Source organism: Pseudomonas sp. GGS8 (assembly GCF_024168645.1).
GTDB lineage: Bacteria > Pseudomonadota > Gammaproteobacteria > Pseudomonadales > Pseudomonadaceae > Aquipseudomonas.
The window spans coordinates 1-57,671 of the sequence record NZ_JALJWF010000001.1; the positions used below are offsets into that span (position 1 = coordinate 1).

The following is a 57,671-nucleotide window of genomic DNA, read 5'->3' on the forward strand; positions in this document are numbered from 1 at the left end:
GAAAGGTGATGAGTTGGCGGGATTGGTAGGTGTACCCCGAGATGGAAAGCGTGTAGCCGAACAGGGTAAAACCACCTCGGGATTCATTTCTTATGGGCCCTACATCGAATTGCCTCAAGGAAAGTATCGAGTCGAGTTATCGATCTCAGGAGATGGCAACGACCTCGGCTATACAGACATTCAGGGTACCAACCCAAACAACAAAGTAGTAACGCTCGCCAAGAAATCGCTAACACCTGGTAAAGAAGTCAAGATAGAGACCAACCTCGACATACAGGAGAGTTTCATCAGAAATCTTGAGGTTCGTACTTGGTACCAATCGGGAAGCCTTTCAATCCAGTCGTTGACGATAGAACGACTGGCCAACTAATAGTTTTCACTTCCGAAACATACACGACGGAAGCACGTTAATACACAGCCTAAACTCAAGGGTGTCTAACACAGACACCCTTCTTTTATCCAATTCGAAAACTATAGCACCTGACATAAACCATGAATTACCAAGACAAAAATAATCAGCACTCAGTACAGCCGTTGCTTTTCGTCTAATACCACTCCAACCGACCTATACTCAATATACTCACCTATCCTGTAGCCGAGTTTTCTGCTTGGCAATTCAAGATATCTGTAAGAAATAAATGAAGCCAAAGCAATTATTGAAAAAAGGAAACTATTAGCTAACAGCATAGCTCCGAAGCCGCTATACCCTTCATACAAATGAGACACCAACCAAATTAAAGGAACATGCACAAGATAAATAGAAAACGAAACCTTACCCACAACTGAAAGCATGATGCTTGTTTGGCGCCCCATGAGATACCCTTTATCTGGAAGCGATAAAACAAATAGCAGCGCACAGCTCGTAACGATTGCTACGTAAGCCTTGCCAAAATAATGAGCCGTCAAGTACATAGAAGACAATAGCAATATAGGCAGCACCCATCTCACCCATTTACGCCTCCCTAACCTATCCGCCAGCACCAGTAACTTCGTACGCGTTAAGTAGATAACAACACCCACCAGCATTGGCTCTATGCGCAAAATTCCCCACATAGACCACCCCACAAATGCTAGAGCAAACAAAACAAGCAGAAGACCGGCAATAACAGCAAGCATTGCCTTCATTCTAAGGCACAAAAACAAAACCGGAAGCACTACATAAAACCACTCTTCCAACGAAAGCGACCAGTAATAACCAAATAGACCACAGCCATTCCCCTTAACACATTCAAAGTAAAGAAACAGGTGAGCCCACTGTAAAACAGCCGCCACTGCATGATTTAAATTCTTTACCGGCTCACCAAAACCATCTGTCAGAAAAGATAGCACTGTCCATATAACGACCCATATCGCTGCCGGAATAATCGTACGAAACCATCGACGAGCAAAATAGATGCTTATTGCTTTCCTAAAACTACCGGAATTTGATTCCAAAATCCTCATCAGCGAAGCGCTTACAAGAAAACCACTTACCAGAAAAAAAAGATCGACTCCAAAAGAACCGTTAAAATTAGCTAGCATTGCGGAAACCACGGATGGAATATATCCAACAGCCGCCATGTGGTATGAGACCACTAAAATAATTGCAATTCCGCGCAATGCATCTATGTCTACGTTATGACGTTCAACACGCATTTTTTAACCTTGTTAGCATGTACAACACATAAAAAACCCAAGAGTCTCTTTAAGAGAATCCCACCCTATAGAGCAGTATATTACCCAGCACGAACAAAAATCTCCGATGCTTCTATAACCATGTTAATCCGTACCCTGTTTACGTCAGTATTACGACCCACTGATCACGAAATACTACCATTAGCACGCCGAGCCTTGGACGTTTTGTTTCTACCCAGCCTCGACCTGGCTATAACATAGAACGCTGGCCGTCGGACTTTTGAGCGTGTCACTGAACAGCCAGTCCTTACGACCAATGACCAATGACCAATGACCAATGACCAATGACCAATGACCAAAGGATGATAGCCCGCCTGGCCGCGTTTTAGTTTTTTCATCACAGACACACGCTTTTCGTCGCAGTGAATTGCGCGACTTTCCAGCAACCGATTTTTCGTCAGGTGTTACCACACTGACTCACCCAACGCTTCCGCCTTTGACGCGGGATGTCGATTGCCGTAGAGACTGAGTACTTTACTCAACTGCGCGGACTTATCAGCGATAACCAGGGCAGTTTCGCAGCTACGGCATACATCAACCTTACGGATGGCTTGCTCGCGTCAGCCGCAAGCACAGTCAGTTCATGCTTGGGTGGCTCCTTGATGTCTTCGATCCGAGACTAGGGGGTCGGGACATGCGATGAAAATGCTTGTATTTGAAAAGCCATAACTGCAGGTGCAGAGCATGGTCAATGTGGAAAAACACTTTGGGTGAAATTTTAGTGACCCCATACTGACTTAGCCTCCAGAGATGTAAAACACCAATCGAAAAGGCAAAGCCCGCCACGTGCAATCTTTTTTGGGCTTGGAGAAAAGTGATGACGGTGAACTTCGTGTACCGCGCAAGTTTATTTCAATTGTTGGCTAAGTAGCCACTGCTACGGTCTTGACTTAGGGCTCATGAAACGGTTACAAAACATCTACGCCCACACCATGTCGGCCTTCACGCAAATCATTAATCTACGTACAATCAGCTATCAAAACTAACCAAGTTCGATCATTTAGGTTTCAGCCATGCGACAAGCCACAACTAACCTTATCTCTCGCTAATCTGGCTTCTACAAAACATAGAAAAAGTCGTGCCAGTCAGAAGCAGCAGGAAGGCAGTTATGATCAAATAAAGCTTTGAAAGCACTTTTATTTAACGCCATAATATGTTGAAACCTCATCACGAAACACCGGAAAATCCAACATGCTCATCCCACAACAACGACACCTACTACCAACGCTGATAGCGTGCCTCCTCACGAGCATATTACTGCTGGTATTCACCACAAAAATACACAGCGACATTCTGTTCATGAGATTCTTGCTAGACGATATTTTTTTGAATGGAGGATCTTGGAGCGACTGGAAAATGTCACCCGCCCCGAGTTATTTTCCGGATATGATCATTTATCTTGCATCATACTTGTTAAGCAAAAACATAGTCTTCGAGATCATTTTTGTTACGTTCGTTCAGATTGGCGCTATAGGAACACTCTGCGTGTGGCTAACCAAACGCCTATTACCCAATTCATCAAGAGCTGTACAATATATCCCTCTATTAGCCTTACTTCTAACCGTCGTCACATCCGATCACTTTACCGGCTCCGACCTTACTGGCAAAACCAACATTGCCATATACTTCATATCCAACAACATCCAAGTACCAACCTTAATTTCAGGATTAATCCTGCTAGGACTAGCAATTACATTCCTGACAAAACAAAAAATCACCACAGCTTTTTTATTTTTGATAATAGCAGCCATAGCCCAAGCATCATCCGCAGTATTCCTAATCTGCTTCACACTACCTTTTTTTCTAACCCTGATAGCTTTAATTGCTCACGCAACCATAAATAAAAATAGAACACTTACCAAAACCCTGACCAAACTAACAATACTACTTGGCACCTCTCAAATAGCAGGTTACTACATCACCAACGCTATAACCTTTAACTCGCCCCTTCAGGGACGTATTTACCCCACGCTTCAAAGAGCAGAAATTTCTCTAGACTATTTAATATCCGGACTTCAAAACCTGCTCAACCCAACTACCCCTTGGGTTGTTATCTCATTCATTTTTTTTGCGACCACTGTCACTTACGCACTTTTTAAAAGCATCACTCTAGCCTGTAAAACATTTACAACTGTAAACCACACCTCTAACCTGCCTAACCTTACTGAAACAAGCCAATTTCTTATTTGCGTCTTTTTTCTAACTACAACTGCCACATCCATTCTAGGCTCAATTATATCTGGAGGTTTTGCAGACGTATCCGGCTTTCGATATTTTATGACGTTCATAGCTCTATCGATACCAGTATCCCTACTATTCATCGATAAAAAAGAACGGCTTTCGAAATACAAACACACTCCAATCACTCTTACCATATTAGCTTTAGCCCTGACAATTCCATCAGCCATATTCGTTATTCTAAAAAACAAAGACACAGAAATAAACGACACTATTAGATATGGAGCGTTCTATGACGACTCTAGGGACATAGCATCCTGCATCCAAAATTCTGAGCTCTCCGGCATACGCTTGACTTCTGGAATTGCAAACTATATCGATTCAAGAGCAACGATGTACTACTTGAACCGCTCCCACTACATCCTTTCCTCGGACAACAACTTAGACCCATCATTCTGGATCACAACACAAGGTCCAGTTGCCACCCCCTTAAAGTACGGAATAACCAATTACAACTTCATCGTTGCTCAGGACAATGAAATTGGGCTAATCAGCGGCTTCGACATAAAAAATCTGACGAACAAAATACCAAAAAATTACAAAAAACTTGCCTGCAACGACTCTGGAACTTCACTCTTAATATTCGAGGGTGACACCTTAGACAAAGCTCTACGTACTCGACAGCAAAACGCACTATTCAAAAATTATGGTCGAGGATCCGCACTATACAACGGATCAGATCTACCCGGGCTAATCGGAACAGTATCAAGCAACTCCAAAATCGTCACACCTCCAGAGAAAGCAGGCATTTTATCTTATGGCCCTTATCTGAGCTTACCTCACGGAAACTACAAGTTAACACTTAATACCACTTCATCTGATAGCGCCTCCCTTATAGTTGGGAAAATTGAAGTAGGCGACTTTGCCTCGAAGCAGCCTACCATTCTGTATAGCGGCGAGATCCAGTCAAGCGACAGAGATAAATCAATACGCTTTACCACCCCTGAAAATGGCATAGAACAACTAGAGGTTCATATCACTTATAATGGCTCTGGCTCTCTCGAGCTTCGAAGCATAAACTTTGAAAGACTATAAATAGCCAATAGAAACATCATTATAAAGCTGCCCCCCCCCTAGAGGCAGCTTTATAATTGAAACCCTACAGCAACCTATATATCGACAGAGTCGAAAAAATATTGAGCTCGATAACGCATCACAATTTCATTGAACAATTCAACCCTTGTTCAAGTGACGCAAAATACAATCAATCAGACTCTCAACCCAAACAGCCAAACATACTAAAAAAAAACCACCATCAAACACAATTAAACTAATGACTTATAAATGCCGGCGTAGGCAGAAACCATTGTATCTGCAGTAAAAACCTTCGCATACCTCTCTGCAGCACGCCCACCCATCTCCGCCGCCATCTCCGGCTGATCCCACAGCGCTTTCATCGCCGCCGCCAATGCATCAACATCAGCCGGAGGCACCACCAAACCTGTCTCATCAGCGATATTGATATAGGTAGTACCAGACCCTATCTCACAGGAAATCATCGGCTTCCCGTACATCGCCCCTTCCAGCAAGGAAATCCCAAACGATTCAGAGCGCAAATGGGAAGGAAACACCAACGCATAGCAAAGCGTCAGCAATGCCGCCTTATCAATATCAGGTAACTTACCAACGAAATGCACGTTATCGAGCCCCGAGGCTTGGGCCTTCGCTTTCAGCTCTTCTTCAAGCATCCCTCCTCCCACAATAACAACAGGGAGCCTGGTCTTCTCTGCTGCTTCAAGCAAAAAATGGATGCCTTTGTAATATCGCAGCGCACCTACAAACAGGAAGAACTTCTCCCCCACCCGCGATTTCCATTCTTCCAGCTTTTCAGAAGAGGGTTCAGGGTAAGTGTCTCGATCCAGGCCATAGGGAATGATGCTGACCTTATCCTTGAAGTCTGTCAGCACTGTACTGCTCTGCGCATAGTTCGGGGAAGACGCGACAATGCGATCGACACTGGACAGGAAGCGGTACATCAATGGCTTGTAGAGCTTGAGCAGGGTTTTCTGCTTGACGATATCCGAGTGGTAACTGACCACCGTAGGCTTACCCAGGCGCGTAGCGAAATGGACCAGGTCCATATACGGCCAAGGGAAGTGGAAATGGATAATGTCAGCCTCTTTGGCCAGCTCCACGAAATCCTTGATCACCGAGAGCGAGAACCCGGTAGAGGCCAACTGCAAGTCCAGCTTCGAGCGGTGGCTTACATGATGCCCCACGGTTTCATTTCGAGCGGACCCGCGAGGGCTCAGGTATAGCACTTCGGCTTGGATACCATGCTTGGCCGAGCCTTCGGCCAACTGGAATATCACCTGTTCGATACCGCCCATTGTTTCCGGATAATACGTCTTGAAAAAATGCAGAACCTTGATCATCAGCTTTCCATAACCTTCCGGTAAACCTGCAGTGTTTCGTCGGCGCAGCGCTGCCAGGAAAATGCTGAGCAGTGCACCAGGCCTTCGGTAATCGCCTGAAGACGCCAGGTTTCATCCTCAAGGCCTTTCTGCAGGAGCTCTGTCAGTTTCACGACATCCAGCGCTTCGCACATCAGCGCGGCATTGCCGGCGACCTCAGGCAGCGATGAACTGTTGGAGCACACCACTGGCACCCCCGAACTCATCGCCTCCAATACCGGCAAGCCAAACCCCTCATAGAGAGAAGGGAAAGCAAACAGACGAGCACCCGAGAACAACAAAGGCAAGTCTTCGCTTGGAACAAATCCTAAATAGCGTGCCCAGCCCTCACGTCGCGCGGTATCCAGACGCTGGTGAATCTCGTCGTTCCGCCAACCGTAGTAGCCCGTCAGGATCAACGGCCAACGGGTTCTCAATGTGAGTGGAAGGCGAGAATAGGCATCCAGCAAGGTTTCAATATTTTTGCGCGGTTCAATCGTGCCGACAAAGAGACTGTATTCCCCGGGCACAAGAGCATGCTTGGCCAGAGGCTCCTTAAGGGACTCGTAATCACGCGAATAAAACTCTTCGGAACTGGCCAGGGGTACCGTGTGAATACGCTCTATCGGCCATGAAAAGTATTCGGCTAATTCCTGGCGGGTGAATTCAGAGTCGGTGATCAGTGCATCCGCACGATCAAGCGTCTTCCTCAACTCTTTCTGCAGGTAGCGAACCAACTGCGGGGCGTGGCAATGCGCCCAGGTAAAGGGCGAGAGATCATGAAATGTAGCAACACTCTTCCCTGCGAAAGGGGGAAGATAATAGTTAGGGCTGTGATACAGGAAATCCGAGTGATTTTTCAACGCCCTTGCTCGAAGAATCGGCATCAGCAACCGATACGCCTCGACCGCTAAAAAGTTCTTTTGAACAGCGCGCTTCAGCCCATATCCGCTGCCTGATGCATCGGACGCGGTAGGCAGGCTTGGTAAAAAGCGCCGACCGGCGAAAAACTGGAGATCGGTTATCTCCTCGCTTTTCTGCAGTCTCAAGGCTAATTCGTAGGTATAACGACCTATGCCGGTCAGTGGAAAACGGACCGGCTCTACGGATAACACTAGCTTCATTTATTCGGCCGCCAGCATCCAGCTTAAAGTTTCTTCAAGTGGAGGCGTTTGCCACCCGGGGACCAACGACTTGAGGCGGCTATTGTCACCGCACAGCGTCTTGACCTCATTTGCTCGCACAAACGCCGGATTGACCTCGACTTCGATTTTATGACCCGTCAACACCTCACACATGGCGATCACTTCGCGCAACGAATGGGCCTTTCCGGAGCTTACATTGATAGTCTGGCCAACCGGCCTGGCTTCCAGCAATCCTCGATATGCCTTGACCAGTGCACGGACGTCACTGAAGTCTCTCCACACATCAAGATTACCCAGCTCGATTTTCTCGGCCTTACGGCGAAAGTGAGAAACGATCTTGGGTAAAAGAAAATTGTCTGCCTGTCCAACACCGGTGTAATTGAAGGGGCGAGCAATTACCAAAGGCAAACGTTCGCGCCACAGGTTGGCCATGAACTCCATGGCCAACTTGCTGACTGCGTAATCATTGGCCGGTGCTGGGGCAGTCGACTCGTCTAGCAATCCGGACGAGGTGTTGCCATACACATTTGCGCTACTGGCGAGCAATACGCAGCTCGGTGTCTTGCCGCAGTTGGCGATAGCTTCGAGCAGGTTACGGGAGCCTATCAGGTTGACCTGATAAAACGCCTCCGGCGCACCATGCCCAACAAACGCCAGTGCAGCGAGATGCACCACGAAATCCGGCTGAAGGGTTGCCAGCAAAGCATGCAGACCCGGACCATCGGCCAGATCGATCTGGTGGTAACCAGGCTCACCGGAAGGCTGACTCCCCAACCCGATGACCTCGTAACCGTGGGCTTCGAGTTCCGCGGCCATGTAACGACCGGTGAACCCATGAATACCTGTTATCAGCGCACGTTTGCCAGCAATGGTCATCAGAACGAAAATCCTTTTTCATTACGACGAAGATCTGCTTCGACCATCATGCGGCACAACTCTTCCAGATTGGTCTTTGGCTCCCAACCCAGTACTTCCTTGGCTTTAGCCGGATTACCGATCAGCAATTCGACTTCAGTCGGGCGGTAGAACTTAGGATTGATGGTCACCAGCACTTTACCGGTTTCAGCATCAATGCCCTGCTCTGCTTCTGCTTCACCACTCCATTTGATGGTGATATCGACCGCCTTGAATGCCATCGAAACGAAGTCACGAACTGTTTCAGTACGGTTGGTAGCCAGAACGAAGGTGTCTGGTTCTTTGGCTTGCAGCATGCGCCACATACCTTCGACGTACTCTTTGGCAAAACCCCAGTCGCGCTTGGCGTCCATGTTGCCCAATTCCATCTTGTCCAGCAGGCCCAGTTTGATCTTGGCCACGGAGTCGGTGATCTTGCGCGTCACGAACTCACGACCGCGCAGTGGCGATTCGTGGTTGAACAGAATACCGCTGGTCGCAAAAATACCGTAAGACTCGCGGTAGTTGATGGTCATCCAGTGGGCGTACAGCTTGGCGACGCCGTATGGGCTGCGCGGGTAGAAAGGTGTGCTTTCAACCTGAGGGATCGCCTGTACCTTACCGAACATTTCGGAGGTAGAAGCCTGATAGAAGCGAACCTTCGTGTTAACGATACGAATGGCTTCCAACAGGTTGACTGCGCCCAAACCGGTAATTTCTGCAGTGGTCAATGGCTGTTCAAAAGAGACACCGACGAAGCTCTGCGCCGCAAGGTTGTAAACCTCGGTGGCTTCAGTTGTCTGAAGCAGGCGAATACTGGCAGACAGGTCAGTCAAGTCATACTCGACCAGATGGAGATTAGGGTGCTGGTGGATGCCCAGCTCCTCAATACGCCAGAAATTGACAGAGCTGGTACGGCGGTAGGTGCCATACACGGTGTAGCCTTTTTCGAGCAACAGCTCTGCCAGGTAGGCACCGTCCTGACCAGTAATGCCGGTAACGATAGCTTTCATTCGAATCCTTTGAACCCCATACAAATGTTTTCAAAAACGAGGGACGCATACCTGAGCCCCAGATGCATGCCGAAGCATTTAGCGTAGTGCAGATCATACAGACTGCAGTCGTTGATGACGACTGCACAAGGCGCAGCTCACAAGCCACTGGCACCTCTGACAAGCCTTCAAGCAGATGTCCGACTCACCAGACTTCGCCGTCATCACGATTTCGGCATAGTCTGGTAAAGCGTTAGAACTAATTTGAATTTGTCACTGCGGGCAGCTCGGCAAAAATCCGATCCAGACCGCCATTGTCTTCATCATCACCGACAGTGAAGGATTTGACGCCTTGACGTACCAGCGCCTGAAAACCTTCTTGCATTGACTGGCGATGTGCCGACCCTGCTTCCAGCATGACAAGCTGATCCCCCATTCGATAGGTCACCTTCTCATCGTGCAATGCATGAGTCGGACATCCAAGAAGCGATAAGGTGAACTCCCTCGCATAGCGGTACACCTGATCCTCGCAACTTGCGTAGACCGGTTCAAACCGTACACCCGCAGGAACACGCGCCAGCCAAGTAGTTATCAGCGATTTCGCACTGTCACGTGCCATCTGACCATCAATGAATGGCGTGATATCGAGCAACAATTGCGGCCTTTCCAGCGGCGCCGGTAGCGAGCGATCGATCGCTTCGGCGACAGCCATTAAGTCTTCATCTGTCACCGGCGATCCAGGGGTCGCTTCGAGCAACGCGATAGATTGAATCAGATCAGCAACACCGGACTTACTGTTGGCGCGGAAATGCTCGATTGCAGTTTTATATTGAGCAGCGCAAGGCGCAGGGGCGTGGCGTGAGTGAACGATGCTCTGAGCTCGTGCACCTAATGCCTGACGGCCTTGAACATCGGTCCACAGCTTGCTCAAGGCAGCGATAAGTTCACCATCGGCAAATTCATCAGGCAGCTTGACGACACCGTCATCTTCCAGATCCGCCATGCTTCCGTTGGCATTGACGATGGTTGCCAGGCCATAGTTCATGCAATCGAGCACGGCTGCAGAGGTTTCACCTCTGGAATGTGCCCGCAGCTGTACCCCGACATCCGCAATCGCAAGATAGTCCCGGAATGTCTCGGATGAAGCCCAACCTGTAATCAGGATTCGCGAGGCTACGCCTGCCCGGTCAATGCGCTGCTGAAGCTCATCGCCGTAAGTACCTGGATCGTTTTGCCCGACAAAGACCAAGACGCAGGCAGCATCATTAGCCATAGGAGAACTCAGCCAGGCTTCCAGAAGCCTGTGGTTCAACTTGCTGGGACCCAACAAACCAAAACTGCACACTACAAAATCTTCCGCCTTGAGTCCCAACTTGTTGCGAGTCTCTCCACGCGCCTCGGGAGACGTTTGCGCAGGCACTCTCAGAAGTGGAATGTTGACCCATTCACTCCCCACTTGTGGCCCATACCATTGATTGGCAAGTTTGCGTGAGTTTTCAGAGTGGATAATCACGCCCTGTGCGGACTTCAGAACCGGCAGGTTAGCTGGGTACTTCCAGATAGCATCAACCAACTCTTTCGAGTGGAAACGATCAATCACCGCAGCGTAACCGTGACTCTCATACAGTGCATCGGTCCAGATCCCTTGCGCATGGGTATTCAATTCCATGTGCGCAAGAATCCCGGAAAGGAAAAAGTCGTGCAGCACCACGACACCGGGGATCGACGCAACCAACTCAAACATATGCTCGTGGAAAGTCGAGTTGCCGAAATGGTAGAGCACGTGATCATAAGAAGCAGCGTTTTCTACAAACCACTCCACCGTACGAACCGGGCACTTTTCCTTTATCCAGGCGGGCTCGATATCGCTTTGCGTAACAACCACATCGATATCAAAATGCTGCAACAACTCAGGCAACAGTTCAGCGCTGTAATCGCTGATCCCGCTTCGCTCAGGCGGTAACGGTGAGACATAAGCTAAACGTGGCAGCCCCTTTCGAGACTCAACGACTGGAGTTTCTTTGGAACGTTGCTCATGGAAGGTCTCCAGGGCAGCAATCGCTCGCTGCGCCGTTTTATCCCAAGAGAACTGTTTCGCCTGTTCCAGGCCATGCCGCTCCAACTGAGCGCGAAACGAATCGTCCATCAAGACTTCGCGCAGCTTTTCCGTAATCGATGCATCGTCCAGCGGATCAAACATCGCCTGAGCGTTATTGACTACTTCAGGCAGACTCGAGGTATTTGCTGCCACCACCGCGCGACCACAGGACATCGCCTCCAACGCGGGAAGCCCGAAGCCCTCATGCCAGGACGGGAAGATAAATGCCTGGCACAGGTTGTACAGGGCAACGAGGTCGTCTTCCGAAACAAACCCGGTCATGACGAATTGGTCACGGTCAAGGCCATGCTCTCTGGCCAGGGCCTCCAATCGCGCACGATCTTCAGGCCGTACCGAACAGACGACTGCCAGTTGATGCTGCTCCAGGGTAACGGCCGGCAACCGTGCATACGAACGAATCAGTCCCTCGATGTTTTTCCGATGGTCAATACCGCCGGTGTACATAACAAAGGCCCGATTCAACCCGAAACGAGAGAGCAAGTCGGCCTTTTGCGAGTCACTGTAGGACCTGACCTTGAAGTGCGCGTCAACTGCCGTCGAGATATTCACCGCGTTCCAAGCATTTACGCCCAGATATTGAATAGCCTCTTGGCGGGAGGATTCAGAAATCGACAGCAGAAGGCCTGCCGACTGGAGATAGTTTATTTTACTGTCGTACCACTTCTCGATCAGCGGGTTCTTGAGATAGGTGTCGCGATTGATGTATGGGATCAGGTCATACAACACGACAGCGGTTGGCAGATTATCGGCAAAGCAGCCAACGCTGGTAACGGAGTCATCTTCGAAACCTTCGAAAAGGCTGCTTACCAGAACGACGTCGGGGTTCAGGGACGCAAGAAAAGACTCACGAACGCGCTCTGCGGCGTAACGGCGCCAGGTATTACCCACGTCGATGTGGCTCACCGCTTCAGGTATATGCCAAACGACAATGTTTTCCTGAGGGATCAGATCCTGGAAAATCTCTCGAATACTGTCAACAGCCTCAGGAAAAGCGCCGCTCAAGGCCAGCAGAACTTCGTGGTTACCGCGGTTTCGCGCAACCCCTTGCGCCAACGACAGCGCGTATCGACCGATCCCACGGTTACGTGAGCCTGTCGATTGAGCACCTTGAAGATCGATCACAATACGCATTACTGACCCCCACCACGCTGCTGGGCAGACGTCTTCAGTCGGCGATACAAGTCGCGCCCCCTGCCAGTGAGGTACTGCTCACTGAGTGGTGCTTTAGCTCGTATGGAGACAACACTTTTAGAAAGATGGTTGAACACTTTGCGTGCGCCATCATAGAAACCGAGGGTTTTAAGAAGCCCTACACACCTTGAACGCAAAATTGGTCGTGTCGAAAAAAACAGAGAGACCTTGCGGAGTGAAAAACCCAAGACTTTTTTCACGAAAGTTTTCAAACGAACCGTGAAACCAAGCTGCCGGGCCAAGCGAACTTGAAACACCAACCAGCGCAACGGCTGCGTCAGCCGCCAAGACGTACTCGCATACACAGCGGCGAGTTCGGCCTCGACAGACATGCGTTTTGCCTCTTCCAAAACCCTCAGTGTCTCTTCCAAAGCTCTCAGCTCCTCCCGACGACGAGTATCAGCTTCGGCTTGCAGCACTCGGCTTTGAACAAGCTGGTAGAACGAATGCGAGGCCTTGCCGCTCAAAACGAATCGGTCAAAGACATTGGGAGGACGGTTGAATGACTCAAGTAGCTCTATGTGATTCTCATGCACATAAAATCGGTTTAACCCATCAAAGTAGGCAAAGCGATATCCTTTCGCCAGAATCAAATCCTCCCAGTCGTCGTGGCTTTGCTCCTCACTGAGTGGCAAAGTGCTTTCGATGACCAGAACCCAAGGACGGATCGGCGACTCGACCCAGCTCTCTATTACATTTTTTTCGAGCCCTTCAACATCAATCTTCATCCAGTTGACGGCTCGGTCGCGATACTTTTCCAGCAAAGTATCCAGCGACATCACCGGCACAACTCGACGTATGGCTTGATAGCCGGAATCAAGGTGCAACTTGGCAATAGAGTTGTCGGAGGTCGAAAGGCCAGTGTCCGAGAACTCGTAAAACTCAAGGGTTTCAGTGCCCGAACCAATAGCGACCTGTTCGATCACTTCATCGGGCCGAGCAAGCCTCAACCTTGATGAGTATTGTTCGGTTGGCTCGACATGCACCCCGCGCCATTGATGCTCATAGAATGCGAGGCTGACGGAGTCATGGACCGGGTCCTGGGCACCAATATCAATGTAGAAACCTTTGGAGACGTGATTCAGCGCTCTCCACAGCATCACATCTTCGAAGTTCTGGGCGTACGATACAAATGACATTAGCGTATGATTTCCAAATCAAGCGGCATCCAACATGCCCCAGCAAATAAGCTTTTACTTTGGTTCACAACATTAAAAACCAAAGCCAAGTCTCGCCACTCATAATTATTACTGAGGTGAGAATCGTCGCTGACAAGTGCCGTAGCGATAGAATAACTTCCAGGCCCGACATTCATCTCACAGGCAAAGTTATAAACCAACTCCTCACCCTCAACCAGATTCAATTCAGCACGCTGCAAATGATGAGTATTAGTGCCAAATACCGTTTGGCCCAACCGGTCCTTTATCATGTAACCAAGAACCAGACGAGGAATAGCTGCAGACACACGAACCTTGACACTTAGCGTTACAGGTGCACCTACATCGATGACCTCAACAGGATCGCCATTAGCGTTCAGAATATTTATTTCCGCAACAGTTGCTTGTCCTGTACCGGAAACTGTCTTTATCCGACCGTCGGAGGAAATTTCCTGGCGAACTGTATTAGCGTTTTCTTTCTCTGCCAGCATCGCATTGTAGTAATCCATTACTTCTTCTGGCTTACCTTCCATTGCCAGCTTTCCGCTTCTCAACAAAATTGCACGATCGCAAATAGACTGAATCGCCGCCTTGTCGTGAGAGACAATAAGCAATGTGGTACCGCCCTTACGGAATTCGCGAATCCTTTCAAAGCTCTTGTGCTGGAAATAGGCATCGCCCACCGACAACGCCTCGTCAACGATCAAGACATCGGGTCTACGAGCCGTTGCGACACTAAACGCCAAGCGCATCTGCATCCCGCTGGAATAAAGTCTAACCGGCTGGTCGATGTAGTCGCCGATCTCGGCAAACGCCTCGATTTCCGGCATCAACTCGGTGACTTCACTCACACTCAAGCCAAGCAACTGCCCAGCCATGATCGCATTCTGGCGGCCGGTGAAATCGGGATGAAAACCCATGCCCAACTCTAGCAGTGCGGCTACCCGGCCACTTATTTCTACATTGCCGACGGTGGGCTGGGTGGTACCGGTGATCATCTTCAACAAGGTACTTTTGCCTGCACCGTTGACGCCGATAATCCCTACAGCTTCACCTGGCCGCACCTGGAAGTTCAGGTCTTCGAGGACCCACTTCAACTTGTGGCGTGGCCTGCTCCACGGAATTATCCACTCGGCCAAGCGGGACGCACGACTCGGGTACTGTTTATAAGCCTTGCCCAGGCCCGTTACGTTAATCGTCCCCATCAGAGTTCATCCACCAATTCGCCCGAATGCTTTTTAAATAAATGAAGCCCCAGGAAGCATATGAACAGGCTGAGTAACACAATAGGAAGGAGCGCAATCCAATCGGGCATCTGTCCGTGCACCATGACGCCCTGGTATGAACCAATCAACGTCGCCATCGGGTTAAGTTTCATCAGTGACTGCAACCAGGCTGGCAGAATATTGAGCGGGTACACAATCGGCGTAAACCAGAACCAGAATTGCAGTACGACACCAAAAAGCTGCCCTACGTCCCGAAAGAACACGTTCAACACACCAAGCGTGACCCCCAGGCCAATGGCAAATAACACCTGAATCAACAGAATGGGAATAATCGTAAAGAAAACCCACCCCGGAAAATTCCCGGTCACCAGTAGAAAAATGATAAACAGCGAGAAAATAATCCCGAAATTGACCGAAGCATTCAACACCAATGTCACCGGCAGGCACAGGCGTGGAAAGCTCAACTTTTTAATCAGGTTCGCATTATCTATAAAAATACTTTGGGCTCTACCAACTATCTCGCCAAAGTAACCCCAGGTAATGACACCCACACACAGATAGATACTATAGCCAAAGGTGCCGTCTACCCCTGGCAACTTTGCACGCATAAGCTGCGAAAAAATCACCGTATACACAAAAATCATTGTCAACGGCTGGATGACTGTCCAACCAACACCCAACATCGAGTTGGTGTATTTAGATTGAAACTCCCGCTTCACGCTCCCCAGGATAAAGCCCCGGTAATTCCATAGAGCCTTCAATGCCGGACTGATCATTGAGCAGCACCTATCAGCGTCTCAATCTCCTTCAGACGAGCAAACATTAATTCGCTATCACCTTTAGCTTCAACGTTCAGCCGCAATAAAGGCTCAGTATTGGAACCACGCAGATTGAATCGCCATTCTTCGAATCCAACGCTAATACCGTCGGTCATATCCAGAATAGGTGACTGAGGCCGATAATGAGCCAAGACATGTTCAATCGTCTTGGCCACATCGGCCACTTTGTAGTTGATCTCACCGGTGCAGGGGAACGCTGCAATACGCTCATCGACTTGCTCGGACAGTGGTTTTCCGGTACTAGAAACCAATGCTGCCACCAACAACCACGGAATCATCCCACTGTCGCAATACGCAAAATCGCGGAAGTAGTGGTGAGCACTCATCTCACCGCCATACACCGCATCCTCCTCACGCATGCGCTCCTTGATAAACGCATGCCCGGTTTTGCTCTGAACGGCGATACCACCCGCCTGCTCGACCTGCTCGATGGTGTTCCAGGTCAGGCGCGGATCGTGGATGATCTTGCTGCCGGGGTGTTGCTTGAGCAGCATTTCGGCCAGCAGGCCGACGAGGTAATAGCCCTCGATGAACCGACCATCGGCATCGAAGAAAAAGCATCGATCGAAGTCACCGTCCCAAGCCAGGCCCATATCGCACTGGTTAGCCAGCAGTGCCTGACGAGTCAGTTCGCGATTCTCGGGCAGCAGCGGATTGGGGACGCCGTTCGGAAAGTGGCCATCAGGCACTTCGTTGATGAACACCCACTGCAGCGGCAGTCGTTCAGCCAGCGCCTGCAGCACAGGACCTGCAGCGCCATTGCCCGGATCGGCGAGGATTTTGAGAGGCTTCAAGGCGTTGACGTCGACGTAAGTGAGCAAATGGTCGATGTAGGCGGTCTTGTCAAAGGCCTGACGAACCGTGCCTTTTTGTACAGCCGCAGCGCCCAGGTCACCCTGATCGACACGCAGACGAATAGCGTCGAGGCCTGTGTCGCCACTGATAGGACGAGACTCGGCCTTGACGAGTTTCATGCCGTTGTAGCCTTTGGGATTGTGGCTGGCAGTGATCATCACGCCGCCGTCGACTCTGTAATGACTGGTAGCGAAATAGACTTCCTCGGTACCGCACAGCCCGATGTCGATCACATCGGCACCCGCCTCGGTAATGCCGCGCATCAGAGCTGCCGCCAGGGGTGGGCTTTCGAGCCTCATGTCCTGGCCGACTACGAAGGTTTTCCCTTGCAACTCGACCACGAGCGCACGGCCTATGCGGTAGGCGATGTCTTCGTTGAGTTGAGCGGGAACCTGACCACGAATGTCATAGGCTTTGAAGCATTGCGTCACGATAGGAGGATACATACTACTCACTAACTGAAATGTCCGATGCCGCCCGGAGGCGGCAACGGCAAGAATGGAGCGCCAGAGCCTGATGCCATTGGCGTGCTAACCTCGCAAGGCACGAGGCTCGCATCGGGCTCAGTGTCGTTACTTATCGACGCGACCGTAGTTGTCTTCAAAACGCACGATATCGTCTTCGCCCAGATAGTCACCGCTCTGCACTTCGATCAGCACCAGATCGATAACACCCGGGTTCATCAGACGGTGCTGGTGGCCGGCACGAATAAACGTGGACTCGTTGGTGTTCAACATCAATTCCTGCTGGTCGTTGACAACCACAGCCATCCCGCTGACAACGATCCAGTGCTCACTTCTGTGATGGTGCATCTGCAAGGACAACGAAGCCTTTGGCTTCACCACAATGCGCTTGATCTTGAAGCGCTCGCCGTTTTCCAGGGTGGTGTAGGTCCCCCAAGGGCGATGAACGGTACGATGGAGCAAATGCACCGTGTGGCTGGCCGCCTTGAGCTGATTGACGATATGTTTTACGTCTTGGGCATGATCTTTGTGAGCGATCATCACCGCGTCCGGCGTATCGATGACCAGCAGGTCCTCAACCCCCACCAGCGCAGTCAGTCGATCCTCACTGTTAACGTAGTTGTTACGAGAATTGTGGGACAACACCTCGCCTTCGAAACGGTTGCCGTTTTCATCAGGCTCGGTCAGCTCACTGACGGCGTTCCAGGAACCGATGTCACTCCAACCGATATCACAAGGAATGGTCGCTACTTTGGAGGAGCGCTCCATCAATGCGTAATCGATGGAGATGTCCGGAACCTCTGCGAATGCATCAGCATCAAGTGCCAGGCAACGATATTTAGCAGAGGTAGTGAGGCGCGAATTTTCAATGGTTTTACTGACGGCTTCCACCACGTCAGGGGCATGCTGGCGAAGTTCTTCCAGCACAGTGCCGACCCGGAAGCAGAACATCCCGGAGTTCCAATAGTAGTTGCCTGCGCTGACGTAGCCTTCAGCCGTTTCAAGATTGGGCTTTTCGACGAAGCGCGCAACCTTAAGGCCGCCCTTCAGGGGCGCATCTTTTTGAGCTTCGATGTACCCGAACCCCGTTTCAGGGTAGGTCGGCTGAATACCAAAGGTGACCAGCCAGCCTTCGGAGGCAAGCGTCACCGCACTGGCGACTGCCGCAGCAAATGCTTTTTCGTCTTTTATCAGGTGGTCTGCAGCCAGCACCAGCATTTGGGCGTCGGGGCCATGCGAAGCTTCCAGTTGAAGCGCCGCGGCAGCAACGGCAGCAGCCGTATTACGCCCGAAAGGCTCAAGGATGAAGCCTTGCGAATGTTTGAGCGTATTGACTGCGCCGTACTCGTCTTCGGTCTTGAACAGGAGCTCACGGTTGGTCACCGTAAGGACCTCCACAACACCTTCCAGACGTGAAGCACGAAGGAACGTTTTCTGGATTAGATTCTGGCCATCTGGCAGATCCATGAACGGCTTTGGATGGGCCTCTCGAGAAACAGGCCACAACCGGCTGCCCACTCCGCCAGACAAAATTACGGGAATCAGTTCCATGCTCTAAATCCTTAATCCCCTTCCGGCAAATTCATCCAGAAAGTGGGCTCAGTTATGTTTCTGGTCATTCTTGCATCGTAAGCAATGCAAATTTTTTGCTTGAGTCGACTGAAGGTGGCAACCAAGCATCAATCTAAACCGGTCGATTTTACACCGGGTACGCCTCCCCTCCACTCTCCAGCTCTACCACTTATCAGTATTCCTGCAGCCTCAATTTTTTGAGGCGATCTCGACAAGTCGGAACCCTTCATCACGGGGAGTGCAAATCCAATAAATTTGAGGCCTGCAGCGCTGCATGGGGTCAGATAATTCTGCTGGCCATTCTACAGCTAGTACCGGGAATAAATAACTCATGCGAGGGCAGGATACGAAAATCATTTGAAAACAAACGATTTTTTTTAAAAAAATACCATCAAAACAACATCAATCATCTGCCACGATCAAGTCTCACTCAAGCCTCGGCAATCCCTGCGCATCCAAAAGCCTTTCCAGATAGGAACCATAACCAGTTTTTTTGAGACGCTCCGCTTGAGCAGACAGCTCAGCGGCAGAGATCCATCCGCTGCTGTAGGCAATCTCCTCCAGACAGGCAACTTTCAAACCCTGACGCTTCTCGATGGTATGCACAAAGTGGCTCGCCTCCAGCAATGAATCATGTGTCCCTGTGTCCAGCCAGGCGAAGCCGCGACCCAACATTTCGACTTTGAGCGCTTGCTGTTCGAGGTACGCACGGTTGACGTCGGTGATTTCCAGCTCCCCGCGCGCAGATGGCTTGATGCCCTTGGCGATCTCGACAACCTGGTTGTCGTAAAAATACAGACCAGTCACCACGTAGTTGGATTTTGGTTTCAGCGGTTTTTCTTCAATGCTCAAGGCTCGGCCGGCAGCGTCGAACTCGACCACACCGAAACGCTCCGGGTCCGACACGTGATAGCCGAATATGGTCGCGCCGTGCTCTTGAGCGCTGGCGGCACGCAGGTTGTCAGAGAAGTGCTGACCATAAAAGATGTTGTCACCCAGGATCAGACAGCATGGATCCTTGCCGATGAATTCCTCACCAATGATGAACGCCTGTGCCAGACCGTCCGGGCTAAGCTGTTCGGCGTAAGTCAGCTTGATGCCGTACAGGCTGCCATCACCCAGCAACTTGCGAAAGCACGGCAGGTCTTCAGGGGTGGAAATAATCAGGATTTCGCGCATACCGGCGAGCATCAGCACCGACAGCGGGTAAAAGATCATCGGCTTGTCGTAGATCGGCAGCATCTGCTTGGACACGCCGAGGGTCAATGGATGCAGACGAGTGCCCGAACCACCAGCGAGGATGATGCCTTTACGATTTGTCGTGGTCATTTATTCAAAACTTCCCTAAGCATTCGGGTAACACCAGTTTGCCAATCCGGCAAGTGCAGAGAAAAGCCGTCGCACAGCCTCTGAGTGTTCAATCGGGAATTCAGAGGGCGGCGCGCCGGTGTTGGGTAGGCGGCTGTGTCTATCGGATTAATCGCCGTTACAGCGAGCTTTTCGCCATTGGCCTTGGCAAAACCGATCACATGACTGGCATAGCCATGCCAGGACACTTCGCCAGCCGCCGCCAGGTGATACAGGCCCGCCAATTCAGGACGCTGCAGCACTTGCTGAATGGCCAATGCCGTCACGTCGGCGATCAGGTCTGCGCCGGTAGGGGCGCCGATCTGGTCGGCGATAACGCTCAAGGTCTCTCGATCCTTGGCCAGACGCAGCATGGTCTTGGCAAAGTTGTTGCCGCGAGCGCCATAGACCCAACTGGTACGGAAGATCAGGTGCTTGCAACCTGAGGCAATAATTGCCTTCTCGCCAGCCAGTTTGCTGGCACCGTAGTGATTCACTGGCGCGACGGCATCTGTCTCTTGCCATGGCGTCAGGCCTTCACCGCTGAACACGTAGTCAGTCGAGTAGTGAATCAGCCACGCCCCCAGAGATGCAGCCTCTTCAGCCATGACCTGACTGGCCTGACCGTTCACGCGGTCGGCCAGTTCAGTCTCAGATTCAGCTTTATCGACCGCGGTGTAGGCTGCAGCGTTGACGATAACATCGGGCTTGACCTGACGGATCGTCGCACGCAGCGCGTCGAGGTCAGACAGGTCGCCGCTCAAGCCATCAACCGGATGACGGTCCAGGGCGATCAACTCGCCAAGCGGTGCAAGGGAGCGCTGCAGCTCCCAGCCCACCTGGCCGTTTTTTCCCAACAGAAGGATCTTCATGCCTTGCCCGAACGATCCGAGTAGTTCTGATCGATCCATTGCTGGTAGCTGCCGTTCTTCACGTGAGTAACCCATTCAGCGTTGCCCAGGTACCACTCGACGGTTTTGCGGATACCGGTTTCAAAGGTTTCTTCCGGCGCCCATCCCAACTCGCGCTGGATTTTGCTGGCGTCGATCGCGTAGCGCTGGTCGTGGCCCGGGCGATCCTGAACGTAGGTAATCAAGCTGGCGTGTGGACGATGAGCGGAGTCCGGGCGCAGTTCGTCGAGCAGTGCGCAAAGCGCATGCACCACTTCGATGTTTTGCTTCTCGTTATGGCCGCCGATGTTATAGGTCTCGCCGATAACGCCTTCGGTTACGACTTTGTACAGTGCGCGGGCGTGGTCTTCGACGTAGAGCCAGTCACGAACCTGGTTGCCTTTGCCGTAGACCGGCAGCGGCTTGCCTTCCAGTGCATTGAGGATGATCAGCGGGATCAGCTTCTCAGGGAAGTGGCAAGGACCGTAGTTGTTCGAGCAGTTGGTGACCAGGGTCGGCAGGCCGTAGGTACGGCTCCAGGCACGAACCAGGTGATCGGAACTGGCCTTGCTGGCCGAGTACGGCGAACTTGGCTGATACGGCGTGGTTTCGGTGAAGAGGTCTTCCGGACCTTCAAGGTCTCCGTAGACTTCGTCGGTGGAAATATGATGGAAGCGGAAGTTGGCTTTACGCGCATCGTCCAGTGCTACCCAATAGTGGCGTGCAGCTTCCAGCAAGGTGTAGGTGCCGATGATGTTGGTCTGGATGAATTCGGACGGACCGGAGATCGAACGGTCAACATGGGACTCTGCGGCCAGATGCATGATGGCATCCGGTTGGTGTTCACGCAGGACACGGTCCACTTGATGACGGTCGCAAATGTCGACGCGTTCGAACTCGTAACGCGAGTTCTGACTGACTTCGGCCAGCGACTCAAGATTACCGGCATAAGTCAGCTTATCGACATTAACGACAGAGTCCGCTGTATTGAGGATGATATGACGAATGACTGCCGAGCCGATAAAACCGGCGCCACCTGTTACTAGAATTTTCACGCGAACCACACCCTTAAGTCGCTGACAGCTCCCCCCAATTGCACTCTGCCCAATCCATGGATGCAAAAGCCTTTAAACCAGTCGTGGTTTTCTGACAGAGTCAGTCTAAACCGATTAGGGAATGCCCTATCGACCAAGCGCAGCATTTTACAGCTTAATGAAGGTTTTACTAATGGATACGGACAAGCTGTGAAGCAAACTCCACGCCTGCAACGGGTTTATCGCAATCAGACAAGGCGCTTGCGTGAGGCTCTGGACGTACGCCCCAGAAACCAGCCAAGAATGGGGCCGATCACCATGCCGATCAGCAGCGCAATTACCATGATCAGCGACACTGGCAACTGCGGGCCCGCCCAGCCCAGGAACAACAGTGATACGCCTTGCTGATTCTCAAGAACAAACGCCAGGATCGCCAGAACGAGCAACAGGACAAATACAGCGAGAAGTACGCGCTTGAGGTTACGCATCAGCGGCTCCTTGAAATGCAGCTGCTGTCAAAGCCCTTCCTCCTCATCCTCGTTCACACGATCGCGCAGTTCTTTGCCTGGCTTGAAGTGCGGAACGAACTTGCCGTCGAGGCTGACGGATTGACCGGTTTTCGGATTGCGACCTACGCGCGGTGCGCGATAGTGCAAGGAGAAGCTGCCAAAACCACGGATCTCGATGCGATCACCAGTGGCCAGACATTGGGACATTTGCTCGAGCATGGTCTTGATGGCCAGCTCCACATCCTTGGATGAGAGCAGCCCTTGATGGGTGACAATTCGTTCGATCAACTCCGACTTCGTCATATTTTTCCCTTCTTTTTCAAGCAGCTAGATCAGCGCTTCAAAGGTTTTAGCATGCCCCGAGGAATTTGAACAGCCCGAGTTTTGACATATCTTCACCAGCAATGAGATACCCGATTTCAGGGCACCGGAACACTGACGAACTCACACACTCACCTGCAGATAACCAGCATGGTGCGTGTCAGATAGCCCGCGGGATTGAAGCCGAAAGGGAATACATCTTCTTCCTTGGCGTCATCGGACCTTACGATGACTTTATAGCCTGCCCCCTTACATTCCTTGGCCGCTCGCTTGTGACACCTCTCCCACCCCGAGCCCAACCCAGAACAATCGATTTCTATACCACTGACTCCGCGCACTGCGTGACTCTTGGCGCTGGTGGTACAACCTGCCAATGTCAGTACTGCTATCACGACAATGAGCTTGTTCATTCACTTCCTTATGCTGGACGCATCTGCCCAGCGGTCGTTCACTTCAGACTAAGCCTAGTCTTGAATAGACGATTGACCTGTATGAAGTTACAGACAACTTATGTAGATCATTGGTTTCACGAAAGAAATATTGCAGCGTCAGCACATTAGGAATTCACCAAATCGCAGACACAAAAAAGGGCGACCGAAGTCGCCCTTTTTCTATGGTCTGACAGAACTTAGTTCTGTTTTTCCATTTGTGCACGCAGCAGGTCGCCCAGAGTGGTAGGACCAGCAGCGATGTCAGCAGCAGGCTTGTCTTTCAAGCTCTGGATTGCTTCTTTCTCTTCAGCATCATCTTTCGACTTGATGGAGAGCTGGATTACGCGGCTCTTGCGGTCAACGCTGATGATCTTGGCTTCTACTTCCTGGCCTTCTTTCAGAACGTTGCGCGCGTCTTCAACGCGATCACGGCTGATTTCGGAGGCTTTCAGAGTCGCTTCGATATCGTCGGCCAGAGTGATGATGGCGCCTTTGGCGTCAACTTCTTTCACGATGCCTTTAACGATGGCGCCTTTGTCGTTCTCTTGAACGTACTCGGAGAACGGATCGCTTTCCAGTTGCTTGATACCCAGGGAGATGCGCTCGCGCTCTGGGTCAACCGACAGGATAACGGTGTCCAGCTCGTCGCCCTTCTTGAAGCGGCGAACGGCTTCTTCGCCCACTTCGTTCCAGGAGATGTCGGACAGGTGAACCAGACCGTCGATGCCGCCGTCCAGACCAATGAAGATACCGAAATCGGTGATCGACTTGATGGTGCCGGAGATTTTATCGCCCTTGTTGAACTGGCCAGAGAAATCTTCCCATGGGTTAGATTTGCACTGCTTGATGCCGAGGGAGATACGACGACGCTCTTCGTCGATGTCCAGAACCATAACTTCCACTTCGTCGCCGACTTGTACGACTTTCGAAGGGTGGATGTTCTTGTTGGTCCAGTCCATTTCGGAAACGTGTACCAGACCTTCAACGCCTTCTTCCAGCTCAGCGAAGCAGCCGTAGTCGGTCAGGTTGGTTACACGAGCGGTAACGCGAGTGCTTTCTGGGTAACGGGCTTTGATAGCAACCCATGGATCTTCGCCCAGTTGCTTGAGGCCCAGGGAAACACGATTGCGCTCGCGATCGTACTTCAGAACCTTGACATCGATCTCGTCGCCAACGTTGACGATTTCGGAAGGATGCTTGATACGCTTCCAAGCCATGTCGGTAATGTGCAGCAGGCCATCGACGCCACCCAGATCGACGAATGCGCCGTAATCGGTGAGGTTCTTGACGATACCTTTGACTTGCTGGCCTTCCTGCAGGGATTCCAGCAGAGCTTCACGCTCGGCGGAGTTCTCGGCTTCGAGGACGCTGCGACGGGAAACGACAACGTTGTTGCGTTTCTGGTCGAGTTTGATGACCTTGAATTCCAGCTCTTTGCCTTCCAGGTGCGTGGTATCGCGCACTGGACGGACGTCAACCAGAGAACCTGGCAGGAACGCACGGATGCCGTTAACGTCGACTGTGAAGCCGCCTTTAACCTTACCGTTGATAACGCCCTTGACCACTTCTTCGGCTGCGAAGGCTGCTTCCAGAACAATCCAGCATTCAGCGCGCTTGGCTTTTTCACGGGACAGCTTGGTTTCACCAAAGCCGTCTTCAACCGAGTCCAGAGCAACGTGAACTTCGTCACCGACGTTGATGTTCAGTTCGCCAGCGTCGTTGTAGAACTGCTCAAGCGGGATGAGTGCTTCAGACTTCAGGCCAGCGTGAACGGTTACCCAGCGAGCTTGGTAATCGATATCAACGATAACACCGGTGATGATGGAGCCTGCCTGAAGGTTCAGGGTTTTTAGGCTTTCTTCAAAGAGTTCCGCAAAGCTTTCGCTCATTTTAATTCCTGTTGATAAGGGCGAAGAATACGCCCATCTCCACATCCCAGACGATGTGGGTTAGTTTCATTTAAAAGAAGCTCCGCAGGACTATGACTGGTCCCCTGCGGCCCTCTTGGTCACCCGGCGATATCGCGAATGGCGATCTCGCTCATGATGCGTTCCAGCACCTGATCGATGGATAATTCCGTGGAATCCAGCTGTATGGCGTCAGCCGCCGGCTTGAGCGGGGCTACCGCTCGCTGGGTGTCACGCTCATCGCGTGCACGTATCTCATCTAGCAGACTCGACAGACTAACACCATCGACTTTGCCCTTCAACTGCAAGTAACGTCGACGCGCACGCTCCTCGGCACTGGCAGTGAGGAAAATCTTCAAGGGTGCGTCGGGAAACACCACCGTCCCCATGTCGCGACCATCGGCCACCAGACCCGGCGCCTCCTGAAACGCGCGCTGACGCTGCAGCAGCGCCTCGCGAACCGCGGGCAACGCGGCGACCTGCGAGGCACCCGAGCCGACACTCTCGGTACGGATCACATCGCTGACTTCATCGCCTTCCAGAATAATGCGCTGCAACTGACCGTCGGTCGCCGCGATGAACTGCACATCCAGATGCGCGGCGAGCTTCTTGAGCAACTCTTCATTGGTCAGGTCGACGCCATGGTTATGCGCGGCGAAAGCCAGCAATCGATAAAGTGCACCGGAATCCAGCAGGTTCCAGCCCAGGCGCTTGGCCAGAATCCCGGCGACAGTACCCTTGCCAGAGCCGCTTGGCCCATCAATAGTGATGACCGGTGCAATGCTGATCACGACTGAGCCTCTTGTGCAACGCGGATACCGACCTGCGCACACAGCGCGAGGAAGTTCGGGAACGAGGTCGCGACGTTGGCGCAATCATGGATGCGGATCGGCGCGGTGGCGCGCAGCGAAGCCACGCTGAAGGCCATGGCGATCCGGTGATCGCCGTGACCGTGCACTTCGCCGCCGCCGATTTGGCCGCCGTCGATGATGAGGCCATCCGGAGTGGGCTCGCACTTGACGCCCAGCGCCAGCAGACCGTCCGCCATGACCTGGATCCGGTCCGATTCCTTCACGCGCAGCTCTTCGGCGCCACGCAGCACAGTGCGACCTTCGGCACAGGCAGCGGCCACGAACAGCACTGGAAACTCGTCGATGGCCAGTGGAACCAGCGCTTCGGGAATATCGATACCTTTGAGTTTAGCTGCCCGTACGCGCAAGTCCGCAACCGGTTCGCCGCCGACTTCACGTTGGTTTTCCAGGGTGATGTCAGCCCCCATCAGGCGCAGGATGTCGATTACGCCGGTACGGGTCGGATTGATGCCGACGTGCTCGAGCACCAGCTCCGAACCTTCGGCAATCGACGCCGCTACCAGGAAGAATGCCGATGACGAGATATCGCCCGGCACTTCAATGTGGGTCGCGGTCAACTTGTGGCCGGACTCGACCGAGGCAGTCGCCCCGTTAACGGTCACCGGGTAGCCGAAGCCGCGCAACATGCGCTCGGTGTGGTCGCGAGTCGGTGCCGGCTCGGTGACCGTGGTCTTGCCTTCGGCATACAAACCCGCCAGCAGCAGGCAGGATTTAACCTGAGCACTGGCCATCGGCATGGTGTAAGTCAGGCCCTTGAGCTTGTTGCCGCCACGAATGGTCATCGGTGGACGACCGTCAGCGGCGGTCTCGATCACGGCGCCCATTTCACGCAATGGATTGGCCACGCGGTTCATCGGACGCTTGGACAACGAGGCGTCACCAGTCAGGGTGCTGTCGAAGTTCTGCGCAGCCAACAGGCCAGACAGCAGACGCATCGACGTGCCGGAGTTGCCCAGATAGATCGGGCCCGGCGCAGGCTTCAGGCCATGCAGGCCGACGCCGTGAATGGTCACACGACCGTGGTGCGGACCTTCGATGACGACGCCCATGTCACGGAAAGCTTGCAGGGTCGCCAGGGCGTCTTCGCCCTCGAGGAAACCTTCCACTTCGGTGACGCCTTCGGCCAGGGAACCGAGCATGATCGAGCGGTGGGAAATCGATTTGTCGCCCGGTACACGAATCCGCCCAGTCAGGCGGCCACCAGGTTGTGCCAGGAAAATCAGATCGTTGGAATTCATAGCGTCCACATAGGCCCGGCGGGCCAGGATTTTACTGAAATGCTCGCGGGCAACCCGGGCGCGAGTGAACACGCCCAACAATTGGTGCCCATCCCCTGCATCGACCGCGTCGCGCAAGGCGTCGAGGTCGCTGCGAAATGTATCGAGTGTGCGCAGGACAGCTTCGCGATTGGCGAGGAAGATGTCGTGCCACATGACCGGGTCGCTACCGGCGATTCTTGTGAAATCGCGGAAACCGCCCGCAGCGTAACGGAAGATCTCAAGATTTTCATTGCGTTTGGCCAACGAATCGACCAAACCGAACGCCAGCAAGTGCGGCAAATGGCTGGTCGCCGCCAACACTTCGTCGTGACGCTCGACCTGCATGTGCTCGACGTCGGCGCCCAATTCGCGCCACAACCGGTCAACCACCGCCAGCGCGGCCGGATCGGTCTGATCCAGCGGCGTCAGAATCACTTTGTGGCGACGGAACAGGTCGGCATTGGAGGCTTCCACCCCACTCTGCTCGGAACCGGCAATCGGATGCCCCGGCACGAAACGCGCCGGCATACCGCCAAACGCCGCGGTCGCCGCGCGCACCACATTGCCCTTGGCGCTGCCGACATCGGTCAGAATCGCCTGCCCCAGATCCATACCCGCCAACAGCGCGAGCAGTTTCTCCATGGCCAGGATCGGTACCGCCAGCTGAATCACGTCCGCGCCCTGGCAAGCCGCCACCAGATCTTCTTCGCAGCGATCCACCACACCCAACTCGACCGCCAGTTTGCGCGACTGCGGATCGAGATCGACTCCGACCACTTCGCGACACAGACCGCTTTCACGCAGCCCCTTGGCAAACGAACCGCCGATCAACCCCAGACCGACCACCACCAGGCGACCGATCATAGGTTCAGCAGATTGCAGTGCAGTGACATCAACCACGAGCCATAACCTTGGTCAGCGCCTCGAGGAAGCGGCTGTTTTCCGCCGGCAAACCGATGGTGATGCGCAGGTGGTTCGGCATGCCGTAATTGGCCACCGGACGCACGATCACGCCTTCGCGCAGCAACCCTTGGAACACTGGAGCAGCGATGCGACCCAGATCGACACAGATGAAGTTGCCTTTGGATGGAATCCAGCTCAGCCCCAACTCACGGAAACCTGCCTCAAGCTGCTGCATGCCGGATTGGTTCAGGCGACGGCTTTCAGCCAGGTACTCGACGTCTTGCAACGCGGCACAAGCGGCGGCTAACGCGAGGCTGTTGACGTTGAACGGCTGGCGCACGCGATTGAGCACATCGGCGACGATGGCCGAGGACAAACCGTAGCCGACCCGCAGCGACGCCAGACCATAGGCTTTGGAGAACGTGCGCGAGACCAGCAGGTTCGGATAAGCGGCCAGATAATCCAGGCCATCCGGCAAGTCGCTGCCTTCGGCGTATTCGATGTAGGCCTCGTCCAGCACCACCAACACATCGGCCGGTACGTCCTGCAGGAATTCATCCAGCGCTTCGGCGTCGAACCAGGTCCCGGTCGGGTTGTTCGGGTTGGCAATGAACACCACGCGGGTATCGGCATCGATCGCGGCGAGCATGGCCGACAGGTCATGACCCCAGTTTTTGGCCGGGATCACTTTTGCCTGGGCGCCAACGGCCTGGGTCACGATCGGATAGACCGCAAACGCATGCTCACTGAACACCGCGTTCAGACCCGGTGCCAGATAGGCACGCGCTACCAGCTCCAGAATATCGTTGGAGCCGTTGCCCAGCGTCACTTGGTTCAGCTCGACGCGGCACTGATCGGCCAGCAGGGACTTGAGCGAAAATCCGTTGCCGTCCGGGTAGCGGGTCAGTTCGGCCAGCGCTTCGCGAATCGCCGCCAGCGCCTTGGGACTGGCGCCCAACGGGTTTTCGTTGCTCGCCAATTTGACGATGCTGGCCGGATCGAGGTTCAGCTCACGGGCCAGTTCGTCCACGGGCTTGCCCGGAACGTAAGGCGAAAGTTGTTGCACGCCCGGCTGTGCCAGAGCGAGGAAGTTGCCACTCATTTGCTACCGCCCTTAGAGAACTGCTTTCGGGTAGGAACCCAGCACTTTGAGTGCCACTGCTTCCTGACTGATCTTTTCCAGCACACCTTTGACCAGTGGGTCGCGGTGGTGGCCGACGAAGTCGATGAAGAACACGTAGGTCCATTTACCACTGCGCGACGGACGGGTCTCGATGCGTGTCAGGTCGATGCCGTTGTCATGGAACGGCACCAGCAGCTCATGGAGCGCGCCGGGTTTGTTGCTCATGGAAACGATGATCGAGGTCTTGTCGTCACCGGTCGGCGGGACTTCCTGGCTACCGATCATCAGGAATCGCGTGGAGTTGTCCGGGCGATCCTCGATTTTTTCGGCCAGACGGGTCAACCCGTACAAACCTGCAGCCATGTCGCCGGCAATCGCCGCCGAGTTCCACTCACCCTTGACCCGTTTGGCCGCTTCGGCGTTGCTGGACACTGCCACGCGCTCGACATTCGGGTAATGCGCGTCCAGCCACTTGCGGCACTGGGCCAGGGACTGGGCGTGGGAATAGATGCGGCTGATGCTGTCGGTCTTGGTGTTTTCACCGACCAACAGGTGATGGTGAATGCGCAGCTCGACTTCACCACAAATCACCATGTCGTGCTCGAGGAAGCTGTCGAGGGTGTGATTGACCGCGCCTTCGGTGGAGTTTTCCACCGGGACCACGCCAAAGTTCACCGCACCGGCCGCCACTTCACGGAACACTTCGTCGATCGCCGCCATCGGCTTGCTGATCACCGCGTGACCGAAGTGCTTCATGGCCGCAGCCTGAGTGAAGGTACCTTCAGGACCGAGGTAAGCCACTTTCAGCGGCTGCTCAAGGGCCAGGCATGAGGACATGATTTCACGGAACAACCGCGCCATTTCTTCGTTGCCCAGCGGCCCCTGGTTACGCTCCATCACGCGCTTGAGCACCTGAGCTTCACGCTCAGGACGATAGAACACCGGCACTTCGCCTTCGGCCAGCGAGGCCATCTTTACTCGCGCAACTTCCTGGGCGCAGCGTGCGCGCTCACTGATCAGCTCCAGGACTTTTTCGTCCAGAGCGTCAATGCGCAGGCGCAGTGCCTTGAGTTCTTGCTCAGACATTAGCCGTGTTCCTTCTCGAACTCTGCCATGTACGAAACCAGTACATTGACCGCAACGATATCGACGGCGTTATAGATGGAGGCACGCATGCCGCCCACGGAACGGTGACCCTTGAGGTTCAGCAGGCCACGTTCGTCGGCACCGGCCAGGAACGGCTTGTCGAGACGGTCGTCGGCCAGACGGAACGGCACGTTCATCCACGAGCGGTCCGACTTGTTGATCGGGTTGCTGTACAAGCCGCTGGCGTCGATGAAGTCGTACAGCGTGCGCTGCTTCACTTCATTGAGCTTGCCGATGGCTTCGACACCACCCTGCTCTTTCAGCCACTCGAACACCAGACCGGACAAGTACCAGGCCAGGGTCGGCGGGGTGTTGTACATCGAGCCATTGTCGGCCGCGACCTTGTAGTTGAGCATGGTCGGGCAGATGGAACGGGCGTGACCCAGCAGGTCTTCGCGAACGATGTTCACGACGATGCCGCTCGGGCCGATGTTTTTCTGGGCGCCGGCGTAGATCATGCCGAAGCGCGAAACATCGACCGGACGCGACAGGATGTCCGAAGACATGTCGGCGACCAGCGGCACATCACCGGTTTCCGGGATCCACTGGAACTCCACACCGCCAATGGTTTCATTCGGCGCGTAGTGAACGTAGGCCGCGTCCTTGGACAGGCTCCATTCGTTCTGACCGGGAATAGCGAAATAGTCGTAAGGCTTGGCGGTCGCGGCAACATTGACGTGACCATAGCGCGAGGCTTCCTCGATCGCTTTCTGCGACCAGATACCGGTGTCGATATAGTCGGCGGTGCGACCTTCCGGCAACAGGTTCAGAGGAATCTGGGCAAACTGCTGGCTGGCGCCACCCTGCAGAAACAGCACTTTATAGTTCGAGGGGATATTCAGCAGATCACGCAGATCCTGCTCGGCCTTGGTGGCAATGGACACGAACTCATCGCTGCGATGGCTCATTTCCATGACCGACAGGCCCTTGCCATGCCAATCAAGGAGTTCAGCCTGGGCGCGCTTCAGGACAGCTTCGGGAAGCGCCGCAGGACCGGCACAGAAATTATAGGCTCTCTTGCTCACATCCAATCTCGCTCTGATTTGGTGGTATCACGCAATAAAAATCACGATATCAGTCAACACAACACCTTGCTGGAGCAAGCTTTTGTGGGAGCTGGCTTGCCTGCGATTGCATCACCGCGGTACGCAAGACACACCGTGGCGTCTGCATCGCGGGCAAGCCCGGCCCCCACAAAAGCCCTTCCACACAGGATCTTCGTAGGTGTCGATATTTTCAACTGGGACAAACAACAAGGGGGCGAATCTTCATCCGCCCCCTGCTTACCCGCTTACTCCTGCGGCTCTTCGTCGGCGGCGGCGTCCAGTTGCTGGTCGTCGACAACATCGTCGATCACGACTTCACCCTCGAACACTGCACCCTCTTCACCTGCAAGCTCTTCGCCTTCCAGTTCTTCGCCTTCGACTTCCGACGGTTCCTGAACCCGCTCCAGGCCCACCAGCGTTTCATCGCTGGCCAGCTTGATCAGGGTCACGCCCTGGGTGTTACGCCCCAGGCTGGACACTTCGTCGACACGGGTACGAACCAACGTACCCTGATCGGAAATCAGCATGATTTCCTCGCCGTCGAGCACCTGGACCGCGCCGACCAAGCGGCCGTTACGCTCGTTGCTGACCATGGCGATAACGCCCTGACCGCCACGCTTGTACTCAGGGAACTCGGTGATCGCGGTGCGCTTGCCGAAACCACGCGCCGAAGCGGTGAGGATCTGGCTGCCTTCTTCCGGGATCAGCATCGAAATCAGCTTCTGACCTTCCGGCAGACGCATGCCGCGGACACCGCGAGCGGTACGGCCCATTGCGCGAACGTCGGTTTCCTTGAAGCGAGTGACCTTGCCGCCGTCGGAGAACAGCATGACTTCGCGATCGCCATCGGTAATGGCCGCAGAGATCAGTACGTCGCCTTCATCCAGCTCCAACGCGATCAGACCGACACTGCGTTGACGGCTGAAGGATTCCAGCGGGGTCTTCTTCACGGTGCCTTTGGCTGTGGCCATGAAGATGAAGTGACCTTCGGTGTATTCCTCGACCGGCAGCATGGTGGTGATGTATTCATCACTGTCCAGCGGCAGCAGGTTGACCAGCGGACGACCACGGGCAGCGCGGGAAGCTTCCGGGATTTCGTAGGTTTTCAGCCAGTACACTTTACCTTTGCTGGAGAACAGCAGCAGCGTGGTGTGGCTGTTGGCGACCAGCAGGTGAGCGATGTAGTCCTCATCCTTCACGCCGGTAGCCGATTTACCTTTACCGCCACGACGCTGAGCCTGGTACGCAGCCAAAGGCTGGGTCTTGGCGTAGCCACCATGAGAAATGGTCACGACGCGCTCTTCTTCCGGGATCATGTCGCCCAGGGTCAGGTCGAGACGGGCGTCGAGAATCTCGGTGCGACGAACATCGCCGTATTCGGCACGGATCACTTCCAGTTCTTCGCGGATCACTTCCATCAGGCGCGTGGCGCTGTTGAGGATGCGGATCAGCTCGCCGATCTGGTTGAGGATCTCTTGATACTCGGCCAGCAGCTTTTCGTGTTCCAGACCAGTCAGACGGTGCAGACGCAGTTCCAGAATGGCTTGCGCCTGCTCCGGCGACAGGAAGTACTTGCCGTCGCGCAGACCGTATTGCGGATCGAGGTTTTCCGGACGGCACGAATCGGCACCGGCACGTTCAACCATCGCAACCACCGCGGAGGATTCCCACGGCGTGCTGATCAGCGCTTCCTTGGCTTCCGACGGGGTCGGCGAAGCCTTGATCAGGGCGATGACCGGGTCGATGTTCGACAGGGCAACCGCTTGACCTTCCAGGATGTGGCCACGCTCACGCGCTTTACGCAGCTCGAACACGGTACGGCGGGTTACGACTTCGCGACGATGACGAACGAAGGCTTCCAGCAGATCCTTGAGATTGAGGATCCGCGGACGACCGTCGATCAGCGCAACGATGTTGATGCCGAACACGCTTTGCAGCTGAGTCTGGGCGTAGAGGTTGTTGAGGATCACCTCAGGCACTTCACCGCGACGCAGCTCGATCACGACGCGCATACCGTCCTTGTCGGACTCATCGCGCAGCTCGGTAATGCCTTCGAGCTTCTTCTCTTTGACCAGCTCGGCGATCTTCTCGATCAGACGGGCCTTGTTCAGCTGGTAAGGGAGTTCGGTGATGACGATCTGTTGACGGCCACCGACCTTGTCGATGTCTTCGATCATCGAACGGGCTCGCATGTAAATGCGCCCGCGACCGGTGCGGTAGGCTTCGATGATGCCGGCGCGACCGTTGATGATCGCGGCGGTCGGGAAGTCCGGACCGGGGATGTACTGCATCAGCTCATCGACGGTCAGTTCCGGGTTGTCGATGAGTGCCAGGCAACCGTCGATGACTTCACCGAGGTTGTGCGGCGGAATGTTGGTCGCCATGCCCACGGCGATACCACTGGAGCCGTTGACCAGCAGGTTGGGGATCTTGGTCGGCATGACCGCGGGGATCATTTCGGTGCCGTCGTAGTTCGGCACCCAGTCCACGGTTTCTTTATGCAGGTCGGCCAGCAGCTCGTGCGCCAGTTTGGTCATGCGCACTTCGGTGTATCGCATGGCCGCGGCGTTGTCGCCGTCCACCGAACCGAAGTTGCCCTGGCCGTCCACCAGCAGGTAACGCAGCGAGAATGGCTGCGCCATCCGAACGATGGTGTCGTACACCGCGGTATCACCGTGCGGGTGATACTTACCGATCACGTCACCGACAACACGGGCAGATTTCTTGTACGGCTTGTTGAAGTCGTTGCCCAGCTCGCTCATCGCGAACAGCACACGCCGGTGCACGGGCTTCAAGCCATCGCGCGCATCCGGCAGTGCCCGCCCGACAATTACGCTCATCGCGTAGTCGAGGTAGGACTGCTTCAGCTCGTCTTCGATATTGACCGGGAGGATTTCTTTGGCCAGTTCGCCCATGAGAAGCCTGATTCCTTTTTCTGGTGAAACTTCGTCACATCCATATGGGACGAACGAAGCTCGCCGATGCAGACTGAGTGCCATGCACCGACTTACGACAAATCAACGAGTTATGCCATGGATCTGCGCAGTAAAGGCAGCCACATCAGGCTACCCTGGAAACCGCCGGATGTTATCACAAGAGCCGCCACGCACCTATCCCCCAGATGCGCATGGAGCATAGTTAGTTGACCGGTGACAGGCTTGAAAGGGACGAGAGGGGCTTAGAGCAGTATTGAATGAAGAATTCAGGCCTGATTCATTGCCTTTCCGGGCCTCTTCGCGGGCAAGCCCACTCCAGCAGGGCTCTGTAGCGCTCACAAAACCTGTGGGAGCGGGCTTGCCCGCGATGGCGTCTTTTCAGGCAAAACAGATCATCAATGCAGACGTTTGCGGCACATCAATTGAGCCATTTTCGCGGTGTCCGGGCGCTCGACGATGCCTTTTTCGGTGACGATCGCATCGATCAGGTCAGCCGGGGTCACGTCGAACACCGGGTTGAACGCTTCCACATCCGCCCCCACCCGCTTGCCGCCGACTTCCAGCAACTCGCGACCATCACGCTCTTCGATAGGAATCTCTTCGCCACTGGCCAGATTCATGTCGATGGTCGAACTCGGCGCCACCACCATGAAGCGCACGCCGTGATGCATGGCGCTGACCGCCAACTGGTAGGTACCGATCTTGTTCGCCACATCGCCATTGGCAGTGATCCGGTCGGCGCCGACGATCACCCAGGTCACACCCTTGGTTTTCATGATGTGCGCGGCAGCGGAGTCGACATTGAGGGTCACGGGAATACCTTCATTGGCCAATTCCCATGCAGTCAATCGCGAACCTTGCAGCCATGGCCGGGTTTCGTCGGCGTAGACACGCTCGACCATGCCTTCGATGAACGCCCCGCGAATCACCCCCAGTGCCGTGCCGAAACCACCGGTGGCCAGTGCGCCGGTGTTGCAGTGCGTGAGGATCGCCTGGGCATTGCCCTGATGCTTGCGGATCAGGTCGACCCCCAGCTGGGCCATGGTCAGGTTGGCTTCGCGATCGCTTTCGTGGATGGCGATGGCCTCAGCCTCCAGCACCGCCAGCGGATCGGCGTGCTCCTTCAGGCGCTCAAGCCGCTCACGCATCCGGCCCAACGCCCAGAACAGGTTGACCGCGGTCGGACGGGAGTCGGCCAACAGCGCGACATCCTCTTCCAGCGCCGCTTGCCAGTCGCCACCCTCGGCAAATCGGGCGCGGGCCGCCAGCACCACGCCATAGGCCGCACTGATGCCAATGGCCGGCGCACCGCGCACCACCATCGAGCGAATGGCTTCAGCCACACCCGCAGCGCTGGTGTAGGCAATCCAGGTTTCCTCGAACGGCAAAATACGCTGATCCAGCAGGTACAGTGCGCCATCACGCCAATCGATGGCCTTCACCTTCTCCGCAGCCAACAGTCGATCGCGCATCCTACACCCCGCACTCATGAACAAAAGCCGCCGATTATAGCGATCCCCCCGCGAAGACGCTCGGGTATACTTCGCCATCCTTTACAAAAGCACTGGAACCGACTCTACGATGCCGACCCCCACCGCTGCGCTCGACCTATTATTGCTGCCGACCTGGCTGGTCCCCGTCGAACCGGCTGGCGTGGTCCTTAAAGAGCATGCCCTGGGTATCCGCGACGGTCGTATCGTATTTATCGGCCCACGCACAGCAGCCTTGAAGCTTAATGCAAGTGAAGTCCGCGAATTGCCAGGCATGCTGCTCAGCCCTGGCCTGATCAATGCCCACGGCCATGCAGCAATGACGCTGTTCCGCGGGCTGGCCGACGATCTGCCGCTGATGACCTGGCTGGAAAACCACATCTGGCCGGCCGAAGCCAAATGGGTCGACGAAGCTTTCGTACGCGACGGCACGGACCTGGCCATCGCCGAGCAGATCAAAAGTGGCATCACCTGCTTCTCTGACATGTATTTCTTCCCGAAGGTCGCCAGCGAACGCGTACATAACAGCGGCATTCGCGCCCAGATCGCCATTCCGATCCTCGACTTCCCGATTCCAGGCGCCAACACCGCGGATGAAGCCATTCGTCAGGGCGTCGAATTATTCGGTGATCTCAAGCATCACGAACGGATCAAAGTCACCTTCGGCCCCCACGCCCCGTACACCGTGGGCGACGAAAACCTGGAAAAAATCCGGGTGATCGCCGAAGAACTGGAGGCCTCGATTCATATGCATGTCCACGAAACCGCCTTCGAAGTGCAGCAGTCGGTGGAGCAGCGCGGCGAACGTCCGCTGGCCCGCCTCCGCCGCCTGGGCCTGCTCGGGCCGCGCTTCCAGGCCGTCCATATGACCCAGATCAGCGATGAAGACCTGGCGCTGCTGGTAGAAAGTAACACCAATGTGATTCATTGCCCGGAGTCGAACCTGAAGCTGGCCAGCGGTTTCTGCCCGGTCGAGCGTTTGTGGCAGGCCGGAGTCAATGTGGCGGTCGGCACCGATGGCGCGGCCAGCAATAATGACCTGGACCTGCTCGGCGAAACCCGCACTGCCGCATTGCTGGCCAAGGCGGTCGCCGGCTCGGCCACCGCGCTGGACGCCCATCGCGCCCTACGTATGGCCACACTCAACGGCGCCCGCGCGCTGGGAATCGAAGCTGATACCGGTTCACTGGAAGTCGGCAAGGCGGCGGACCTCGTCGCGTTCGACCTGTCGGGTCTGGCGCAGCAACCGGTCTACGACCCGGTTTCGCAACTGATCTATGCCACTGGCCGCGACTGCGTGAAACACCTTTGGGTCGCCGGCAAGCAACTGCTCGATGACCGCCGCCTGACCCGCCTGGATGAAGCGCAACTGTGCGCCACCGCCAAGGCCTGGGGCAGGCGCATCAGCGGCCACACCGAATCGTAAGCACCGAATTGTAAGCACCCTGGACCAAAACCGGGGCAACAGAATTTTTCAAGTTTTAGAGGACTGACACCATGAGCAACGTCGACCACGCCGAAATCGCCAAATTCGAAGCCCTGGCCCATCGTTGGTGGGACCGCGAAAGCGAGTTCAAACCGCTGCACGACATCAACCCGCTGCGGGTCAACTGGATCGACGAACGCGTCAATCTGGCCGGCAAGAAAGTCCTCGACGTCGGTTGCGGCGGCGGCATCCTCAGTGAAGCGATGGCCCAACGCGGGGCTACCGTCATGGGTATCGACATGGGCGAAGCGCCGCTGGCAGTCGCGCAATTGCATCAGCTGGAATCCGGCGTGAATGTCGAGTACCGGCAAATCACCGCCGAAGCGCTGGCTGAAGAAATGCCTGAGCAATTCGACGTGGTCACCTGCCTGGAAATGCTCGAACACGTGCCAGATCCGTCCTCGGTGATCCGCGCCTGCTTCCGCATGGTCAAACCTGGCGGCCAGGTGTTCTTCTCCACCATCAACCGCAACCCGAAGGCCTATCTGTTCGCCATCGTCGGCGCCGAATACATCATGAAGCTGCTGCCGCGCGGCACTCACGACTTCAAGAAATTCATCCGCCCTTCCGAGCTCGGTGCCTGGAGTCGCATGGCCGGCCTGACCGTCAAGGACATCATCGGCCTGACCTACAACCCACTGACCAAGCACTACAAACTGGCAGCCGATGTCGACGTCAACTACATGATTCAGACCCTGCGCGAGGAGTAAGCCGATGCGAATCAGAGCAGTTCTTTTCGACATGGACGGCACCCTGCTCGACACCGCGCCGGACTTCATCGCCATCTGCCAGGCGATGCGCGCTGAGCGTGGTTTGCCGCCAATGAACGACAAGCACATCCGCGACGAGATCTCCGGCGGCGCCAGGGCGATGGTCGCGGTGACCTTTTCCATGGACCCGGAATCGCCGGGCTTCGAAGCGCTGCGCCTGGAATTTCTGGAGCGCTATGTCAAAGGTTGTGCGGTGCACAGCAAGCTCTTTGACGGCATGGGCGAATTGTTGGTCGACATCGAGAAGGCCAACCTGATCTGGGGCGTGGTCACCAATAAACCGCTGCGCTTCGCCGAACCGATCATGCAACAACTGGGGCTGGCCGAGCGTTCGGCGCTGCTGATCTGCCCGGATCATGTGAAGAACAGCAAACCGGACCCGGAGCCGTTGATCCTGGCGTGCAAGATGCTCGACCTCGACCCGGCCAGTGTGCTGTTTGTCGGCGATGATCTGCGCGATATCGAGTCCGGACGAGATGCCGGCACCAAAACAGCCGCCGTGACCTATGGCTATATTCATCCGGACGATAACCCCCGGCATTGGGGCGCGGATGTGGTGGTCGATCATCCGCTGGAGTTGCGCCAAGTGCTGGATAGCGCTTTGTGCAGTTGCTGATCTAACTGACAACAGGAAGCATTTGTGGCGAGGGGGCTTGCCCCCGTTCGGCTGCGAAGCAGTCGTAAATCCAGAGAACACGGTCTGGCTGAAGGTAGCGAATGGAGGGCCGTTTCGCGACCCAACGGGGGCAAGCCCCCCTCGCCACAATAAGCGCTCTTGCCACAGATCCGATGCCTGCCTACCGTTGAATTGTGTTGAGGTTTTTATGTTTGATTATTCCGCCCGTCCTGAATTGCTCAAGGATCGAGTCATCCTGGTTACCGGCGCAGGCCGCGGCATCGGTGCCGCCGCTGCAAAAACCTACGCGGCTCATGGCGCCACCGTATTACTGCTGGGCAAGACCGAAGCCAATTTGACTCAGGTCTACGACGAAATCGAAGCGGCCGGGCATCCACAACCGGTGGTGATCCCGTTCAACCTGGAAACTGCCCTGCCCCATCAATACGATGAACTGGCGGCCATGATCGAAACCGAATTCGGCCACCTCGACGGCTTGCTGCACAACGCGTCGATCATCGGCCCACGCACGCCGATCGAGCAGTTGTCCGGCGAGAACTTCATGCGTGTGATGCAAGTCAACGTCAACGCCATGTTCATGCTCACCAGCACCCTGTTGCCGCTTCTCAAGCTGTCGCAGGACGCTTCGGTGGTGTTCACCTCCAGCAGCGTCGGTCGCAAGGGGCGTGCGTATTGGGGCGCTTACGGCGTATCCAAGTTCGCCACCGAAGGCCTGATGCAAACCCTGGCCGACGAAGTGGACACCGTGGCCCCCGTGCGCTCCAACAGCATCAACCCCGGCGCCACCCGCACCAGCATGCGCGCTCAGGCCTACCCTGGGGAAAATCCGCTGAACAACCCGACACCCGAGGAGATCATGCCGGTCTACCTGTACCTGATGGGTCCGGACAGTAGCGGCATCAATGGCCAGGCGTTCGACGCTCAGTAATGCCCGTGCGTCGCTTTTGTGCCGCGTCGACTTCCCGTCGCGGCACGCAAAGTCGGTGATAACTGCCACTGATTCAAGTCAAATAAATGTCAACACCCCCGGCACCATCCTTCGCAAAACCCTCAGCCCTATTGATTTAGAACACTTTTTATCCAACTGAACCGAATGGCATGACTTTCGCTCTAATTTTGCTCAGACACGCCGTGTGAAAGCAGACGGGGCAGAGCGTGAGCCGAGAGGTTACTAATCTTCGGCAAAGCGGACTAAACTCGTGCCATACGTCCTACGGGACTGATGGACCAGTATGACGCGCAGCCCAAAGCCGCTCTCACCCAGCCTGTAAGACAGCCTTACTGCTTAGGGGCTCACGCCATATGAAATCACCTTCCCAGACCAACGCAATTGACTTCGACAGTGCCAAATTGCAACGCCTGGGCTTTGGTCAGCAGCCTCCCCTTATGGAGCGGCCCGTCAGTCTTGCGCAGTTGCGCCAGGAGCTGGGCCTGCAACTGCAAACCAGTCTTGAGCCGCAACGCATTCTCGGACTTTTCTTCCGTGAAATTCAGCGCCTTGTACCGCTGGATGCCTTGAGTTATGAGCATCAGCCCAGCGACTTGCGCCTGCAGTTCGGCCAGCGAGGCCATCATTCGATCAGCTACAGCCTCAGTCATGAAGGCGAGCAATTGGGTGAACTGGTGTTCCGTCGCAATCAGCGTTTCAGCGATGAAGAGCAAGGCCATCTGGAGTCGCTGTTATCAGCGCTTCTTTACCCGATGCGCAATGCCCTGCTCTACCGTGCCGCCACCCAAAGCGCCTTGCGCGACCCGCTGACCGACACCGGCAATCGCATCGCGATGGATCAGACGCTGCAACGGGAAATCGAGATGTCGCGCCGACACTCGCAACCTCTGTCGCTGCTGATGCTGGACATCGATCACTTCAAACAGATCAACGACACCTACGGGCACAGCGCTGGCGATGAAGTGCTCAAGGCCGTCGCAGCTTCGATCAAAAGCCAGCTGCGTAACGTGGACATGGTGTTCCGGTTTGGAGGCGAAGAATTCATGATCCTGCTGTCCAACACCAGCCGGGAAGCCGCGGCCATGGTCGGCGAACGACTGCGGCTTGCTGCGCAGGCTCAGGACTATGTGGCCGAAGGCAAGACCATCGAACTGACGGTCAGCCTGGGATGCTCGACCCTGCTGCCCGGCGAGTCCGCCGAGAGCCTGTTACGACGAGCCGACAGTGCGCTGTATGTGGCCAAGCGCGAGGGGCGTAACCGGTTGACGATGGCTGGCTGAGTCATCAGCGGTCCCAATAACCAATGTGGGAGCGAGCCTGCTCGCGATAGCGTTCTAACATTCACCCTCCGGGTTGAATGTTAAGCAGCCTTCGCGAGCAGGCTCGCTCCCACAATTGTTTTACGTAGCCTTCAGATCAGCTTTCGGCCAACGCCATCCGCTCACGGACTACCGGGGCTTTTCCTGCCAGTTCCAACTGCATGCAACGTTCCAGGAACAGGTACATGTAGTCGTAACTTTTGCAGACCGCCTGGCGCAATTCCATCTGCAGGGATCTGCTCGGGTTCAGCCCCGCCAGGGTGCAGATGATTTCCAGCGCTTCCCAAGGATGGGCATCGTCGTACTGGGCATGCATCTTCAACCACTTCATGGCCCGCTTGCGATCATCCTCGGGGAACGATGCCGCGTAGACGCCACTGGAACAGACCAGTGCCGACCACTCCCCGGTTGCCCCCTCGATGGCGTAGTTGGTGGCGGCGATGGCCACGATCAGCGAATCCGACGAACTGGTGTGCCAGCACCAGTGGCTCAAGGCATGAAGTTCAGGGGCAACCTGTTGTGCCTGCAGATCTTCCAGGCTGACACCGTGAGCCCGGCTCCAGTGCAACCAGTAATCGGCATGGTTCAGTTCGACGCGAATATTGCGCATCAGCCAGCGACGCGCCATGTCTTCGCCAGGGTGTCGTGCAAAACGGGTCTTGGCCAGGTTCTGTGCCATGTATAAGGCGAACTGTTCGACCACCGGCCAGCCACCAATGAGGTACTGACGCATGGTTTTTGCGCTGAGCTTGTTATCGCGCATACGCTGATACAGTTCGTGTTCGACAACCCGGCGCTTGCTCTCACTACAATCCTGAATCAATTGCTGAGCCCAGGCGGGGTAACTTGCAGCTTCCATGAGGGGTCCGGTTCTGTTGAATGTGTCGATCACTGTCGCGCTCCTTTTGATTGTGATTTCAAGATCAACAAGAGATTTCAACGGAACGTGCCGGGCGCCTTGAATAACAACGGCCAGGGCCTGGCAGGACGACTTTGTAAACTGTCGCAGGTAAACAGATGCGGGCGTTCAATCACATACCCTTGAGCGTAATCCACCCCGATCTCCAGCAATGCCTGCTCGATCTGAGGTGTTTCAACAAACTCGGCAATCGTACGCTTACCCATGACATGCCCGATGTGATTGATCACTTCGACCATGGCGCGGTTAATCGGGTCGTCCAGCATATCCTTTACGAAACTCCCGTCGATCTTCAGGAAGTCTACAGGTAAATGTTTCAAGTAAGCGAACGAGGACATACCGGCGCAGAAGTCATCTAATGAGAAGCGGCAACCTAAGCCTTTGAGTTCATTAATAAATCTTATCGCGCTAGGCAAATTGGAAATCGCGCTGGTTTCTGTAATTTCAAAACAAATCATTTCAGGTGGAATTGAATATGCAACAAATTGTTCATGAAGGAAGTCCAGAAACGCCTCATCTCCGATAGTAATACCTGACAGATTTATCGCACACATGGCCAACGGCCCTTCGCCCTCTTGGGCGATGGCCTGGGCAATGACCTTGAAAACGTTCTCCACCACCCAGCGGTCAAGCGACGTCATCAAACCATAACGCTCGGCGGCCGGAATGAAACTGTCTGGCAGGATCATGCGCCCGGCTTCGTCATGCAGGCGCAGCAGGATTTCGATATGTCCGCCGTCCCGCTCGCCAGGGCCCAGAGGCGCGATTTCCTGGGCGTACAGGCAAAAGCGGTCTTCCTCCAACGCCATGTGCAGGCGCTGCACCCAAGCCATCTCGCCAAAACGCAGGGACAGTTCCGAATCATCGGCGTGATAGACCTGAACCCGGTTGCGGCCTTTTTCCTTGGCCATGTAACAGGCCATATCAGCGGCGCGCAGCGAGGCCTCCAGGGTGGCCGGACTCTGAGTAACGTGCACCAGGCCAATGCTCACCGTGGTCACGAATGGCCGACCTTTCCAGACAAAATGCAGGTTCTGCACGGTCTGGCGCAGGACGTCGGCGATTTTCTCAGCCGCTTCCGGTGCACAGTTTTCCAACAGAATGCCGAACTCGTCGCCACCCAGTCGGGCCAGGGTGTCGCCTTCGCGCAAACCTGACTGCAGCAACGCACAAATATGCCGCAACAACTCATCACCGGCAGCATGACCGCAGGTGTCGTTGACCAGTTTGAATTGATCCAGATCGAGGAACATCAAGGCGTGACGCCCCGCTTGTCGCATCAGGCCATGCAGGGCCTGCTCCAGGCGATATTCGAATTCGCGGCGGTTGGCCAGCCCGGTCAAGGCATCATGGGTCGCCTGCCAGGACAGATTGGCGATGTACTGCCGCTCCTGAGTCATGTCATGCAGCACCAGCACGGTGCCACTGACCTTGCCTGCGTTGCGGATCGGCGCACCGACCAGGGTGACCGAAACCGTGCTGCCATCCAGTCGCTGGATCAGTTTGGAATGTTCGCTGCCGCCGCTGAGCTGGCCACTCAAAATGTGCTCGATCAGGGTAAAACCGTCGGCCTGAGCGTTCTCGTCCAGCAGATTGAACAGCGCCGCCAATGGCAACCCCGTCGCCTGTTCGGCCTTCCAGTGAGTCAAGGCCTCGGCGGCCGGGTTCATGTAGGCAATCGCGCCCTCGACGTCGGTGGTGATCACCCCGTCGCCAATCGATTGCAGAGTGATCTGCGCCCGGTCTTTCTCCAACTGCAAGGCATCGGCGAAGGCATGGCGCTGCTCGAGCAGCTTGTGGGTACGCAGCAAGGCCAGCACGATCAGGCCCAGTGCGGTGGCGAGGTTCGTCGCCAGCAGCAGCCGGAGAATCATCCGCGAGCCCTCGCCCAAGGCATCGCTGAACGCTTTGGCAGGGGGTGTCACGCCATCGTTGATGGCCAAAATCTGCGCCTTCCAGCGCTTGATGTCGGCGTCGGTGGCCTGGCTATCAACGATACCCTGATGCATTTCCCGCGCGACATCATCTAGCCGCACCAGGTACGCGTCACCGACAGTCCAGAGTTCGATGGCTTTTTCAAGGTAACTGAAGTGCCGGAAATTGAGGTACAGCCAAATCAGGCTCGGGACGTCGTCCGGGTGATTGCCGCCCTTGAGAATCGCGAGCCGCGCGGCCTCGATATTCGGTGGCTGATGATCCAGCGCCATACGCAACTCATGGCCGCCCTGAGGCACGGCAATCGCCTTCTGGTATTTGAGAAAAATCGTCTCCTCGCGACTGTCGGCGTAGAGATTGAGGTAATAGATGGCGTCTTTCTGGCCCTTGGACCACAGGCTTTCACCGCCGACGTATCCACGAACCGCTGAAAGAACGTAAAGACTGACGCCGCCCAACAGTGCCTGAAACAACACGACGGCGATAAATGGCCAGACGATGCCCAACAGCCGTGGCGTTCCGAGAGTCCGCGCTTGATTCATGAAGTCCCTTGTTTTAGCACTGCCGGATCATTATCCAACGTGATCGCTACAGCTAGACTAGGGTGCGTTCCCGGTTCCGGCAAGCAGAGGATCGGCTTCAATGCCGTCCACGTCCGACCCACATATATAAATACCGCCAATACGGATTTCGAGATCTGTTTACTGAGCACTTCTGGCTCCCGCTATCCGTTGCGGGAAGCCCTCCAAAGGAGTGCGACATGACAGAAACATCTTTACCTTCTCCTGATCAGCCCGACCTGTCCCCGGCGGAAGAAGAGTTTCGCGCCAGACAGGCTCTGGGACTCGACGACGGCCCGGATATCGAAGACCTGGGCCTGCGCCCCACTGCCCAGGATCGAAGAGGGTTCAAGGCGATTCAGCGCGCGGCCCCCGACCGCGCGCAACACATGACCATCGACACTTACACGGCAAAACGCATCAATGCTCAAATCACCGACACCGTGAAAGCTTTCCTGAACGGCAAGCGTTCGTTAATCGGTCATCTCGGCGCCTCTGTGCTGGCTTCCGCCTCCATGGATCAACTGCGTGCGACACCCTCTGTATTCCTCCAGCGAATGCTGAACACGGTCGAAGCAAAAGAGCTAGGCGACAGCTTGCTCAGGACGCTCAAGTGGTATGGCGCAGGCCCTGGCGAACAAACTTCGGCGTCCATCCGTCATCAACTGGTTTGCAAAGCCATAGGCCTTTACTTGCAGGCCCCGTCAGCGGATGAGCCGCAGGTAATCGCCGGATTCCGCTGGCAAGACACGGCTCATTGGGGCAAAAGCTACCAGACCCTGCGCAGCGATTTTGAACAGCACTTGCTGCGCACCAAACGGGTCACCGATGCAAAAGAGGCGACCGTTCTCGCGCGGGTGTTCGAGACCCGTCTCTCAAAGGACTTCGCTGTGCGCGATATACCCTCCGATCTTCCTTACAAGAGTTCGGTGGTGTGGGTGAACTTCATGCACGGCGTGCTGCTGGCAGATGAACTCGGCCTTGATCGATTGCAAGCGCTGTCCTTTCAACAACTCGTCGACTTGCCCCTGACCCGGAGCGCCGACGCCTCGTCCGGACAACTTGAGCAGATTGCGCGACTGAGGATGGGACCAGCACTGGAATGGGCGATCTGCAGCGGTATCGTTCAATCGCGACCGGAATACGATTACGACGAGGACGATATGAAGCGGGCGATGGCGGCTCTGGAAAGCCACAGCGAGAGCCTGAACAACGCCGTTATGACACTGGATTTGCTACCCCCTGAAAGACTGAAGATGGCCAAACGGGTAAAGAATGATCTGTTTGGCGATGCAATGTTCGAATCGGACGGGCGCAAGTTGCTGAGAGATGAGCCACCGAGCGGCTTGGGGTTCAGAGACACGCCCTCATTGAAGCTGCCAGGCCATGCATTCCTCGATGTCTATGCCGACGGCCAATTCGATGACAAGAGAAAATGGTTTGTAACCCGGTCCGACGGGAAAACACGAACCAGTCACTGGATCAAGATCGACGACAAGCGAACCTTGCGTCATGAGGAATTCTTTCGCAAGGATCATAAGGGGATCGAAAGGCGTGTGATTGCCAGATACGGAGGCAAGACGCTGCCTGATATCAACAAGCAGTTTGAAACCGACTTTACAAGCTACCTCTCGAAAATCAGGACGGCTTATCAGACCCTGATCACCAGTCTGCTGACCTCACTGCCACTGACCGACCGCCAGGCCCTTGAATGGGGCGACGTCCGCTTGCTGAGCCTGCACCTGGAAGAAAAACTCATCAAGGCAACGGGAGACATCCGGCCAAGAAAAGGTTTCGTTCTACAGGTGACCCACCATCATGAAATTACTTATTACGAACTGATCCCGAGTGCTGGCGTCATTCGTTGCCGACCCCACCTGAGAGTTTCAACAGTCAACGGGGTTCGCACCACGTTTCCGTTACACGCTTCGATCCCCGGACAAACATATACGGCTGAAATCAGCACTACCCTGCTTCTCGATTGGGCCGCTCACCTGGATGGCACACAGCCTGCTGACAGCGCGTACTGCATAGCGATCCTCGGCGTGGTCGGTGACGTGCCCGCGGTTGTATCGCCGGGCACAGACGTTAGCGAAGGAACAGCGCAGGCATCTGTCCGTTTGAATGAAGTGGCCCACTTCATTGCAACGAATTTCCTGTACGTCGATGAACAGCAGTTGCATACCCAAGCCCGCGGCATGACGGCATTCGACACCATCAGGGCCAGAAGTGAACAACGGCGGAACACATTCGTAGGGCTGGCCAAAGGGTTTGTGCCCTTCTGGGGCAGTATTGAGGACATTTTGTCCGGCAAAATTGACCAGGTACTCCTAGGCGTGGCCGGACTCGTGCTGGACCTGGCTTCATTCCTCACCCCTGTCGGGAAATTCATGTCGGGTTCGGTGCGGTTGGTCAGGGCCGGGGCCACAGCCTCGCGAATGACCGTCAAAGCAAGTCTGCCTTCCTTTTCAACGTTGACCCGAAAACTCCTGACCGCTTCGCTGAGCAACCTCAATCCGCTGGACGGGATACCGACACTACTCAAGTCATTGGGAAGCGGTGCGTGGAAAGGACTGCACACGGCGGGACACATTGGTATTAGCGGTTTCAAGAAACTGACAGGACACGACGACCGCTACCGACTGGTGCACAACCTGCCCCAGACAACCGATCCGGGGCGCTGGAAGCCGCTGGCAAACAATGATCGACTGGCAACGGTCAACGGTGTCGATGATGTACTTGTGCGCAATACCAGCTCATCGGACCTGACCCGATTCCACCCCGTCGACCCGGTGACGTCCTTGCCCTATGGCCCCCGCCTGCACAATCACGGCAAAAACCTCATACAGGGCCGGTCAACCTTCAAAACCTTACCTGCCGAATCCCACGTCCTGGTAGAACTCCCGGAAAACGCCCATGTCCGTGAAGTACTTGAGATCGATGGTCGAACCACGTTGTTCGTTGATGACATTCCCTATCGTCTGGACGGCAACCAACTGCGCCGTGCCGACTTGATTGATGATCAGGCGATGTTCAGATCCTTGCCTTGCCGGGTACGACGTAGCCCGGGTGCCGATGTATGCACGACCACATTCGTCACCCGTGATCCGGCACCGACGCCGCTCATCGGTAGCTTCGACGAAAGCAAAGGCTGGGCGCCGTGGTTCGGAGACAGTATCTATACGCCGGCCACTGCGGATCAGGCGATGTTGCTTAAAACCCTGAAGGAAAAAAGCCGGCTCCCGGCTACGATGGAGTTCCAAAAAGGGATGTATGGGAGGATCAAGGTGAGTATCCCTTACGGGACCCAAAATCAATTTGATACCTTCGAGGCCGGTGCCATCATCATCCCGGCGATAGACGATTCGAAGCGCTATGTGTTCACCCGACTGGACGCCGGAGATTTTTACGTCACCGAGTGCCTTCCGGGGCAAAGCTTCTCCGCCCCCCTGACATTGCGCAAGGCGCAAACCTTGCCCGCCGACCTGGCAGCGGAATTGAAGACGGTTTATACGGGATCGCTCAATGCCAATAACATGGCAAGGATTCACGGCATAGAAGCAGTGGAACGTGCGTTGAAAACAATGGATGAAATAGCCATTCCGATTGGCGGCTACGCGAACCCGCCCGGTAGGCTCAAACTGCTCAAGGTCGATACCAGTCCGGGTGAAGCGGTTCTGTTCGACCATTTCACACGAATGATTGTCAGCAATTTTCCGACAGGGGCGACGTCCTGGTCTCGCAGCCGATCCGCTTCTGAGTCCTTGCGCAAAAGAACCGCGGAAATATTCGATACGCTATTCGTGGAGAAAACCATCACTGTCGGGATGAACAGTGACTTGAAAATCAATAAGACGATGGACAAGCTCCAGAAGCTGCTTCCCCCCAATCTTAAATCACAGAACGCCAGAAACATCGCTTACGCCGACGTCGTAACGTCGGCCGGAAAACGCGAGGTTTATGTCAGCGTTTCAGGTGCGCAAGGACTTACCGGAGAACTGCCGCTGTTCAAACCTCCGTTCGCCCCAAATGGAGTCATCATCAACGGAACCACCTACTTCAACATTGACCTCGGCCGCACATTTGCCAGAACGTCGTTGAACGTCACGGCCGAAGGAAAGTTATTGGCTATTCCGCATACGATAAAGGACGTCGATACCTATAAGCCGGCAATGACCAGTCGACCGACCTCTTTGGACAGCGAGGCGAAGCTGGTCAGCGTGCTCCGGGAAAAGTACCCGGACAACAAGATGATCACGTCGGTCGATGTGGTAACGACCATGCCGCCATGCAACAGCTGTTCTGTCGTCATCAAAGAGTTCGGCTATGACGGTGCGGCGGATGCTTTGAAAGTTCTGTGGGGTTGACCTACAACCGCTGCAAATGCCCATAAAGCTTGGCGTACAAACCACCCTCTGCAATCAGCTGTTGGTGGTCGCCATCCTCGGCCACCTGCCCGCCATCGAACACCAGCACCCGGTCGGCCTGCTTCACGGCCGACAACCGGTGCGCAATGATCAACGTGGTGCGGTGGCTCAAGAAGCGCGCCAGTGCTTGGTGCAGGTTATATTCGGTGGCGGCGTCCAGTGCGGACGTGGCCTCGTCGAGGATCACCACTTTGGGCTCGGCCAGCACCATTCGGGCAATCGCCAGGCGTTGACGCTGGCCGCCAGATAAACGCACGCCGGAACGTCCGACAATACTGTCCAGACCATTGGGCATTTCACGCACCGTGTGATGCAGTTGAGCGATCTCCAATGCCTGCCAGCAGGCTTCGTCGCTACGTTCGCGGCCCATGGTCAGGTTGGCCCGCACGGTGTCGTTGAACAGTGCCGGATGTTGCAGGACCACGGCGACATTTTCGCGCACGGTTTCCAGGCCAATCTCTTGCTGAGTCGAACCACCGAAACGGATGGTACCGGCCAGCGGCGTGTACAAACCCAGCAGCAATTGCACCAGGGTACTTTTGCCGCCGCCACTGGCGCCGACAATCGCGACTTTTTCGCCGGGGGCAATCGACAGGTTCATCTGGTTCAGCACCAACTCGTCGCCGTAGCCGAAACTCAACCCCTGCACTTCGATGCCCACCGTGTCGCGCCCCTGAAACGGATCGACAGTGCCGGTGTATTGCGGTTCGTCGGCACGGGCCAGCAACTCGTTGATCCGCGACAGCGCACCACCGGCAGCATAAAAGGCGTACTGCAAATTAAGCAGTTGTTCCACCGGACCGATCATGAACCACAGGTAGCTGAACACCGCCAGCATCTGGCCGATGGACAGGTCGGAAAACAGCACGGTGAGCATGGCCGCGGCGCGAAAAATATCGATGCCGAACTGGAACAGCAAACCGCTGGCACGGTTCGATGCATCGGTTTTCCACTGTGAACTCACTGCGTAGTCGCGCACCTCACGCGCACGTTGGCCCAGCCGTCCGAGGAAAAAGCCCTGCCGGTTACCGGCACGCACTTCCTGGATGGCGTCCAGAGTTTCGGTCAAGGCCTGGGTGAAGCGTGAGGTGCTGTCGTTCTCGAGTTTCTTCAGATGTTTGACCCGCTTGCCCAGCTGCACCGTGGCGTAGATCACCAGCGGGTTGAACAGCAGAATCAGCAATGCGAGTTTCCAGTGCATCCACATCAGGATCGATGCGGTGCCCACCAGGGTCAGCATGGCCACAAGGAAACGACTGAGGGTTTCGCCGACGAATTTGTCCAGCGTGTCCAGGTCGGTGACCAGGTGCGTGGTCACCGTGCCGCTGCCCAGGCTTTCGTATTCGCCCAGCGAGATGCGCTTGAGCCGGTCGATCAACCGCACCCGAATCCGATACACGATGTCCTTGGCCAGCGCCGCAAACAATTTCGCCTGCACCACGTTGAACAACAACGCAGCACAGCGCAACGCCAGGGTCACCAGCAGCATCAGACCAATGTAACCCGCCGCTTTCTGCCAGACGTCGGGCAGCGCATGGTTCATGATTTTCAGCGCAGCATCGCCATGGCCCAGCAGCACTTCGTCCACCAGCAACGGCAGCAGCAACGGGATCGGCACGCTGCACAGCGTTGCCAATACCGCTACACCGTTGGCGATCCACAGGGACTTTTTATGGTGCAGGGCCAGGCGACGGATTTCCGCCCAGCTCAGCCGATCGACACGTTTGGGAGCCGCTGCATCATCGGGCAGATCATGCACAGGCAGCGCGCTCCAGCCAGCGGCCGAGCAACGGTGACAACTCGCTCAGGGGCTGATAACCGTTGGTCAGCAGCGCCAATTGACCATCACGCTCTGCCAGCAAGGTCGGGAAACCGGCAATGCCCAGGTCCTGGACCCACGTGAAATCGGCAGCGGTCGCTGCGTGCTGATCGGCACGATCGAAGGCGGCGGCGAACTCGATGCGCGGCAAACCGGCCTGCTCCGCCAGCTCCACCAACACGCTGGCTCGGGTGACATCGCGACCTTCGGTGTAGAACGCCTGCTGGATCAGCCCGAGCAATGTCCAGGCGCAATCCGGCGCCAGGCTGCGCGCGGTCACCAGTGCCCGACAGGCAGGCTCGGTGTCGTAGACAAACCCGTCGGGCAACGCACCTTCAAACTTGAACGGCTGGCCGGTGGCCTCGCTGACCGCCTGCCAGTGCTCAAGGATGTAGCGCCGGGTGGTCGGCTCCAGCGCCGCGCCACTGCCGGTGCGCAAACCACCCACCACCAGATGCAACTCCACACCCGCCGCCTGCGCCTGCTCAACCAGCGCTTTGGCCACCGGAGCGAAGCCCCAGCACCAGGAACACATCGGATCCATCACATAGAGCAGGCGTGCAGACATGGTTCAAGCCTCGGAAGCGGATTGCTTGTAGTTGTAACCGATCGGGTGCGGCATGTTGCGCGCCTTGGCCAGTTCGATCTGCTTCTGCCGGTCGATGGCACTGCGACGGGTTTTCTCGCTCAGCTTATCCCAGCAATGCGGGCAACTGATGCCAGCCACATAATGCTCGGATGCGCGGTCTTCAACGCTGACGGGCGTACGACAGGCATGACATTGATCGTAGTCGCCTTCGCTGAGATCGTGACGAACGGTCACGCGGTTATCGAACACGAAGCAGTCGCCCTGCCATTTGGTTTCTTCCTGCGGCACCTCTTCGAGGTACTTCAGGATGCCGCCCTTGAGGTGATAGACCTCGTCGAAACCCTGACTGAGCATGTAGCTCGACGCCTTCTCGCAGCGAATGCCGCCGGTGCAGAACATCGCGACTTTCTTGTGCACGGCCGGGTCGAAGTTGGCTTTGATGTAGTCGGGGAATTCGCGAAAACTGGTGGTCTTCGGGTCGATGGCGCCTTCGAAGGTGCCGATCGAGACTTCGTAGTCGTTGCGGGTATCGATCAACAGCACTTGCGGATCGCTGATCAGCGCGTTCCAGTTCTGCGGATCCACATAGGTGCCGACCTTTTTGTTCGGGTCCACGCCTTCAACGCCCAGGGTGACGATTTCTTTCTTGAGTTTGACTTTGGTGCGGTAGAACGGCTGATCGTCGCAGTACGACTCTTTGTGGTCGATGTCGTCCATGCGCGGGTCGTTCTTGAGCCAGGCCATCAGCCCGTCGATGCCTTCGCGGCTGCCGGACACGGTGCCGTTGATGCCTTCTTCGGCGATCAGCAGAGTGCCTTTGATGCCGTTGTCGATCATTGCTTGCAGCAATGGCTCACGCAGGTCGACGTAATTTTCCAGGGTGACGAACTTATACAGTGCCGCCACGACAATCTGTTGTGTCATGGGTAATTCTCCAGGTGGCTACCCTCGTAAGGGGTGAACCGGATGCGAAAAAAAACGCGCCGGGTGAGCGGCGCGTTGCGGATTCTAGCAAAAACCGTATGGCTTTAGGACTGTGATCTGTAAGGTCTGGTACAAACCATCGTGGCGAGGGGGCTTGCCCCCGTTGGGGCGCGAAGCGGCCCTGAAAATACCAATACCACCGAGGTGTGTCAGGTAAACCGAGCTTGCCGGCTTTACGACTGCTTCGCAGCCGAACGGGGGCAAGCCCCCTCGCCACAGCAAGCTCCCTCGCCACAACAGCCCTTCAGCCCTTCAGCCCTTCACATTAATGCTTGCTGCCGCCAGCACAGGTCGGCGAGGCCGGAGCTGCGTCGATCTGTGCCCATTCTTCCGGCGTGTAGGTATGCAGCGCCAACGCATGGAACTCACCCATCAGTTCGCCCAAAGTGCCGTACACCTTTTGGTGACGCTTGACGCGATTGAGCCCTTCGAACTGCCGGCTGACCACCACTGCCTTGAAGTGGGTCTGCAACCCACGGCTGTGCATGTGGCTTTCATCCAGCACTTGCAGGTGCTCGGGCTGTAGCAGCCCCAGCGTCGATTCGATGCGTTGTTGCATGGTCATCCCGAACCCCGCTTAAGGCTTTTTCTTGGCTGGAGCGGCCGCATCTTTCGGCGTCAGCTCGGCCGTCATGTCAGCCAGCAGTTTGTTGACCACAGGCACTGCGCTTTCCAGCTTGGCTTGAGTCATCTGGGCCGATTGCTGAGTCAGCTGCGGCATTTTTTCCAGGACTTTCTTGCCCAGTGGCGACTGGTAGAACGCTACCAGATCCTTGAGCTCGGATTCGCTGAAGTTGGTGGTGTAGAGCTTGACCATGTCTGGCTTCAGCTTGTTCCAGCCAATGGCTGCGTCCAGAGCGGCGTTGGCCTTGGCCTGGTAGGTTTCCAGCAGGGCCTTTTTCGATTCAGGGGCCTTGGTCTGTTCAAAACGCTGAGCGAACATTTGCTGCACTTGCATGTACACCGGAGTGCCCAGTTTGTCAGCGTGCGCCAGGGTCAGGAAAGCTTCGGCACTGGCGTTGTGGCTGGCGGTATCGGCAAAAACCTGGCCGCTGGCGCAAACCAGTGCAACCGCGGTACAGATGGCACGAAGACGAGTCATCGAGTTTCCTTTTCTAGCAGGCGAGGTAAACCTCAAGGGCGACCATTCTGCACCTAAAAAAGTGTGTCGCTCAACCCCAAGCCTTGTCGCTCCTGATTTAGAGGGGTTGAACGGTCAAATTCCAGACTGATGGAACCACGACCGGCGATCACAGCCTAAACTGCGCTATCAGACCTACAGGAGTGTGCATGATGAGCCGTATCGAAACCGACAGCTTGGGCCAGGTGGAAGTCCCGGATGACGCTTACTGGGGCGCTCAGACGCAACGCTCGCTGATTAATTTTGCCATCGGTAACGAACGCATGCCGCTGGCCGTATTACACGCCCTGGCCCTGATCAAGAAAGCCGCGGCGCGCGTCAATGATCGCAATGGTGACCTGCCCGCCGACATCGCCCGCCTGATCGAACAAGCGGCCGACGAAGTGCTCGACGGCCACCATGACGACCAGTTCCCGCTGGTGGTCTGGCAGACCGGCAGCGGCACCCAGAGCAACATGAACGTCAACGAAGTGATCGCCGGTCGCGCCAACGAACTGGCCGGCAACCCACGTGGCGGCAAGACTCCGGTGCATCCCAACGATCACGTCAACCGCTCCCAGAGTTCCAACGACTGCTTCCCCACGGCCATGCACATCGCGACGGTTCAGGCAGTGCAACAGCAATTGCTGCCGGCGATCAGTGAGTTGTCCGGCGGGTTGGCGGAGTTGTCCGCGCGGCACATGAAACTGGTCAAGACCGGTCGTACCCACATGATGGACGCCACGCCGATTACCTTCGGTCAGGAACTCTCGGCGTTCATCGCGCAACTGGATTACGCCGAGCGGGCGATCCGTAGCGCGCTGCCGGCGGTCTGTGAGCTGGCTCAGGGCGGTACCGCGGTCGGCACCGGGTTGAACTCGCCCCACGGCTTTGGCGAAGCGATCGCCGCCGAACTGGCCGCCCTCTCCGGTCTGCCGTTCGTCACCGCGCCGAACAAATTCGCCGCACTGGCCGGTCATGAGCCACTGACCACGCTGTCCGGTGCCCTGAAAACCCTCGCCGTGACCCTGATGAAGATCGCCAACGACCTACGCCTGCTGGGCTCCGGACCGCGAGCCGGGTTTGCCGAGGTAAAACTGCCGGCCAACGAGCCGGGCAGCTCGATCATGCCCGGCAAGGTCAACCCGACCCAGTGCGAAGCGCTGTCGATGCTGGCCTGTCAGGTGTTGGGCAACGACGTCGCCATCGGTTTTGCCGCCAGTCAGGGGCACCTGCAATTGAACGTGTTCAAACCGGTGATCATCCACAACCTGCTGCAATCGATCCGCTTGCTGGGCGACGGCTGCAGCAACTTCCAGCAGCATTGCATCGCCGGCCTGGAACCGGATGCCGAGAAAATGGCCGAGCATCTGGAACGAGGCTTGATGTTGGTGACGGCGCTGAACCCGCACATCGGTTACGACAAATCGGCGGAAATTGCCAAGAAGGCTTACAGCGAGGGGCTGACCCTGCGCGAGGCAGCGTTGCAGCTGGGGTATCTGACGAATGAACAGTTCGATGCCTGGGTGAGGCCGGAGAATATGCTGGAGGCGGGTGCCAAGGGCTGAGTTCTACATAGCCTTTTAATCCGCCATCGCGAGCAGGCTCGCTCCCACAGGTGACCGAGTTCCTTTCAGAGGAATGCCGTCAAATGTGTGAGCGAGCCTGCTCGCGATGAACGATAACGCGGTCTAACTGGCCGCCATCCGCACCCGCCGGGCCCTGAGCCCGGCGATCAACGATGGCCCCAACGCCACCAGTGCCGACCCGAGCACCACCAGCACCGCCCCGCCATAACCCAGACCATTGATCTGCTCGGCATGCACGTACTCCGGCCATAACCACGCTGCCACCGCCACTGCGGCAAAGGTCACCAGCGGCGTGATCGCCAGCGTCGCACTCACCCGCGAAGCTTCCCAATGGGCCAGGGCTTCGGCGAAAGCGCCATAAGCGATCAGGGTGTTCAAGCAACACGCCAGCAACAGCCAGCCTTGCAGCGGGCTCAGTTGCAGCACTTGCAGCGGATGCACCCATGGCGTCAGCAACAGCGCGCAGAACAGGTAAATCACCATCATCACCTGCAACGAATTCCACACCGTGAGCAACTGCTTCTGGCCCAAGGCATAAAAGGTCCAGACCGTGGATGCCAACAGCACCATCAGCACGCCCGCGGTGTAATCGGTCAGCGAGGTGAGCAACTCACCCAAGCGCTGATTGAAGAACAGTGCAAAGCCGATCAGCAGCACCAGCAGGCCAATCCCCTGCCCTACACTGAAACGCTCCTTGAACACGAACAGGCTGGCGATCAGCAACATGATCGGCCCCATCTGTACCACCAATTGCGCAGTGCCGGGACTGAGCAGATTCAGGCCCATCAGGTACAGCACGTAGTTGCCGACCAGTCCAAGCACCGCCATCAACACCAACCAGCCACCCCGCGGGCCGAGGACCTTGCGACTCGGCAAGCGCTTGGTCGCCGCCAGATAAATGAACAGGCAACCGCCGGACACCATCAAGCGAAACCAGGTCACCGTTATCGGGTCCATCACCAGCAGCACTTGCTTGAGCTTGATCGGCAGGATTCCCCACAGCAACGCGGTCAGCAAGGCCAGGCATAAACCGTACACCCAGCGACCCGATGAAATATGCATGCTGCCCCCGAAGCCCATTGGCAAGAACGCTCATTCTAGGCTCAGACCGGAGCGCGACACAGGGACAGTTGCCCACGGGCCGCAAATGAAACTGTGCGGGTCGCACCATTAAATTGACGATATGCCGTCGATCAGCTAGCGAGGCGTTGCAAGTAGTTCATGCATAAGCTCATTGAAACCGCCCTCAGCAGGAGATCGCCCATGTACGGCATGCGCGCCCAGGACACCACCCCCGCCACGCACTTTCGCTGCGACCGGTTGTGCCGTGTCAATGGGGAATTGTATTTCACTACCCGGGAACAGACCCTGGAGGGGCCGTTCGATAGTGCGGCGACGGCCGAGAAGGAGATTCAGGCTTATATCGAGCGGATGCAGGCTTTGCGAATGAACTCGTAAATCGCATCGCCTGCATCGCGGGCAAGCCCGCTCCCACAGGGTTTGTGGCGTTCGCCGTATTTGTGATCGCCGAAAATGACTGTGGGAGCGGGCTTGCCCGCGATAGCAATGCGACAGTCGCTACATAACCAGGATACTTACCGCACCGCCTCAAACAAGCCCGTAGCCCCCATCCCACCGCCCACGCACATCGTGACGATGCCGTAACGCAGGTTACGCCGTTGCAGCTCACGCACGATGTGCCCGACCTGACGCGAACCGGTCATGCCGAACGGGTGGCCGATGGAAATCGAGCCGCCATTGACATTGTATTTGTCGTTATCGATCTCCAGCCGATCGCGGCTGTACAGGCATTGCGAGGCGAACGCTTCGTTGAGCTCCCACAAATCAATGTCGGCAATCTGCAACCCCTTGGCCTTGAGCAACTTCGGCACCGAGAACACCGGGCCGATGCCCATCTCGTCCGGCTGGCACCCGGCTACGGTGAAACCGCGAAAAAAGGCTTTGGGCTTGAGCCCCAGCGCCAGGGCTTTTTCCAGGCTCATCACCAGCGTCATCGAAGCACCGTCAGACAGCTGCGACGAGTTGCCAGCGGTCACCGAGCCGTCTTCGGCAAACACCGGTTTCAACCCGGCCAGGCTTTGCAAGGTGGTGTCAGGGCGGTTGCAGTCGTCGTGATCGACAATGCCGTCGAGGATCTGTACCTGGCCGGTGGCCTTGTCTTCAACGCGATACTTCACCGCCATCGGCACGATTTCATCGTTGAATAACCCGGCGGCTTGCGCCATCGCCGTACGTTGCTGGCTTTGCAGGGCGTACAGATCCTGCTCTTCGCGGCTGACGCTGTAACGACGCGCGACGATCTCGGCGGTCTGGCCCATGGGGAAATAGAGGCCCGGCACCTGCGCTTTCAGCAGCGGGTTGATCAGGTTGTCGGTGTTGACGCTTTTCATGGTCAGGCTGATCGACTCGACACCGCCGGCGACGATGATGTCGCTGCAACCCGAAGCAATCTGATTGGCGGCAATCGCGATAGCCTGCAAGCCCGACGAACAGAAGCGGTTAAGGGTCATGCCACCCGTGCCAATGCCCAGGTGCGACAGCACCGCGACGTTGCGACCGATGTTGTAGCCCTGA

Annotated in this window: 44 protein-coding genes (1 of these 44 running past the window's edge); 10 read left to right on the forward strand and 34 right to left on the reverse strand. The window is 55.7% G+C overall.

The window, feature by feature from the left end; translation table 11 throughout:
- Positions 1-370: hypothetical protein (locus J3D54_RS00005; RefSeq protein ID WP_253416181.1), on the forward strand; the 370-nt coding region annotated here is incomplete at its 5' end.
- A gap of 152 nt (positions 371-522) precedes the next feature.
- On the opposite strand, the gene J3D54_RS00010 is transcribed toward J3D54_RS00005, so the two are convergent.
- Positions 523-1,635, reverse strand: coding sequence for an acyltransferase (locus J3D54_RS00010; protein ID WP_253416182.1), 1,113 nt, complete (start codon positions 1,633-1,635; stop codon positions 523-525).
- A gap of 1,230 nt (positions 1,636-2,865) precedes the next feature.
- Here J3D54_RS00010 and J3D54_RS00015 point away from each other — a divergent pair.
- Positions 2,866-4,947 (forward strand): hypothetical protein, encoded by a 2,082-nt coding sequence (locus tag J3D54_RS00015; protein WP_253416183.1) that lies wholly within the window; start codon positions 2,866-2,868, stop codon positions 4,945-4,947.
- A gap of 230 nt (positions 4,948-5,177) precedes the next feature.
- Here the strand turns inward: J3D54_RS00015 and J3D54_RS00020 are convergent, their stop codons facing one another.
- From J3D54_RS00020 to mtnA, 24 genes are all read right to left on the reverse strand, one after another.
- A complete protein-coding gene (locus J3D54_RS00020; RefSeq protein ID WP_301293285.1) occupies positions 5,178-6,287 on the reverse strand; it encodes a glycosyltransferase family 4 protein in 1,110 nt (369 codons plus the stop codon).
- Entirely contained in the window at positions 6,287-7,429 is a 1,143-nt protein-coding gene (locus J3D54_RS00025; protein ID WP_253416184.1) for a glycosyltransferase family 1 protein, read from the reverse strand. Before J3D54_RS00025 ends, J3D54_RS00020 begins: the two co-directional genes overlap by 1 nt.
- Positions 7,430-8,326, reverse strand: a complete 897-nt coding sequence (locus tag J3D54_RS00030; protein ID WP_253416185.1) for a GDP-mannose 4,6-dehydratase — start codon at positions 8,324-8,326, stop codon at positions 7,430-7,432.
- Complete coding sequence (gene gmd, locus J3D54_RS00035; RefSeq protein WP_230174496.1) at positions 8,326-9,357, reverse strand: GDP-mannose 4,6-dehydratase; 1,032 nt, start codon at positions 9,355-9,357, stop codon at positions 8,326-8,328. Before gmd ends, J3D54_RS00030 begins: the two co-directional genes overlap by 1 nt.
- Before the next feature lie 238 nt (positions 9,358-9,595).
- Positions 9,596-12,586, reverse strand: coding sequence for a glycosyltransferase (locus J3D54_RS00040; protein WP_253416186.1), 2,991 nt, complete (start codon positions 12,584-12,586; stop codon positions 9,596-9,598).
- Positions 12,586-13,785 carry an FkbM family methyltransferase gene (locus J3D54_RS00045; RefSeq protein WP_253416187.1) on the reverse strand — a complete coding sequence of 400 codons (1,200 nt, stop codon included), beginning with the start codon at positions 13,783-13,785 and terminating at the stop codon, positions 12,586-12,588. Before J3D54_RS00045 ends, J3D54_RS00040 begins: the two co-directional genes overlap by 1 nt.
- Complete coding sequence (locus tag J3D54_RS00050; protein WP_253416188.1) at positions 13,785-15,008, reverse strand: ABC transporter ATP-binding protein; 1,224 nt, start codon at positions 15,006-15,008, stop codon at positions 13,785-13,787. Before J3D54_RS00050 ends, J3D54_RS00045 begins: the two co-directional genes overlap by 1 nt.
- Positions 15,008-15,805 carry an ABC transporter permease gene (locus tag J3D54_RS00055; protein ID WP_253416189.1) on the reverse strand — a complete coding sequence of 266 codons (798 nt, stop codon included), beginning with the start codon at positions 15,803-15,805 and terminating at the stop codon, positions 15,008-15,010. The genes J3D54_RS00050 and J3D54_RS00055 overlap by 1 nt, the downstream gene beginning before the upstream one ends.
- A complete protein-coding gene (locus J3D54_RS00060) occupies positions 15,802-17,169 on the reverse strand; it encodes a phosphomannomutase (RefSeq protein ID WP_301293286.1) in 1,368 nt (455 codons plus the stop codon). The genes J3D54_RS00055 and J3D54_RS00060 overlap by 4 nt, the downstream gene beginning before the upstream one ends.
- Before the next feature lie 126 nt (positions 17,170-17,295).
- Positions 17,296-18,738, reverse strand: a complete 1,443-nt coding sequence (locus J3D54_RS00065) for a mannose-1-phosphate guanylyltransferase/mannose-6-phosphate isomerase (protein WP_253416190.1) — start codon at positions 18,736-18,738, stop codon at positions 17,296-17,298.
- A 447-nt stretch (positions 18,739-19,185) separates the two neighbouring features.
- Complete coding sequence (gene rfbA, locus J3D54_RS00070; RefSeq protein WP_253416191.1) at positions 19,186-20,088, reverse strand: glucose-1-phosphate thymidylyltransferase RfbA; 903 nt, start codon at positions 20,086-20,088, stop codon at positions 19,186-19,188.
- Complete coding sequence (rfbD, locus tag J3D54_RS00075) at positions 20,085-20,978, reverse strand: dTDP-4-dehydrorhamnose reductase (RefSeq protein WP_253416192.1); 894 nt, start codon at positions 20,976-20,978, stop codon at positions 20,085-20,087. Before rfbD ends, rfbA begins: the two co-directional genes overlap by 4 nt.
- Positions 20,975-22,051, reverse strand: coding sequence for a dTDP-glucose 4,6-dehydratase (gene rfbB / locus J3D54_RS00080; RefSeq protein ID WP_253416193.1), 1,077 nt, complete (start codon positions 22,049-22,051; stop codon positions 20,975-20,977). Before rfbB ends, rfbD begins: the two co-directional genes overlap by 4 nt.
- A 227-nt stretch (positions 22,052-22,278) precedes the next feature.
- The gene (locus tag J3D54_RS00085) at positions 22,279-22,518 is read right to left on the reverse strand and encodes a LapA family protein (protein ID WP_253416194.1); all 240 of its coding nucleotides are present in this window, start codon (positions 22,516-22,518) and stop codon (positions 22,279-22,281) included.
- A gap of 27 nt (positions 22,519-22,545) precedes the next feature.
- A complete protein-coding gene (ihfB, locus tag J3D54_RS00090) occupies positions 22,546-22,842 on the reverse strand; it encodes an integration host factor subunit beta (protein ID WP_003369729.1) in 297 nt (98 codons plus the stop codon).
- A gap of 149 nt (positions 22,843-22,991) precedes the next feature.
- On the reverse strand, positions 22,992-23,270 hold the full coding sequence (locus J3D54_RS00095; protein ID WP_253416195.1) for a hypothetical protein: 279 nt from the start codon (positions 23,268-23,270) through the stop codon (positions 22,992-22,994).
- A gap of 218 nt (positions 23,271-23,488) precedes the next feature.
- The gene (rpsA, locus tag J3D54_RS00100) at positions 23,489-25,180 is read right to left on the reverse strand and encodes a 30S ribosomal protein S1 (RefSeq protein ID WP_018929851.1); all 1,692 of its coding nucleotides are present in this window, start codon (positions 25,178-25,180) and stop codon (positions 23,489-23,491) included.
- Positions 25,181-25,299: 119 nt separating this feature from the next.
- Positions 25,300-25,989, reverse strand: a complete 690-nt coding sequence (cmk, locus tag J3D54_RS00105) for a (d)CMP kinase (protein ID WP_007939921.1) — start codon at positions 25,987-25,989, stop codon at positions 25,300-25,302.
- A complete protein-coding gene (locus J3D54_RS00110; protein ID WP_253426435.1) occupies positions 25,986-28,193 on the reverse strand; it encodes a bifunctional prephenate dehydrogenase/3-phosphoshikimate 1-carboxyvinyltransferase in 2,208 nt (735 codons plus the stop codon). The genes cmk and J3D54_RS00110 overlap by 4 nt, the downstream gene beginning before the upstream one ends.
- 28 nt (positions 28,194-28,221) lie before the next feature.
- The gene (hisC, locus tag J3D54_RS00115; protein WP_253416196.1) at positions 28,222-29,334 is read right to left on the reverse strand and encodes a histidinol-phosphate transaminase; all 1,113 of its coding nucleotides are present in this window, start codon (positions 29,332-29,334) and stop codon (positions 28,222-28,224) included.
- A gap of 12 nt (positions 29,335-29,346) precedes the next feature.
- Positions 29,347-30,441: a prephenate dehydratase gene (pheA, locus tag J3D54_RS00120; protein WP_007899727.1), complete on the reverse strand. Its 1,095-nt coding sequence runs from the start codon at positions 30,439-30,441 to the stop codon at positions 29,347-29,349.
- Positions 30,441-31,526 (reverse strand): 3-phosphoserine/phosphohydroxythreonine transaminase, encoded by a 1,086-nt coding sequence (gene serC / locus J3D54_RS00125; protein WP_253416197.1) that lies wholly within the window; start codon positions 31,524-31,526, stop codon positions 30,441-30,443. The genes pheA and serC overlap by 1 nt, the downstream gene beginning before the upstream one ends.
- 266 nt (positions 31,527-31,792) lie before the next feature.
- A complete protein-coding gene (gyrA, locus tag J3D54_RS00130) occupies positions 31,793-34,462 on the reverse strand; it encodes a DNA gyrase subunit A (protein WP_253416198.1) in 2,670 nt (889 codons plus the stop codon).
- 416 nt (positions 34,463-34,878) lie between these two features.
- On the reverse strand, positions 34,879-35,955 hold the full coding sequence (gene mtnA / locus J3D54_RS00135) for an S-methyl-5-thioribose-1-phosphate isomerase (RefSeq protein ID WP_253416199.1): 1,077 nt from the start codon (positions 35,953-35,955) through the stop codon (positions 34,879-34,881).
- Positions 35,956-36,064: 109 nt separating this feature from the next.
- Between mtnA and J3D54_RS00140 the strand changes: the two genes are divergently transcribed.
- The 5 genes from J3D54_RS00140 to J3D54_RS00160 all read left to right on the forward strand — a co-directional run bounded on the left by J3D54_RS00140 (position 36,065) and on the right by J3D54_RS00160 (position 41,095).
- The gene (locus J3D54_RS00140; protein ID WP_253416200.1) at positions 36,065-37,399 is read left to right on the forward strand and encodes a TRZ/ATZ family hydrolase; all 1,335 of its coding nucleotides are present in this window, start codon (positions 36,065-36,067) and stop codon (positions 37,397-37,399) included.
- 71 nt (positions 37,400-37,470) lie between these two features.
- A complete protein-coding gene (gene ubiG / locus J3D54_RS00145) occupies positions 37,471-38,169 on the forward strand; it encodes a bifunctional 2-polyprenyl-6-hydroxyphenol methylase/3-demethylubiquinol 3-O-methyltransferase UbiG (RefSeq protein ID WP_019650491.1) in 699 nt (232 codons plus the stop codon).
- A gap of 4 nt (positions 38,170-38,173) precedes the next feature.
- Positions 38,174-38,845, forward strand: a complete 672-nt coding sequence (mupP, locus tag J3D54_RS00150) for an N-acetylmuramic acid 6-phosphate phosphatase MupP (RefSeq protein WP_253416201.1) — start codon at positions 38,174-38,176, stop codon at positions 38,843-38,845.
- Positions 38,846-39,053: 208 nt separating this feature from the next.
- Positions 39,054-39,794, forward strand: coding sequence for a YciK family oxidoreductase (locus J3D54_RS00155; RefSeq protein WP_253416202.1), 741 nt, complete (start codon positions 39,054-39,056; stop codon positions 39,792-39,794).
- 374 nt (positions 39,795-40,168) lie between these two features.
- The gene (locus J3D54_RS00160; RefSeq protein ID WP_253416203.1) at positions 40,169-41,095 is read left to right on the forward strand and encodes a GGDEF domain-containing protein; all 927 of its coding nucleotides are present in this window, start codon (positions 40,169-40,171) and stop codon (positions 41,093-41,095) included.
- A 136-nt stretch (positions 41,096-41,231) separates the two neighbouring features.
- Here the strand turns inward: J3D54_RS00160 and J3D54_RS00165 are convergent, their stop codons facing one another.
- Together J3D54_RS00165 and J3D54_RS00170 are read right to left on the reverse strand one after the other, a co-directional pair.
- Positions 41,232-42,026: an iron-containing redox enzyme family protein gene (locus J3D54_RS00165; protein WP_253416204.1), complete on the reverse strand. Its 795-nt coding sequence runs from the start codon at positions 42,024-42,026 to the stop codon at positions 41,232-41,234.
- 44 nt (positions 42,027-42,070) lie between these two features.
- The gene (locus J3D54_RS00170) at positions 42,071-44,530 is read right to left on the reverse strand and encodes an EAL domain-containing protein (protein WP_253416205.1); all 2,460 of its coding nucleotides are present in this window, start codon (positions 44,528-44,530) and stop codon (positions 42,071-42,073) included.
- A 218-nt stretch (positions 44,531-44,748) separates the two neighbouring features.
- Here J3D54_RS00170 and J3D54_RS00175 point away from each other — a divergent pair, with 218 nt between their 5' ends.
- Positions 44,749-48,915: a deaminase domain-containing protein gene (locus J3D54_RS00175; protein ID WP_253416206.1), complete on the forward strand. Its 4,167-nt coding sequence runs from the start codon at positions 44,749-44,751 to the stop codon at positions 48,913-48,915.
- Between the two features lies 1 nt (position 48,916).
- Here J3D54_RS00175 and J3D54_RS00180 read toward each other — a convergent pair whose 3' ends face one another.
- The 5 genes from J3D54_RS00180 to J3D54_RS00200 form a co-directional block, all read right to left on the reverse strand.
- Positions 48,917-50,734 carry an ABC transporter ATP-binding protein gene (locus J3D54_RS00180; protein WP_253416207.1) on the reverse strand — a complete coding sequence of 606 codons (1,818 nt, stop codon included), beginning with the start codon at positions 50,732-50,734 and terminating at the stop codon, positions 48,917-48,919.
- Positions 50,727-51,329, reverse strand: coding sequence for a DsbA family protein (locus J3D54_RS00185; RefSeq protein WP_253426438.1), 603 nt, complete (start codon positions 51,327-51,329; stop codon positions 50,727-50,729). Before J3D54_RS00185 ends, J3D54_RS00180 begins: the two co-directional genes overlap by 8 nt.
- 36 nt (positions 51,330-51,365) lie before the next feature.
- Complete coding sequence (locus J3D54_RS00190) at positions 51,366-52,307, reverse strand: rhodanese-related sulfurtransferase (protein WP_253416208.1); 942 nt, start codon at positions 52,305-52,307, stop codon at positions 51,366-51,368.
- 325 nt (positions 52,308-52,632) lie between these two features.
- Positions 52,633-52,932, reverse strand: coding sequence for a BolA family transcriptional regulator (locus J3D54_RS00195; RefSeq protein WP_007939900.1), 300 nt, complete (start codon positions 52,930-52,932; stop codon positions 52,633-52,635).
- Between the two features lie 12 nt (positions 52,933-52,944).
- Positions 52,945-53,469 carry a DUF2059 domain-containing protein gene (locus tag J3D54_RS00200; protein ID WP_223483719.1) on the reverse strand — a complete coding sequence of 175 codons (525 nt, stop codon included), beginning with the start codon at positions 53,467-53,469 and terminating at the stop codon, positions 52,945-52,947.
- Between the two features lie 191 nt (positions 53,470-53,660).
- On the opposite strand from J3D54_RS00200, the gene J3D54_RS00205 reads away from it, so the two are divergent.
- Complete coding sequence (locus tag J3D54_RS00205; RefSeq protein ID WP_253416209.1) at positions 53,661-55,055, forward strand: class II fumarate hydratase; 1,395 nt, start codon at positions 53,661-53,663, stop codon at positions 55,053-55,055.
- A gap of 123 nt (positions 55,056-55,178) precedes the next feature.
- Here the strand turns inward: J3D54_RS00205 and J3D54_RS00210 are convergent, their stop codons facing one another.
- Positions 55,179-56,138 carry a DMT family transporter gene (locus J3D54_RS00210; protein WP_253416210.1) on the reverse strand — a complete coding sequence of 320 codons (960 nt, stop codon included), beginning with the start codon at positions 56,136-56,138 and terminating at the stop codon, positions 55,179-55,181.
- Positions 56,139-56,339: 201 nt separating this feature from the next.
- On the opposite strand from J3D54_RS00210, the gene J3D54_RS00215 reads away from it, so the two are divergent.
- Positions 56,340-56,534, forward strand: coding sequence for a DUF6316 family protein (locus J3D54_RS00215; RefSeq protein ID WP_253416211.1), 195 nt, complete (start codon positions 56,340-56,342; stop codon positions 56,532-56,534).
- Between the two features lie 137 nt (positions 56,535-56,671).
- On the opposite strand, the gene J3D54_RS00220 is transcribed toward J3D54_RS00215, so the two are convergent.
- Positions 56,672-57,671, reverse strand: partial view of a thiolase family protein gene (locus J3D54_RS00220; RefSeq protein ID WP_253416212.1) — the 3' portion only. It continues 185 nt past the right edge of the window; only the last 1,000 of its 1,185 coding nucleotides appear in the window; its start codon lies beyond the right edge, outside the window; its stop codon occupies positions 56,672-56,674.

What these genes read in the sequence shown, in the direction of transcription:
- J3D54_RS00010 (WP_253416182.1), bottom strand. Translation starts at nt 1,635, where the DNA reads ATGCGTGTTGAACGTCATAACGTAGACATAGATGCATTGCGCGGAATT.
- J3D54_RS00015 (WP_253416183.1), top strand. Translation starts at nt 2,866, where the DNA reads ATGCTCATCCCACAACAACGACACCTACTACCAACGCTGATAGCGTGC.
- J3D54_RS00020 (WP_301293285.1), bottom strand. Translation starts at nt 6,287, where the DNA reads ATGATCAAGGTTCTGCATTTTTTCAAGACGTATTATCCGGAAACAATG.
- J3D54_RS00025 (WP_253416184.1), bottom strand. Translation starts at nt 7,429, where the DNA reads ATGAAGCTAGTGTTATCCGTAGAGCCGGTCCGTTTTCCACTGACCGGC.
- J3D54_RS00030 (WP_253416185.1), bottom strand. Translation starts at nt 8,326, where the DNA reads ATGACCATTGCTGGCAAACGTGCGCTGATAACAGGTATTCATGGGTTC.
- gmd (WP_230174496.1), bottom strand. Translation starts at nt 9,357, where the DNA reads ATGAAAGCTATCGTTACCGGCATTACTGGTCAGGACGGTGCCTACCTG.
- J3D54_RS00040 (WP_253416186.1), bottom strand. Translation starts at nt 12,586, where the DNA reads ATGCGTATTGTGATCGATCTTCAAGGTGCTCAATCGACAGGCTCACGT.
- J3D54_RS00045 (WP_253416187.1), bottom strand. Translation starts at nt 13,785, where the DNA reads ATGTCATTTGTATCGTACGCCCAGAACTTCGAAGATGTGATGCTGTGG.
- J3D54_RS00050 (WP_253416188.1), bottom strand. Translation starts at nt 15,008, where the DNA reads ATGGGGACGATTAACGTAACGGGCCTGGGCAAGGCTTATAAACAGTAC.
- J3D54_RS00055 (WP_253416189.1), bottom strand. Translation starts at nt 15,805, where the DNA reads ATGATCAGTCCGGCATTGAAGGCTCTATGGAATTACCGGGGCTTTATC.
- J3D54_RS00060 (WP_301293286.1), bottom strand. Translation starts at nt 17,169, where the DNA reads ATGTATCCTCCTATCGTGACGCAATGCTTCAAAGCCTATGACATTCGT.
- J3D54_RS00065 (WP_253416190.1), bottom strand. Translation starts at nt 18,738, where the DNA reads ATGGAACTGATTCCCGTAATTTTGTCTGGCGGAGTGGGCAGCCGGTTG.
- rfbA (WP_253416191.1), bottom strand. Translation starts at nt 20,088, where the DNA reads ATGACCACGACAAATCGTAAAGGCATCATCCTCGCTGGTGGTTCGGGC.
- rfbD (WP_253416192.1), bottom strand. Translation starts at nt 20,978, where the DNA reads ATGAAGATCCTTCTGTTGGGAAAAAACGGCCAGGTGGGCTGGGAGCTG.
- J3D54_RS00085 (WP_253416194.1), bottom strand. Translation starts at nt 22,518, where the DNA reads ATGCGTAACCTCAAGCGCGTACTTCTCGCTGTATTTGTCCTGTTGCTC.
- ihfB (WP_003369729.1), bottom strand. Translation starts at nt 22,842, where the DNA reads ATGACGAAGTCGGAGTTGATCGAACGAATTGTCACCCATCAAGGGCTG.
- J3D54_RS00095 (WP_253416195.1), bottom strand. Translation starts at nt 23,270, where the DNA reads ATGAACAAGCTCATTGTCGTGATAGCAGTACTGACATTGGCAGGTTGT.
- rpsA (WP_018929851.1), bottom strand. Translation starts at nt 25,180, where the DNA reads ATGAGCGAAAGCTTTGCGGAACTCTTTGAAGAAAGCCTAAAAACCCTG.
- J3D54_RS00110 (WP_253426435.1), bottom strand. Translation starts at nt 28,193, where the DNA reads ATGATCGGTCGCCTGGTGGTGGTCGGTCTGGGGTTGATCGGCGGTTCG.
- hisC (WP_253416196.1), bottom strand. Translation starts at nt 29,334, where the DNA reads ATGAGTGGCAACTTCCTCGCTCTGGCACAGCCGGGCGTGCAACAACTT.
- pheA (WP_007899727.1), bottom strand. Translation starts at nt 30,441, where the DNA reads ATGTCTGAGCAAGAACTCAAGGCACTGCGCCTGCGCATTGACGCTCTG.
- gyrA (WP_253416198.1), bottom strand. Translation starts at nt 34,462, where the DNA reads ATGGGCGAACTGGCCAAAGAAATCCTCCCGGTCAATATCGAAGACGAG.
- mtnA (WP_253416199.1), bottom strand. Translation starts at nt 35,955, where the DNA reads ATGCGCGATCGACTGTTGGCTGCGGAGAAGGTGAAGGCCATCGATTGG.
- J3D54_RS00140 (WP_253416200.1), top strand. Translation starts at nt 36,065, where the DNA reads ATGCCGACCCCCACCGCTGCGCTCGACCTATTATTGCTGCCGACCTGG.
- ubiG (WP_019650491.1), top strand. Translation starts at nt 37,471, where the DNA reads ATGAGCAACGTCGACCACGCCGAAATCGCCAAATTCGAAGCCCTGGCC.
- mupP (WP_253416201.1), top strand. Translation starts at nt 38,174, where the DNA reads ATGCGAATCAGAGCAGTTCTTTTCGACATGGACGGCACCCTGCTCGAC.
- J3D54_RS00155 (WP_253416202.1), top strand. Translation starts at nt 39,054, where the DNA reads ATGTTTGATTATTCCGCCCGTCCTGAATTGCTCAAGGATCGAGTCATC.
- J3D54_RS00160 (WP_253416203.1), top strand. Translation starts at nt 40,169, where the DNA reads ATGAAATCACCTTCCCAGACCAACGCAATTGACTTCGACAGTGCCAAA.
- J3D54_RS00170 (WP_253416205.1), bottom strand. Translation starts at nt 44,530, where the DNA reads ATGAATCAAGCGCGGACTCTCGGAACGCCACGGCTGTTGGGCATCGTC.
- J3D54_RS00175 (WP_253416206.1), top strand. Translation starts at nt 44,749, where the DNA reads ATGACAGAAACATCTTTACCTTCTCCTGATCAGCCCGACCTGTCCCCG.
- J3D54_RS00185 (WP_253426438.1), bottom strand. Translation starts at nt 51,329, where the DNA reads ATGTGTTCCTGGTGCTGGGGCTTCGCTCCGGTGGCCAAAGCGCTGGTT.
- J3D54_RS00190 (WP_253416208.1), bottom strand. Translation starts at nt 52,307, where the DNA reads ATGACACAACAGATTGTCGTGGCGGCACTGTATAAGTTCGTCACCCTG.
- J3D54_RS00195 (WP_007939900.1), bottom strand. Translation starts at nt 52,932, where the DNA reads ATGACCATGCAACAACGCATCGAATCGACGCTGGGGCTGCTACAGCCC.
- J3D54_RS00200 (WP_223483719.1), bottom strand. Translation starts at nt 53,469, where the DNA reads ATGACTCGTCTTCGTGCCATCTGTACCGCGGTTGCACTGGTTTGCGCC.
- J3D54_RS00205 (WP_253416209.1), top strand. Translation starts at nt 53,661, where the DNA reads ATGAGCCGTATCGAAACCGACAGCTTGGGCCAGGTGGAAGTCCCGGAT.
- J3D54_RS00210 (WP_253416210.1), bottom strand. Translation starts at nt 56,138, where the DNA reads ATGCATATTTCATCGGGTCGCTGGGTGTACGGTTTATGCCTGGCCTTG.
- J3D54_RS00215 (WP_253416211.1), top strand. Translation starts at nt 56,340, where the DNA reads ATGTACGGCATGCGCGCCCAGGACACCACCCCCGCCACGCACTTTCGC.